Below are 57,671 nucleotides of genomic sequence, written 5' to 3' on the forward strand. Positions count from 1 at the left end.
GTGTCTTCTTCTACAACTTTGTACTCAACGCCCAGTGTTTCTAAGTACTCTGGCAAAATGTGCTCAGGGAAACCTGGCTGTTTTTGGTCAAGATTCACAGCGACAAGTGAGAAAGAGATTGGGGCACTCTTTTGCAAACTCATTAGGATATCAAGCATAGTGAAGCTATCTTTACCGCCAGACAGGCACACCATGATACGATCACCATCTTCAATCATATTGAAGTCTTGGATAGCTTGGCCCGTGTTACGACGGATACGTTTTTGTAGCTTATTAAAGTTATATTGTTGAGCTTTTGTACGCTCTTGAGTTTGCTCTGTCATCAGCTTGCTGTCTTAATCAATCTTCAACACAAAATGAAGTGCGTATGATACGGATAAATATCACAGATACCAGACCTAATCGGCACAGAGCATAAAAAAATCCCCTCTGCAAAGCAGAAGGGATTGATGAAAAGAGTGAAACCTTGAGTCGAACTAGATAGCCGTTTTTGGATCAAGCGGGCTGATATAACCTTTTGGTTTTAAAGCTAGAACATCACAGTTGATCTTGTCGATAACATGCTCAGCTGTATTACCAATAAAGACGGCTGACAGTCCTGTTCGGCCTGTAGTACCAATGATCACCATCGCGGCGTTAACCCGTTCAGCTACTTCAGGAATGATATCTTCTGGTAAGCCTTGCTCAACGATGGTCTGCTCATCATCGTACCCATGCTTTTGGCGCAACGCTTTCATTGCGGTAAGGTGATGTCCGCGTACTGCGTCTGTGTACGTGGCAGGGTCAAACTCTGGCAACTCAATGGTAATATTAGCAGGCGTAACTGGGTAGGCGTTCACTAAGTATGGCTCAGCCCCCAAACGCTCAGTTAAGCTTTTTAGCTGCTCAACCATGCTGTCATTGAGGCCAAGGTGAGTTTCGTTTTCAGAACCAACGTGTACTGAGGCAATAATGCTTGAGTTTTCTGGCCATTCCGCGTTCTTAACAAGCAGCACCGGACAAGGACATTTACGCAACAAGTGCCAGTCAGTCGGGGTAAAGATCACTGATTCTAATACGTCATGTTTACGAGTTCCCTTGATAAGAATGTCATGCTCGCCAGAGAAGACCTCTGCAATAATCGCTTCATAAGGGCGGTTGTGCCAAACCACACGCACTTCAAAGTTTACACCTTCCACAAGGTAATCGGATGCGACTTTATGCATCCACTTTTCCCTCTGTCCAATCACGCCACGACGCATGGCATCACGCTCATCAACAGAGAGCATAGAGGTCATATCGTAAGAAAAGTCGTAAATAGAAAGAAAGAAAGTCACTTTACTTGGGGAACGGCTTTGCGCAGCAAGCTGCATTGCACGGGCTAAAGCAGGCTGCTCGTCTTTATTAATGTCAGCAACAACTAGGATTTTATTATAGATGCTCATATTTACTCCTTAAACATGAGGAGGCACATATAAACATGAGGAGGCACATATGATCACTGTAGCTTAGTTCAGGGAAGAGTTTTAGGAAAAAGTAAAAGGGGATAAGAGAAGTATGATGTAGCTCAATATGAGCTACATCATTGATGTTATTAAGATTCTGAAGAAACGCCAGCCAGTTCCATTAGAGCATCGTGGTCAATAATCGTGATGTACTTACCTTTGACACTCAGAATATCTGCTTTCTGGAATCGACCAAGAAGGCGAGAAATAGTTTCTACGGTCAGACCTAAATAATTACCAATGTCACCACGAGTCATTGTTAGGCGGAATTCTCTAGGGCTAAATCCACGTTGAGAGATACGAGTAGAGAGGTTATATAAAAATGCAGCTAGGCGTTCTTCTGCGTTCTTCTTAGATAGCAAAAGAATCATTTCTTGGTCGCCTTTGATTTCGTTGCTCATCAAACGCATGATCTGCTGGCGTAGTTTAGGCATCTTGCCGGATAGATCATCTAGGGTCTCGTAAGGGATTTCACAAACCATTGCTGTTTCTAATGCTTGCGCGAAACTTGGATGTGTATCACCTGTGATAGCATCAAATCCAACCAAATCTCCAGCTAAGTGGAAAGCTGTGATCTGTTCATCGCCTTGCTCAGTAATCGTGTAGCTCTTAATTGTGCCTGAACGAATAGCGTAAAGAGACTTTAGCTCATCACCCGCTTTAAAGAGTTCTTGCCCTTTTTGGATTGGCTTCTTACGCTCAATGATTTGATCGAGTTGATCTAATTCTGACTCATTAAGAGTAAATGGAATACAAAGCTGACTAATACTGCAGTCTTGGCAATGGATTGCACAACCACCTGATTGGATACGCTTTGTTGCAGGTTTTTCAGAAATCATAACAACCTTTCACTATTTGATATACATCAATATTTTAGCACCCATTAACGCTAAAGGGTAGTGTAAAAAAATACCCGAGTAAGCGGCCTAATAAGTTATTGATAAGATTCTAATTGCGCCATAGCCAGTATACAGTCCGTACAATAACAATGCGCTTGCAACAATGTGACGAAATATGACATTGTTTTGAAGTTTATACAAAGCTCCACTTGAGTGACCAACCAGCAACATCGCTGGTAAAGTGCCCAGCCCGAAAGCCAGCATAACCAGTGCACCGCTGAACGCATCACCAGACACTGCCGACCATGTCAACGTTGAATAGACAAGCCCGCAAGGTAACCAACCCCATATAAAACCAAATGGTAAAGCATGAACAGGGCTTTTTAGTGGTAGCAACGAACGCCCAGCAGGCGAAATAAGTCGCCACAGCATTTGACCTAACTTTTCGATGTAAAGCAAACCGTGCCACCAACGCCCAATATAACAAGCAAGAAGTACCATGAATATCGCTGCTGCGATTCTTAGCCAAACTAGAACATTGTTTAGTTGGCTCACCTCAGAGATGGATGAAACAGCACCACCAACCAGGCCACCAATAAGTGCGTAACTTAACAGGCGACCTAAGTTGTAAAAGAGAGGGGTAAATTTAGAAGGGTTACTTTGGCCCAATGTCAGCATTGAGGCAATACCGCCACACATCCCCATACAGTGGCCAGCGCCGACAAGACCTATGGCAAACGCACCAATCCAGTCAGGTGTCATTTATTGTCGTTCTCTTTCTTCTCATCGTCATCGAACAAAATGTTATGACCTTGTCTTTCTAAGTCTTCAAATTGTTCACTTTTCACCGCCCAAAGGAATATTGCGGCGGCTACACATACTAATACGATCGCAATAGGGATGAGAATATATAAGCTTTCCATCTATTTACCTTGTTCCTTGAGCAAGCGAAGAGAGTTAGATACTACAATAATCGAGCTTGCTGACATACCCACAACTGCAAAATAAGGTGCCACTAAGCCAGCTACAGCAAGTGGAAGAATCAGTAAATTGTACCCTAACGACCAAGCTAAGTTCTCACGAATAATTCTTCGTGTTTGTAGTGCAAGTTGGCGAGCATCTAAAATACGCTCTAAATGATCCCCGAGTAAAACCATATCAGCAGACGCTTTTGCAACGTCTGCACCGCCACCCATGGCAACAGACAAATGTGCACCTGCAAGTGTCGGCGCGTCGTTAATACCATCACCGATCATCATTGTGACATCAGCACTATCAGCATTTTTCAGGTATCCGAGCTTATCTTGTGGTTTCGCATTGGCTACAACTTTATCGATACCAATTTCAGAGGCCACACTGTCAGCATTCATCTGTGAGTCACCGGTTAGAAGTGTCACTTTGATGCCTTCTTTTTGGAAGCGTTCTATGAACGAATTTGCCTCTTTACGAATCGGATCTTGATACTTGAAGGTAGCGATATGGACATCGTCTAAAGCAAGATATATAGAGTTTGGCTCTCCACTGTTGGCTTCTCCCAAAACAAAAGGAGCACTACCAATTTTGGTTTGCTTGCCTTGGTAATCCCCCTGAATGCCCGAGCCGATAATATTCTCCACGTCAGAGACAGCGACATTTTGGTCGGTGTAAACTTTAAATGCACGAGCAATAGGGTGGTTGGCATGTGACTCTAAAGCTGCGGCGATAGAGATAGATTGCTCTTTAGAGAATGTCGAGTGCGTCTCTACATTGCTAATCACAATATCCCCATGCGTTAATGTACCTGTCTTATCCACGATTAAGTGGTTAACTTTGCACAATGTTTCAAATACATGACTTTTGCGCAAAAGAATGCCGTAATTGCCCATTCGTGAGGTCGCACAAGTCAGTGCTGTTGGAGTTGCCAAAGAAAGGGCACACGGGCAGGTTGCAACCAGTACGGAGAGCAGTATCCAGAATGCATCGTCAGGACGAGTTTCATGCCAGAAAAACCAAGTGCCAGCCGCGACAATCAAAATGATAGCAACAAAGTAACGTGCTACTACATCTGCAATTTCTGCGATTTTAGGCTTGGATAACTGTGCTTCGTCTTGAAGGCGAACGATATTGGAAATCATAGAGTCTGCTTTAGACGACATCACTTCAAGCTCGAAGGACTCTTCACCGTTCAAGGTACCCGCGTATACGTGGTCATCAACGGTTTTGACTACTGGTACAGACTCTCCTGTCAACATCGACTCATCAATATGTACACGACCGGAAAGGATTTTTCCATCCGCTGGGATGTGCTCTCCTGGAAGCACTCGAATACGGTCTCCAAGAGTGAGCGTTTTCACTGGAACTTGTTCACCATCTAATGTGGTTGCGATTGCTGGGATAAGTTTCAGCAAATTACCACTGGCAGCTGCAGCCTTACGTCGCGCTCGCATCTCAAGAAAACGTCCAACAAGTAGGAAAAAGGCGAACATTGAGATGGACTCAAAAAACACTTCACCTTGCTCTGTAACCGTCGCTACAAGACTCGCACAGTAGGCAAAAATCATGGCGATAGAAACAGGAACATCCATACCCAGCGTTCCACTGCGAATGCTGCGCCAAGCGTTGAGATAGAAAGGCAAAGCAGAGTAGAGCATCACTGGCGTGGCAAAAATTAGACTCACCCAGCGGAAGTAGTTTTTAAATTCGGGTTCAAGATCACCAAACACTTCTAAGTACAGCGCGACTGCCAGCATCATCACTTGCATAGTCGCCAACCCTGCAATACCTAAACGATACAGGTATTGCTTCATTTGTTGGTGGTATGAAGCTTCCTGTTTATCGGCTTCAAAAGGGGCTGCGGTATAACCAAGCTGATGGATAGAAGACAGGAGCTCACTTAGTCGTGTTTTGCTTTTGTCCCATGCGAGAATGGCCCTGTTTGTCGTCGTGTTAACTCGAATCGATAATACACCAGCTTTTTGTGAGACTTGCTTTTCAATCAGCCAAGCACAAGCAGCACATGACACACCATCTAGTGACAGCGTCACTTCGGAGCGTTCGTCAGAGTTACGCACAAACTCTGACTGAACCTCTTCATTATCATAATGAATTAGCGCCTGTAGTTGCTCAGGCACCAAATCTGCTTTCTCTGCAGGTGCTGTCCGATACTGGTAATACGACACTAGACCACTATCGACAATTGTCTGCGCGACCGTTTCACAGCCAGGGCAACACATGTCCCGAACTTCACCGAGGATTTCTACCTTAAAATCCGTGTTGACTGGTACTTCTTCACCGCAGTGATAACACGACTTACACATAAGCTTACGACTAGTTTGTTAATAGGACAGGGGCGGACGATGGGAAAGTAACTCGTCCTTGAACTAACCATTTCTTATCATGAGGAGTGAGCTCAATAAACCAAGGACCCTGTAATTCATGGTCCAGTTCGAAACGGTATACACCTTTAGCGTCAGAGGTGATCATCTGAGAAAAATCGCGATCGGGCAGGGTACGGTGAGCAAACATCGCAGTAATGGCTGGGTAGTGCTCAAGCTGGCCTTTATCAAATTTGATAACAATGCTATTGCCATCAGAAGAAATCGCAGCTCCTAGCTGTAGTTCTTTCGCAACATTGATCTTAGTAATATCAATGTTGATGCCTTTACCTTTTTTATAGTAATCCTCAGTAACAAGTGATACTGAATTCTGAGAGAAAATCACGACTGTGATAACGGTCCATACGACTACAGTAAGTGGCAGGATAATTAGAAACCACGGCCAAAACTGCTTATACCAAGGCTTTACCATAAAAAAGTTCTCAATTTGTAAGATGAAAATTAGGGCTTAACTGTAAAGGAAAGACAGCCCCTTAAAAAGGGGCTGTTATTGAAAAGTTACTTATTGTCAGAGTTGCTTAAACTCCAAACGTAAGATGCAACAAGCTGAACTTTGTCTTCGCCTAGAATATCTTTCCAAGCTGGCATTACACCTGAACGACCGTTCATTACTGTTTCAGTTACTTCCGCGCGCGAGCTACCGAACAACCAATCTTGGTCAGTTAGGTCAGGTGCACCCACTGCTGGGTTACCTTTACCATCTGTACCATGACAAGCTGCACACACAACGAAACGAGCTTTACCAGCCTCGGCTTCACGTGCGTTAACACTACGGCCAGATAGGCTAAGTGTGTAGCTAACAACTTCTTTCACGCCTTGTTCGCCAAGAGCATCTTTCCAAGATGGCATCTGACCAATACGGCCGTGCATAACCGTTGTTACGATCGCTGCTGGTTCACCGCCATACAACCATGCATCGTCAGTCAGGTTAGGGAACCCTTTCTGACCACGAGCATCGGAGCCGTGACACTGTGAACAGTTTTGTAGGAACAAACGTTGGCCTACTTTTACTGCTTCAGAGTCCGCTGCGATTTCAGGGATCGGGCGCAGTTCATTTGAACCATCAACATACGCCAAGCTTTTAAATGCTTCTCCAAAGTATGCTTCAGCATCATCTAGCTCTTTTGCAAACTGGTTAAGCTCTTTGTTGCTTTGCGCAGCGGCAATCGAAGCTTTTGACTCTTCTAAAGTGGTTACTGTTTGGTCAGAACTCGTCCAACCTAGTACACCTTTAAAATTGCCCAGACCAGGGTACAACGTCAGATAAGCCGCAGCGAAAACAAACGTACCAATGAATAGGTAAGTCCACCATTTCGGTAACGGATTATTCAACTCACGAATACCATCGTATTCGTGGCCCATATCTGCACTCTCTTCAACGCCCATTTTATCTTTAAGACACCAAATAAGCAGCGCTGCACAGCCGACAAGAGTGCCGACTGTAATAATGATTATCCAAAGACTCCAAAATGTAGTCATTGCTTAGTCACTCCTTGTTCTTTTTTGGGCGTTTTTTCTTCATCAGCAAAAACAAGGTTTGCAGCTTCGTCAAAGCGAGATTTGCGACTCTTGCCGTAAGCCCACCACACAACACCCAGAAAGCTAACGAACAGAACTATGGTCCAAATACTGTGAATAGTACCGATATCCATAATTTCACCCCCTTTAATTACTTCATTGCGTGACCAAGAGACTGAAGGTAAGCAATGATGGCATCCATCTCTGTTTTACCTTCCACTTCTTTAGCCGCGTTAGCGATTTGTTCATCTTTATACGGAACACCGAACTGGTCGCGGAATAGCTCTAACTTCTTCTGTGTAAGCTTTCCGTCTAGCACATTGTCAGCCAGCCATGGGAAACCAGGCATGTTTGACTCAGGAACTAGTTCACGAGGATCCATTAGGTGAACACGGTGCCACTCGTCAGAGTAACGACCACCAACGCGTGCTAGGTCTGGACCTGTACGCTTAGAGCCCCATAGGAATGGGTGTTCATACACACTTTCACCAGCAACAGAGTAGTGACCGTAACGCTCAGTTTCAGAGCGGAAAGGACGAATCATCTGGCTGTGACATACGTTACAACCTTCACGGGTGTAAATGTCACGACCTTCCATCTCTAGAGCGGTGTATGGGCGTAGATTGTCAACAGCTTCAGTCGTTTGCTTTTGGAAAATCAACGGTGTGATCTCTACCAAAGCACCCAAACTGATGGCGAAAACAATAAGAATCGCGAGTAAACCGACATTGCGTTCAACAATTTCGTGGCGATTGTTAGAATTAGAACTCATTCTTTAAATCTCCTTATGCCGGCTGCTGAATTGCTTTAAGACTAGCTTTTGGCGCTGAAATAGTCTTGTACGTGTTGTATGCCATTAGGAACATACCACTTAGGAAGATGAAACCACCTAGGAAACGTACAAAGTAGAATGGATAAGACGCTTCTACTGACTCAACAAAGCTATAAGTCAATGTACCGTCAGAGTTAACAGCACGCCACATTAGGCCTTGCATTACACCAGAGATCCACATAGCAACGATGTACAGTACCGTACCGATAGTTGCTAGCCAGAAGTGCGCGTTAACTAGTCCAACAGAGAACATACGTTCTTGACCGAACAGACGCGGGATCAAGTGGTATACCGAACCGATTGATACCATTGCAACCCAGCCTAGAGCACCAGAGTGTACGTGCCCGATCGTCCAGTCTGTGTAGTGAGACAGTGCGTTAACTGTCTTAATCGACATCATTGGACCTTCAAACGTAGACATACCGTAGAAAGATAGCGATACGATTAGGAAACGTAGGATAGGGTCATAACGTAGTTTGTGCCATGCACCTGACAGCGTCATGATACCGTTGATCATACCACCCCATGAAGGCGCAAATAGAACAAGCGACATCACCATACCGATCGACTGCGTCCAATCTGGAAGTGCAGTGTAGTGTAGGTGGTGAGGGCCAGCCCAAATGTATAGGGAGATAAGAGCCCAGAAGTGAACGATAGACAGACGGTAAGAGTAAACTGGACGTTCAGCTTGCTTAGGAACGAAGTAGTACATCATACCTAGGAAACCAGCTGTTAGTAGGAAACCTACCGCGTTGTGACCGTACCACCACTGAACCATCGCATCCACTGCACCAGCATAAATCGAGTACGATTTACCCATAGAGACAGGGATAGCCATGCTGTTTACGATATGAAGAACCGCAACAGTAATGATAAAGGCACCGAAGAACCAGTTTGCTACATAAATGTGAGATGTCTTACGTTTCACCAAGGTTCCAAAGAACACGATGGCGTAAGAAACCCAAACAACCGCGATAGCAATATCGATTGGCCATTCAAGTTCAGCATATTCTTTACCAGAGGTGTAACCCAAAGGTAACGTAATTGCTGCTGCTAGGATAACGGCTTGCCAGCCCCAAAAGGTGAAGGCGACAAGAGGGCCACCAAATAGACGAGTTTGACAGGTACGCTGCACAACATAGTAAGACGTTGCGAACAGAGCACTTGTACCAAACGCAAAAATAACCGCATTAGTATGCAGAGGACGTAAGCGACTGTACGTCAACCACGGCGTATCAAAGTTTAGCTGTGGCCAAACTAATTGAGCGGCAATCAAAACACCAACAGCCATGCCGACAATACCCCACAAAATGGTAACAAGGGTAAATTGACGAACGACTGTATAGTTGTAGTTTTGTTCAAGCTGCTTTTCTTGGCTCATTTGCATGCTTCCAATTTCTAATTAACTACACTTTACTTCCAACACGACACATGTCGTAATGCCACCCAAAACTTGAAGAAAACAAAGCCGATTTCAGTCGGTTAAATAATCTTATCGGTTTTTAAAAAAAGTGGCATTTTCAGCCGCCAACTATACTGCATTTAACAAATCAATGACAGAGTAGTAACCTTACACTTGGTCAGGATTTGGCCTTTTATTTTAAAACTTTGAAGTTTGTTACACGGAGAAACACACCTAATGGCAGCCCAGAAACTCACTCGAGGTCGTTTTGTTCAAATAATCATCATGTTAACCTTACTTTTAACAGCGTTTTTTTGGAGAACGGCCAGTTATAATTCTGTTGCGAATATTGACTGTAAGGCAGGAATCGAGTGTGTTTTTGATGCAGGAAACGGCGAATTTTCAGCCCATATAAATGAAAGCTCTCTTTCTATCATTCCACATGACGAAAATTGGAGTTTAGAAGTGTTATCGCCTTATACATCAATTCAGAAAAATGAACAAAATTGGATGATTCATTTCTCTGAATCACAAGACGAAATCACGATAAAACTCACATCGCATGAAGGCGCCACTAAAACACTTAACTTTAGTAAGTAACTAAATGGATTTTAAGACTCATATATCTTTCGAACAAAACGAAAAAATCGCGATTAAAGAGTTGCTAGAAGGTATCGAAACGAAGAATCTTTCGAGCGTAATCTGCTATTTCACGCAAGATTATAGTGCCAAAAAACTCAGTAAAGCGTTTAGAAATTCACTGCCAAATGTCTCCATTCTCGGTTGTTCTACCTCTAAGGGGATCATGACAGAGCGAGGGGTTCATTTTGGTAGAGTGATAGGCATTATCGCGATTTACGATTCGGGCTTAAGTGCATATGGTTCAGGGTTAGTCACATTTTCTGGAGATAAAGTGTCTTCAAAAATGGTCAGAAAAGCCGTTGATGTTGCACTTAAAAAAGCGGGCAGAGAAGGTGAAGTGCCTAGTTTCGCGATTGTACACAGTACTCCTGGATTTGAAGAAACACTCATTCGCTCTATTGATGACGTATTCCAGACACCAATCCCAATTGTAGGTGCCTCTGCTGCAGATAACGGGATCAAAAGGCAATGGTCTATTTTCAATGAAGATAAATCGACCAATAACGGGTTTGCCATTCAATTGCTCTTTCCATCTAAATCACTGGCATCTGGCTTTAGCGCAGGCTATTCACCGACCTCATTAACAGGCATTGTGACAAAAGCCAGTGAAAGGGAGCTACTTGAGATTGATAGTAAACCTGCTCAAGATGTTTATAGGGAGTGGATATGCGAACAAGCCGGCACCACAGTGCCAGAGCACTTAAAGTTTGAATTCGTGACTCAGTTCCCATTAGGGAGGATCGCTGGGACACTTTATGGCCAACCTTATTATAAACTTTCCCATCCAGTTGATGTTAACCCCGATGGCGGTATTCATTTATTCACAAATATTGAAGTAGGCGATCAAGTCACGCTCATGTCTGGTGATAAAAGGGAGCTCATGACACGTCCAGCTAGAGTTATTAAAGAAGCTAAGCGTCAGTCCAATAGTAGTGTCGAAATGTCAGGTGCGGTATGCATTATATGTGCAGGCGCAATGAAATATCTGGGGGATGATATCAACGAAGTGTATCAAATTATAAAACAAGAGATGGGAGACACGCCATTTATCTGTCCTTTCACGTTTGGCGAACAAGGCCGTTTTATTAACGGTGAAAATGGCCATGGTAATTTGATGATTTCGTCCGTTACTTTTTATTCCTCTTGAACGACGCTATGTGCATAAAAATAAAAGAACAACTTAATGAAGCTTTAATCGAGCTAAAACAAAGCCAAGAGCGAGAAGCTAGGCTTATTTCGGAAAACCGTTCTATTCTTGACGCTATATCGAGTATTACTAGCGCTACCAACAAACATCAGATTTTTCATGAACTTAAAAGCGTTCTCTCTCTATATATAGATTTCACAGATTTTATTGTTCTCAGCAAAAACGTAGAAGACAAACACTTCAAAACATTACTGACGTCCAACACCACATTTGATGATATTACATGGTTTAGTGGGAAGAAGTTTTCACGCGCTCTCAATGGTGATTGCATTATTTTATTTGAGCCAACTAAATCGTTTGAATTTTCAGGTTTAGAGTGCTCACAAGCAGAAAACATTAATGCAGCGTTGCTTACAGGGGTTAAAACAACTGTAACGGAATCCGTCATACTGTTGGTAGGTGAAAGAGCGGGGCAGTTCAGCCTAAACTCCAGTGCAACTCTATCAAGATTTAGGCCTTTAATTGAAAGAGCATTAACAGACATAGAGCACAAAGAACAACTCCAAAAATTGGTTGACGTTCGAACGAAGCAACTCAAACACGCTCAACTAAAAGCAGAACAGGCGAATAAATCCAAATCTCGCTTTCTTGCGATGATGAGCCACGAACTTCGAACCCCCTTAAATGCAGTACTCGGTTATATTGATGTATTGAAGGAAGAGGCAGAAATGACCCAGCAAGTTGAGATACTGGGTAAAATGGAATCTTCCGCGGAACACCTATTAGTTTTGATCAACGATATTCTAGAGCTTTCAAGGATTGAAAGCGGCGGTTTCCAAATTAAAAACCGCTGGGTTAACCTTTATTCGGAATTCACCTACATCCTTGAACACTTCCAGCATGTAGCCACATTGAAAGGCCTCGATTTTTCAGTTTCTATAGAATTTGAACCGAACTTACTATTCCACCTAGATCCAGCCCGGGTTATGCAGATCGTATTCAATTTACTCGGTAACGCAGTCAAGTTTACGGAATCAGGCTCTGTTGACTTAAAAGCTCAACTCATTAACAAGAATTTAGAGATCACTGTGAAAGATACAGGGATTGGTATCGATAAATCACGACTAGAAACGGTTTTCTCCCAATTCAAACAAGCTGACGATTCAATAACGAGAAAATATGGCGGGAGTGGTCTAGGGCTTACGATCTCCAAGCATTTAGTCGAGCTCATGCAAGGCGATGTTTCACTTGAAAGCACACTCGGTGAAGGTTCAACATTTTCCATCAAACTGCCGGTTTCTGTGAAAACAAAAATGATTGAAGACACTATCTCAGAGGACGATGTGAACTCGATAAGCCAAAATTTAAATATTCTGGTCGTAGAAGACACCGAAACCAACCAGATGGTGATCAAATTGCTATTGGAAAAATTAGGGCATCAAGTGGTGACTCTTAACAATGGTCAAGAATCGGTCGAGTACCTGAGAAACAATATGGGAACCGTAGACCTAATCTTCATGGATGTTTCAATGCCTGTGATGGATGGCATTACTGCAACAAGAGAAATTCGAAGATTTTGTAGAGAAACACCAGTAATCGCTCTAACCGCCCATGCCATGGACCAGGATAAACAAACTTGCCTTGATGCAGGGATGAACGCGTTCGTTTCAAAACCGATCCGCAGTAAAGATATTCAAAGCACGCTAAAGGCCGTGATAAACCCTTAGCGTACTAATGTGTAATGTGCTTAAGATTAAGACGGTTGAAGTCGTTCTATTTCTGGATGTTTTAATAACATTACGCGTATCCAGTGGTGTACAACCCACATTATCATTGCCGTAATCAAAACAGCGATAAAGATTGAGCTGAAGCGATACAAAATAGAGAAGAAGGCGTCTTTTTCCTCTGGGACGAGTGAAGTCGTCAATGGCACGGCTAATGCCGACATAGATGAAAATGCGATCGCAGCTTTGATCTGCCCCTTAGTCAACCATAAACAAAATGGCCCCATCGCAATTGTAAATGCCAGCCAAAAAAGCAGTCCATGTCCATACCAACTGCCTAAAATAAGCTGCAATGCCATGCCAGCTAAACAACCTAAGGCTGTGCCAATGATCCGTATTTTTGCCATTGCCAGCGAACCAGCTAAGGTCATAGGCGTCAAGATAATAAGTATTGAAGCTTGAGCTGATAAAGAGTCATACAAATCGGCCACTTGAAAAACAATGAAAGCGGCCATTGCAACAACCCAACCCATCGCGACCTGGCTGATATAATCAACATCACTTTTCACTGGCGTAGATGGCATTGTTTGCTCAGTCGATGATTGTGGCTCAGGGAACAACCAATATGCTAAAGCACATACAAAGATATTACTGAATGTCATTACCCACATATTGACGTTGAATTCTTCAATATCGATGAAGTCATAACTGGCAAAATTCAATACGATTGATCCAACCAGAAGCCCCATATATCCGAATAGGTAAGTTTTCTGATTCATCATCGCAATGCAATTAAACAACATCATGATCCCAACAGCAGCAAGCATTAGAGTAGGGTGAAACTGTAAATATTCGACGATAAAGGTTGCTTGAAGTGTGGTCCAAATTGCGGAAAAGCACACCATTAACAAACTAGGTAAATTAAACTTGTCCATTTGTCCTAGAATGAACAACGGCATCATGATGGCAAAGAACCCATACGACCAGCCAAATAGCATGCTTAAAGCCAGCCCGAGAGAGCAACCAAACCAAATTCGTAACGTCTTCATTATTGAACCTAGTATATAAAGTGGAACCAGCTAGCGATGTGGATTTGTGACTGTGCCATTAAACGCCAAACCGTGTTGTTCTTTGGATAAACAACTATCGTCGCGCGCGACCCAACAAAAAGTGCAGAAGGGAGGCTTTCTTGGCTAGTTAAATTTACCCGAGTACGTTGTGCATCACGAACCCAACGGTTGCTTACTTCTACTTTGGTGAGATCTCCATTAGGCGTTTGTTGAGCTGCAGCGACACCGTAATCACGGCTGGCAATATCAAATTCGTACACACTTCCAGGGTAGGCATCGAATGCCACTAAAGCGTCGTAATTTTCATTTACATTGGCCACCGACTTTTCACGAAAGTCAGCCGCAACCCACATTGAGCCTGTCGGCACAAAAGTAAGCAATGGCATATTGCTATTTGCCATCGTGCCAACTTCAAGCTGAAGGTTAGTGACAACGCCATCGCTTGGTGCAATTACATGTGTATTAGTAACGTCTAATTGCGCTTTTTCTAGATGATTTTTGGCGATACGGACAGCCGTGCTTTCACCTTTCTTATCTCCCAATTGAGCCTCAATCACTTTTAAGTTCTGTTGCTCAGCTTTGAGAGTTGCACTTGCGACCTGATTTTGTGCAAAAGCATTGTCAACGGAAGACTGCGAAATCACTTTTTGCCTAGACAGTTTAAGTAAACGATTATATTCACTGTGCGCATTATCAAATGTCGCTTGGGCCCGTGCAATGTTAGCTAATGCACCTTCTCGCTGGGAGTATAACGTTGCCTCTTTCTCATAGGCAGATTGGAGAGACAGTTCAGCCTGGACTAACGCGATCTCATACTTTCGCTCGTCGATGGTAAATAACACATCACCTTTTTTAACCAATTGGTTATTCTCAACCAACACTTGTGTCACTTTTCCAGAGACTTCGGGGGCAACTTGTACTACATATCCTTGCACTCTGCCTTCTGTCGTGAGAGGAGCGTGGCGGTCAGCAATGATAATGTATAAAAATAGAACGATAAACAGGACAATTAGTGTGCGCATCCAATGCCTGAATTTTTGGTCTGCTGTCATTAGAAGTTCCGGATAACAAATAAGGTGAAGAATTATAGAGAAGTTACTCACACTTCAGTAGAATGACATAAGGCACATAAATGAGCTAAAAATAGGACAATGAACGTAAGTTTCGATGATCTCTATCTATTCACACAAACCGTCGTCCACGGTGGGATAAGCGCAGCGGCTGAAGCGAATAACATGCAGCGCTCGAAAGTAAGCCGACGATTACAAGAGCTTGAAAAAGCGATGGGGTTTCAGTTACTTATTCGTACCACGCGAACCATTGAACTCACCGAACATGGCAAGCGTTTATTTGAGCTCGTCGGTCAATCGGTTGAACATATTCAGCAAGGCCTGAATGTGATGCATGAATATCAGCAAGAGCTAAGCGGCAGGGTGCGTTTAGCGACTCCTTCAGCACTAATGAGCTCCGCCGCTTTTAATTCAATCATCACTGAATATACATCTCGATACCCAGAGGTCTCAGTTGAAATAGAAAACCACCAGGAAAGTGTTGACCTGAAACGCCAAGCTTTTGATCTTCAGCTTTTACCCAGCGTGGTAAAAGTGACAGATGACAGTTACGTGCAATTCAGTTTGCTACCGTATCGCAGCCATTTTGTTGCTTCTAGAAAATACTTAGACAGGCACGCACCAATAAAAAGTATCGAGGACCTGCAACAACATAGGCTGTTAACCAATCGATACAACGCCAACTTGCTAGATCTAGAGTTGCACATTGGTCTCAAATCAGACGATTTGAATTTACTGCGTTCAATGGCCATTGCAGGGAACGGAATTGCATTTATTCCACAGGCTCATTCAAAACCAGCGCTGAGTGATGGCTCGCTGATAGAAGTGCTGCCTGAATTTACGCATCCAAAACAACACCTAACTTTGATCTATCCATCTTCGTTGTTTCTGCCAAACAAAGTTAAAGCTTTGATTGAACTGATCAGAGAGAAGTTCAAATAAAACGGCTATGCTTATATAAAACTGTATTTGAATCTCACAAATCCAATAAACTGATCTATATAGCGCTAATAATCATTTTGTTAATCTCTGATTATCAGAATGATTATTAGGTATTTTATGGTAAATTAATTATGTTTAATGTCTGAGGTTATTCGGACAGTGAAGGGGATTATCAATTGTACAATCCACTATCTTATATTAAGATTCATTTAACATAATATACATAATACGCACTTTAATTAGAAGCTTATCAGGGGTGATTTTAACTTAGTTACGCCGTATTTGGCTGTGGCTGCTTTGCACGCTTCGTCGGCTGTCTTGTATGGGCCGTGAACTTCGATGCCATCACAACGGCCACTGGATAAGAACCAGTCATCCACTTTAAAACCATACTGCTGATTCAGTTTTTGTACTGTGTCTTTGGTGACGTTCGACACCATACATGTGGGCTCAGCATCTTGCCCATTCAAGTAGCCGAACAACTGTCCATTAGCTATTTCCTTCTTTGCTAAGCAAACAGCCTGAACCGAAAGCCACTTGATTTATCAACTCGAGTTGGCGGCTTTAGAGACTTGAGACTAACTCTTCTGGAAATGTTTTCTTTATAACATTCACAACTCAGCTTCGGTTTGAGTCAGCTTCAAGCCATCCATTTTAAGCTCTAGTTTTCTAATGTTATTGACTACCAAGTAATAGATACCTATTTGGTAAGCAGTTTGTTCATAGATAACTCTCGATGAGTTTCTTTTATACCAGCCGAAGTTCATCGACCAATTTCTTAGACTTAATGGCCTGGATTACAAATCACATCAGTGACGCCGTCACTAGCGTATGAAGACTATATCATTAGCCTCATAATATGTTGTGGTCCTGCAGCACCGCCTAGGTAAAGCTCTGCAGTATCTTCAAAACCTGCTTTTAGATAGCAACTTTTGGCAATTGGGTTTTTGCAATTAACAGTGAGATAAATACTGGACGTTTTTGGGTAGTATTTTTTTACGTGATGTCTTAGTTGTTCTACTGATTTAGTACCGTATCGTTTTCCTTGGTGGCGGTGATCAATAAAGAATGCTCTAAGACCGACACAATCACTTTCAGCAAAGCCATAACGTTTTGCAAAACCTAAATCCAACAAGAAAAAGCCTACTACTTCATTTTCGTTGAGTATTACATGCGGTTCACACTCTAGTTCCAATCCAGATAGAATTTCTTCTATTGTACCAACGAACTTCAACTGCTCGGATTCTACCTTTAAGCGTTCTACATATTTAAGGTGTCGCTGAGACTCCATTCTTTGTATATTTATCATCTAACAATCCGTTTATTATCCTTATTGAACAGTGGCTTATGGTGTCATAGACATGCTATAAGTCAACTTAAGCTTCGTTGATACGTCGTGTGTAGGTACATTAATTGCTCTATTATATTTAGTTATAGTGCACCACAGGCAAGAAAAAGCACTAAGATGTGCATTTTATTAATTAAGGTGTTGTTAAACCCACTCGACCAGGATGGCTGCTACGAATCTTTTTCAATGCATCTGGCGGCATTTGCACATTGGCAAACCAAAACGGCTTATGCTTTTCAACGAATACATTGCTGCGGTCCAATGTGTCAAACATGGCATAAGTTTGGGCCTGAGCTAAAGCTACTCCAAAATCACTTCTTTGCAGTACAGGGACGTCATTAAGGTCATCTAGCAAGGCACTTTTCAGATGAAGACTATTAGGTCCCCACTCTATTTCCTCTACGACTTTCCGAGTTAAACTCTTTTCCAACCTAGAGATTAACTTTGGCAGAATATTCAGATCTGGGGTTATTTCCGCACACGCGTAGTACTCTTCACGCATGTTGTTTTCACGGTAGGACCTCATCTTATTAATCAGCGCATCTTCGAAAAGCTGTGGAAAATGATTCACTATTGCAAAATAACTGATTGTTCGCAGCACACCTAACAATATCCCTTGCTCTGGATTTTTTACTTTCGCCTCCTCTAGGCGCATCCGGGTGACATTTGCTGTAAGGATCATATGTTGCCAGAGCTTAGGTGCAATGGTCTTAGTTACAGGGTTGTGCCATCGTAAAATGGGCTTAATCATTAAGATAGGAAAAAGCGATTTGCAGTTTTCGATCCCCAAAGTGCCTAACGCAATTGTTGGGTCATTAACACTACGAGACATTTTGCCAATCCGAGCACAAAACTTTTGATCATTAACAAGAGCGATTAAGTTTAAACGGAGTTGATTGTCGTTAGTGGTAAGAACGGAAAACTTACTAAAGCTAATAGAAGGAGAATATGCTGTGCTTAAAAAATACGAGAAATCAGGGAATCGACCAAACAGCTTGATGACTGAGAGATCATTCAAATAACCGGAAATAAATTTCTCAGACTCACTTGCCACTTCTTTTGCAACATTAGTAAGAACTCTTTGCTTTTCTGCTTCGGCCTGTCTTCTTTCTTTTACCTTTTCGCTCTCACACTCTAATAACAAGCGCTGATTCCTAGTGATTCGCTCTTCTTCTTTTAAAATGACACTGTCACAAAACTCATTTTGACGGCTCAATGCACTATCCACGTCAGATTGATCAACAAGATACTTATGGCTAACTAGCCATTTCGCATGACGATCTTTAGTAAGCAATGCGATTTCTCGCGCTAATGCAGTGGCTTCACTGTTATATTTTCTATTGGTAACTAACAAAACGAATAAGACAAATGTCACTATTGATAAAATGATCTATATTTTGTGACGCTATCGCTCAGTTTGCAATATGAATCCGTATGTATTTTTCCGGTTGCTTGTATTTAAATCGCTCTCCCTTCTTTATTGCTTTCTTGCCTACTTTGCATACATAGTGATCGCCAGTACCTCTAACTCGTCTTATCTTCGCCCATTTATCTTGATGAACAAACTCAATATATAAATCACAATAACCAGATGCATCTTGTTTAGATAACTGGCGCTCGATGCGTTTCTTCAGCTTTTTAGCTATTTTGTTATGACTTGAGTCATCAACTGCGATTGCTCCATGGGAAATAAGCAAGGAAAATATAAGTAGAACTCTCATTATTGATACCTCCTGCACCCAGAATATCAAAGGTGCAGGTTTGAGAGTAAACGAATGGATATCGGATAGAGGTATGGAAGGGAAATCAGTAACTAATATGTCTATCAGCCAGACTTTTTTGTGCCTTTAGAACGAAAACCTTGATGAGGAAAAACATTTCGAATGCGCTGCTGTACTTTCTTTGGCACTTGCTTAGAAAAGTGAAGTTTTGTCCCTGTACGTTGTTGATACACTTTAAGCTCGCCATCGAACGGAGTGTGCTCTGCAATATCAGTGACATTGTGTCTGAACGTGGGAGGAAAATGCCCTTTTTCTTTTACAATTTTGCCATCTTCAAATTTCACCTTTAGCACTGGCCTATCTACAGCAACTAGCCAAAAGATGATTGCAGCAGCAATTAATATTACATAGAGCATATGCCTTCCCCTTAATCTAACAGTTTAGATAAGTCTTCTTTTAAATTATTGACTGTCCTACTCGCCTTTTCACTGCGCGATGCTTCTGTTAACAAGTACTCAATCGCATCTGACAAGGTACAACCAAGCTCGTTGGCTCGGTAAGATAACTTTTCCCACACGCGGTAATCTAAATCGATAGATTTCTTCTTCGTGTGGATTTGTTCGGCGTTAAAATGACGCTTGCGCTTTGCCCGAATAGCTTGCTTGAGTTTATTATCTAGCTCTTGGGACATGTGGTTGTCTATCCACTCTAGAACTTGTGTGGGTTGATGCTCAAGTTTGCGTAACTCATTGACAGCAGCATCTGCTTCGCTTGAATCAATGTGTCGAGTGATTGACTCACCGGCTTTCCATTTATTGATGAGGTAATTCCATTTCCAACCACATTCTAAGTTTTCAAGCTGTTGATATTTCATTAATTCACAGTTTCCGTTAACTTGTTAGGTGACAGCGTAACTCTATCCTCTATGAGTTACAATCCCTATTGTAATCGAAAGTCGATCAAGATCATTAGAATAAATTATCGGTATCTCGCACTTACCTTTTTCTATATACTTTCACCCAATTTTCCATCTATGAACCAAATCAATGAATCAAGAAAGCTGGTGCTCAGTAACGCCACAATATTCACAGTACGATGAGGCTATCAAACGTTTCTCGTCACTAGAACACGTTGATTTTATCGGCATCCAGCCACGATTAAGGCAATCTTTAAATACGTTTACATCACTACAAGGTTTCACGAGAGCTCTGATTATCAACTCGATTGATAATGCTTTCTATCGTAACCTAATCAAACGTTCTCTAGAGCAAGCTGACTCACATAAATGTGTGCATGTTACCGAATCTCTTACATCCCAGAGTTTACTCGGTTCATACATGTGTAACGAAAATGGTGATATAACGACGTTTAATGAGGGACTGCTACATAAAGCCGACAACGGTTATTTGATTATTCCAACCAACTTAATTTTGGCAAACCCAGTAAGTTGGCAAGCTCTAAAAACAGTTTTACTTGGCCAAGAATGTAGCCCTGTCAACGTAAACCCACAAAGATTAGCCAAACACGAGCCAAGTCAGTCTTTTGATGTGAAAGTCATTATTGTGGGTGATCGTGACCAAATATCTGATCTTGAATGCATTGAACCAGAGCTGTACAACGGCTTAGCGCTTTATACAGAAGTGGAAAATGAGCTGGCCTTGGATGCCTCTAGCATCGAAAGCTATTTAGGCTACCTAGCTTGGATAATCAATAGCTATTCAATCCCTGAGTTAACATTTGATGCCATTCATCGAGTGATGGCTGCTGGTGCTCGTTATACTGAAGATCAGGACTACATGCCTATTGAAACTCTATGGTACCTGTCTCTTTTCCAAGAAGCTTGCTTACACACTGATGGAAAGAACCTTACATCAGATAGTATTGAGAATGCGGTCGCCAATAAATACCAACGAGAATCGTATTTATCTGAACGAGCGCTGGCAGACATTACAGAAGGACAAGTTGTCATCGAAACTCGTGGTGAGTGTATTGGACAGGTAAACGGTTTAACTGTGATTGATGTACCAGGCCACCCTATGTCTTATGGTGAACCAGCTCGAATCTCGTGCGTGATTCACTTTGGAGATGGTGATATCTCGGATGTAGAACGAAAAGCTGAGCTTGGTGGTAACCTACATGCTAAAGGCATGATGATCATGCAAGCATTCGTCAGCAGTGCTTTACAACTAGACGAACCTTTACCCTATTCAGCATCCGTTGTTTTTGAGCAATCTTATTGTGAAGTAGATGGGGATAGCGCGACTCTAGCCGAGCTTTGTTCGTTTGTTAGCGCGCTGTCTGAGTACCCTATTAATCAACAAGTCGCGGTCACAGGTGCGGTTGACCAGTTTGGCCGAGTACAGGCCGTTGGTGGTCTTAACGAAAAAATAGAAAGCTTCTACCACGTATGCCAACATCAAGGATTAACTGGTAAACAAGGCGTCATTTTACCAAAAACAAACTTAAAACATCTTGCGTTAAACAAAGACGTTGTCGAGAGTATAAAGAACAATGAATTTCATATTTGGTCTGTCTCTACAGTTGACGAAGCTATCCCTCTTATTATGGGCAAACCTTTCCGAGGCGATGATAAAGAAAGCGTTATTAGCAAGATTGCCCAACGTATTGAAAACTTTGAAAGACATGAACAGCCACCAGGAATTGTGGAACGCATCAAAAACTGGTTTTCTTAACGCGATAAAAGCGAATAATATTACTGGTTGGAGTTGTTTAGCGTACACCTGTTCACTAACATGCGCCTATCAAAAATCGGAGTAATTGATAATGCAAAACAAACGTGATTCTTATAACCGCGAAGATCTTCTAGCTTCAAGCCTAGGTGAGTTATTTGGTGCTGGTTACCCTCAACTTCCAGCTCCTAACATGCTTATGATGGATCGCATCGCTAAGATGTCTGAAACTGAAGGTGACTTTGGCAAAGGTCTTATTTTAGCGGAGCTAGATATTACTCCTGACCTATGGTTCTTCGACTGCCACTTCCCAGGTGACCCTGTAATGCCAGGCTGTCTTGGTCTTGATGCAATGTGGCAGCTTGTTGGTTTCTTCCTAGGCTGGGTTGGCGGTAAAGGTAAAGGCCGTGCTCTTGGTGTAGGTGAAGTTAAGTTTACGGGTCAAATCCTACCAACAGCTAAAAAAGTAACATATGAAATTCATATGAAGCGCGTAGTGAACCGTAAGCTAGTTATGGGCCTTGCAGATGGTCGTGTGCTAGTTGATGGTAAAGAAATCTATGTAGCGAAAGACCTAAAAGTTGGCCTTTTCCAAGATACTTCTGCATTCTAAGTGCTTTAGTTTTTAAAACGACTCTCAGGAGTCGTTTTTTTAGCTCACACTTATTTAGTTATAGTGCATTAAGTAATAACTAAAAAGCCCCTTTCGGGGCTTAGTTCCTACTGTATGTGGATTAAATCGTTATTTGTAGAGACCAGAGTGTTTGTCTTCCCTGGCATCGCGCCAACCACCAAGCCAATAGGATCGAGCGTCCATCTGTTGATATGGACATGCCTCCATAGAACGGCCATTTAGACCTGCTTTATAACCTTGAGATTGCGCTCTTTCCAGGCGGTCACGCTTTTGTCTCTTCATAGTGTCGTCCTCATACAAAAAAGTGTTTCTAACGTACTACTATTAAATTTATGTGGAGCTTTTGTGACTCCACAATTAAGAATCGATCAAAATTACGCTGATCTCAAGGTATAAAAAAAGCACAGGTACAAAAATGTGAACCTGTGCTTCTGATGAAAATTTATTCTATTTTCTACGGAACCCGATAAGACCTAGCAGTGTCAAAGCCCACAGTCCAAATGAAGCACCTTGGCGTTCAATGCTTTCCTTCTTGCGCGGACGCTCGGAAATATCGCTCGCAGATGCGCCATTCACTGGCACAAGCTTAACCGCAACTTTCGAAGCACCAGATGCACAACTTGCGTCGATATCTGAATTATCGAATCCACCAGCACAGTAATAAGCCGTACCTGCAATCACACCGGCATCATTAATATCTTGAGCATCAACGATTCGGTAAGCGTTGTTTGCTGCAATACCATTTGTTAAGTCATCAAGATACCAACCGCGGTTATTGAAAATTGACGCATTTGGTGAATTTTCAATTGGGGCCACAAATGCTCGTTTTGCTCTAGGCTTACCGCCATTACTTTCGCTATGTCTTTCGTAGTCGATTTGACCAACGACGACATTATGGTTGTTGATTGCCCCTGCTTTTCCGTTAGCGCTTGAGAAGAAAATATCCCCTGCAAAGCTCTTAGAGCTCGGTGACGCAACATTCGGTACATAAAACAAACTATTAGAATAGGCATTCCCATTTGGCACTTTGTACTTAGCAGTACCGATAGCAATACCAGAGTCGTTTACAGACGTCAGAACAGAGTTAAGGTACTTGTCTTCATCGTTGTAAACGCCGATTAGCTTTTCCGTTATCGTGCCAATGCTAGCACCCATGTCACTAAGCTCTATTTCCCAAACTGCGGCAACAGGAGTCTCGTTACTACTCGCGTTATACCCCACAGCATAGACAGTGCCGTTTACATCAGCGATATCGCGTGCGCTGCCCTGTGGAATAGAACGGCCACTTACCACTCCCTCCGTTTTAATCAGGACGGGCTCTGCCGCTGTACCATTCCAAACTGCTGCCTGGGAACGAAAGTCAGAGGCATTACTGGTACTAAAGGAAACGCTTCCTACATACAGGTCATTGTGCTTGGCAAACACTTTACTCTGCACACCTGTTCCCTTCTTAAGAACTGTAGTGCCTACGTAAGCTTCAGAGCGGTTCTTCAAGCTGTCTTTGTAATAAGTACCAAGCGCTTCTCCATTCTCATCAATTTGATTAATGATTACGTTATCTTCAGCACCTTGGACATCAGTACCTTCAACAAACGCGAGAGAGTTGTTTACACTTCCTTCTTTGGCATAACCATCATAATACTGATGATCGGCCCACTTCTCACAAAGCGTATTTGAATAACCAAGGTAACGATCACAATAGTTTTCAAACCCTGAACGACCATCATCTAGATAGTCATAACCGTATTCCATCAGGAATGGCGATTCATTACGGTAATCAAACCCTTCTGGATTTACTTTTTGCTCGAAGGCAATCTTATAATCTGCTTCAGCACAATCTGTACTGAAACAACTTGTAGCACCTGTTGCTGGAGATATAGCTGTACCAAAAGTCTCACTATCCCCAACGGTTGGTTCATTGTGATAAACATTATAAAGAGCTGCACTGGCACTAAATGACGCAGCAACGGTTGCTGCTACCACTGAAAACTTAAAAATTTTACTACTCATTAGACGTTAACTTTCCTGTTGCATTGCTTCTAGCTCTTCCCAGCGCTCAAAAGCAACTTCAAGCTCCTGCTCAGTCGCAGTTAGCTTATCTAAAATAGGTTGGGTCTGCTCCACAGGCTTTGAGAAAAACTCTGGGTTATTCACTTGTTCTTGCAAGCTTTCAATCTCAGATTCAAGCTCTTCAAGTTTCGCTGGAAGCGATTCTAACTCGCGTAGAAGTTTATAAGATAACTTCTTAGCTTTGCTCTTCGCTGGCGCAGCTTGAGGCGTTTCCGCAACCTGAGGTTTAGCCTTTACGGGTTGAGCAACTTCACGAGATTTATGAACCTGCGTCCGTTGATGCTGGGCATCATGATATCCGCCAACAAACTCTTCAATAACGCCATCACCTTCAAAGATCCAGCTTGTCGTTACTGTATTATCGACAAACTCACGGTCGTGACTTACCAGTAAAAGCGTTCCCTGATAGTTGGCAAGCAAATCTTCCAAAAGTTCCAATGTTTCGATATCTAAATCGTTCGTTGGTTCATCAAGAACCAGTAGATTATTGGCTTTCAAGAAAATGCGCGCCAAGAGTAATCGGTTTTTCTCACCGCCAGAAAGCGCTTTTACAGGTGTACGAGCTCGTTTAGGTGCAAACAGGAAATCTTGCAAGTAACTCAATGCATGACGTTGTCTACCGCCAACCATGACTTCCTGCTTACCATCAGCAAGGTTATCAATGACCGATTTTTCAGGATCCAAAATCTCACGATATTGATCGAAATATGCGACTTCTAATTTAGTACCACAGTGCAACTTACCACTTTGTGGCTGCAGTTCATCAAGCAACAATTTCAACAACGTACTCTTACCGCAGCCATTTGGACCAATCAATGCGATACGGTCTCCACGCATGATATTGAAAGAGAAATCTTTAACGATAGGTTTGTTGTCGATACTGTAGTTAATACCCTTCGCTTCAAAGACAATTTTGCCCGAGCGTGACGCATCATCAATTTGAATATTGGCTTTGCCCTGCACTTCACGGCGGCTTTGTCTTTCTTCACGTAGTTTTTTGAGTGCGCGAACTCGACCTTCGTTTCTTGTGCGGCGAGCCTTGATACCCTGACGAATCCAAACCTCTTCTTGCGCAAGCTTTTTATCAAACTCTGCATTTTGCATTTCTTCGACGCGAAGCATTTCTTCTTTATCGACAAGGTAGTTGTCGTAATTGCCCGGAAACGACGCCAGTTTACCTCTATCTAGGTCGACAATACGCGTCGCCATTGATTTAATAAACGCACGGTCGTGAGAAATAAAGATAATGGAGCCGCGGAAGTCTTTAAGGAAGTTTTCTAACCATTCGATGGTAGTAACGTCCAAATGGTTGGTAGGCTCGTCTAGTAGTAGTACATCCGGATCGCGAACCAAAGCACGAGCCAGTGCAGCCTTACGTTGCCAGCCACCAGAAAGCTCCGTCAGTTTTGTGTGGCCATCAAGCTTTAGCGCTGCCAATACATTCTGAATTCTATCTTCAAAGCGCCAAGCACCTGAATGCTCTAGTTGCTCTTGGATACGAGCTAGCTTGTTAATGTTTTTCTCTGAAGGGTCAACCGCAATAAGATCTAACTGATCTTGGTAGATCTTAAGTTGATGTCCCACTTCCGCTAGGCCGCCCGAAACGTAATCAAACACCGTACCTTCTTGATTACGTGGTGGGTCTTGCTCTAAACGAGAAACAACAACGTCTTGGGTAACCGTTAGTTTACCGTCATCCAGTTGTACCTCACCTGCGAGAACTTTCATTAGAGTTGATTTGCCAGCACCATTACGGCCAACAAGACACACTCGCTCATTTTCTTGTAGAGCAAAATCTGCGTTGTCTAGTAATGGGTGATCACCGTATGCCAGCAATCCGTTATTGATGGTAAGTAATGCCATTGTCGTTTAACCAATGTTGTAATTCTTGTAAATCAAAAGGCCAGTTAATTTCATTTCCTTGAAAATTAAGCACCGGAATAGTGACGCCGTAACGAGAAAAGAGTTCGTCATCGAAAGCAATATCAACAATATCTACTTTTTCGGCAATTCCAGCTTGCTGGCAGAGTTCAAATGCCATCTCGCAAAGATGGCACCCTTCTGTACTGTATAAAGTGATCACGTAAACCTACTTAATCCTTGTGGGTGACGATCCAACAATTATGAATGTGCTTATTGCGAGCAAAATCCATAGGCAGCGTCTGATGAGAGATATTACGAGCCACTAAACCAATTTCAGCCAACTTCTCTTCATCCATCTTGAAATGGCGCTTATTGTTTGAGAACACAATCGTGCCGCCTTCGCGTAATAGACGCTTCAAGTTAGCCATCAACTGGATATGATCGCGCTGAACATCAAATGATTGTTCCATTCGCTTGGAATTAGAAAATGTCGGCGGATCGATAAAAATCAGATCAAAATGAGCCGTCGAGTTTTCAAGCCACTGTAAGCAGTCAGCGTGTTCAAAGCGGTGCTGACGACCCACTTGGCCATTGAGCTTCATGTTCTCTTTCGCCCACTCTAAGTAGGTTTTTGACATATCGACAGTTGTTGTTGATTTAGCGCCACCACATGCTGCATGAACAGTTGCAGAGCCTGTGTAAGCAAATAGATTCAAGAAATCTTTACCTTGCGCCATTTCGCCAAGTTTACGGCGAGTCAGCTTATGGTCTAAGAACAAGCCAGTATCTAGGTAATCATGTAAGTTAACAAGCAGCTTTACGCCATACTCATTCACTTCCATGGTTTCTGACTCTTGAGACAGTTTCTGGTACTGAGAACGGCCCTTTTGCTTTTCTCGCACTTTAAGTACGACCTTATTCGCATCAGTGCCCGTTACCTGGATAGCAGCGCGAATGATATCTGTTAGTCGGCGTTTGGCTTTCTCTTCCGGAATGTCTTTCGGTGCCGCGTATTCTTGAATCACAAGGTGATCAAGGTATACATCAATAGCCACGTTATATTCTGGTAAGTCAGCGTCGTAGATTCGGTAACAGTCTAGCTTCTCTTTACGTGCCCATTTGCCAATTTTAGCAATGTTCTTTTTAAGGCGATTCGAAAAATCTGGTGCAATAAGCGACTGAGTGACAGCGTCACCTGAAGCTTCAACAGCGCGCTCAGAAATAGAGTAGTTCTTCTGGTGACACATCAACGCACCGTTACTAAGCTTGAATTGCTTATCTGCACGCATGCGAAGACAGCTTAATAACTCATCCGAACTTGAGAAAATAGACGCGTGGCAACCACCAAACTGAGCTTTAATTTGAGCACCGAACGCTGTGTATAGTGCGATTAGGCCCGGATGAGTTCCAAGACGTTCACCATACGGCGGGTTACACACAATGACGCCATTCTCGAATTCAGCTGGGCGTGTAACCTGTGCGGCATCACCTTCGTTAAATTCAATCAGGTCTTGAACACCCGCGCGGCGTGCGTTGTCTTTTGCTGTCTGCAGTACACGTGCATCATTATCAAAGCCATAAAACTTAGCGACAACTTTTTTGACACCACGTCTTGCCTGAACTGCAGCTTCTGATTTGATCTCCGCCCACAGTTCTGGTTCAAAATCTTCAAGAGACTCAAAGCCCCACTTCTTGCGGTTTACGCCAGGAGCCATGTTCGCAGCCATCATCGCCGCTTCAATCAGCAGCGTACCCGAACCACACATTGGGTCTAGCAATGGTTTTGTTTCATCCCAGCCACTGCGCAAAATGATTGCCGCTGCTAATGTCTCACGTAAAGGCGCTTTACCTGATTCAGGACGGTAGCCACGTTGGTGCAAACCGCCACCAACCATATCAACACCGAGAATCGCTTTATCTTTGTGTAATCGAACGTGAATTCGCAGATCAGCATGATCTTTACTGATCGACGGGCGTGGAAGGTTTTTCTTGTTAAAGCAATCGACTACTGCATCTTTTACCTTCATCGCGCCGTATTGGCTGTTGCGAATTTCTCGGTTTGTACCTTTAAAATCAACAACAAACTTTTTCGAACTATGGAACTGGTTAACCCAATTCACCGCTGAAGTCGCTAGGTACAGATCCATATCGTCGTTACATGTGAACTCTGAAAGTACGCGGATGAAACGCGAAGCTAGCCGGCTCCACAAACAGCAACGGTAAATTTGCTCGTTCGACGCTTTAAAACGTACCCCTGCTTGTACTGGTTTCGCGTTATTGATCCCTAGCTTTGTTAGCTCTTCAACTAACAGGTTCTCCAAACCATTGGAAGTAACCGCAAGATATTGATGCATAGTGAACTTTATATTCTTTAAAAAATGACCCCTCATTATACCCGACATCGCATCAAATCCGTTAATCCAATAAACAGCTATGCCGCCAAGTACGTATTAACTGAGTAATTTTTACTCTTTTAACTTAGCCGTTACTGAGTTTCACACCTCCGTCGTGTCCTTTTCCTATGGCTACCAATTTAAAGGACCAAACGGTAAGTGAATACTTATTCCGACCAAAATTGGACTACACCAGGATGCATTTTTGATGAAATTAAATTACACATTTTACTTAAATGGGGAATTGTTAGGGATAATTTGTGATTAAGAGAGCTTAAATAAGGAAAATTGACGGCCGCTAAATGAGCAAATACTGTACACATATCACAGTGTTTTATGATTTATAGACAGTGCGGCTCACCTAACGTAATAAATCGCAGGCAAAAAAAATCGGCCTTGCGACCGATGGGAAATGATAAAAGGAACGAAACTTTAGCCAGCCATTGCTACGTGCTGGCTCTGAACTTGGTATTTGATGAGTAGCATTCGATCATGCATGACTTTAATGGCCTGCCCAAATTCAAGCGATTTAGAACCACTTAACTGAAACGCTTCAAGTGAGACTGATGCGCATAAGCTGGCACACTCCCCGACTTCGAGCACTATAAAAGTGCCACTATTGCTGGAAGCACTGAGTTGCACAAAGTCCCCTTCCTCGAAAGAACTTTCTCCATCGGATAAGGAGTCAAAGAACCAGCTTTTAGGTTGAACAGGCTTATGGAAGCGTTTTGCAGCAACACAATAGAGTGCTAGCTCTGCTTGGCGAGGCTCTGAAAGCTCTAAATGCGCTATCTGCTCTTTATAGGTTTGGAAGGCAGATGCATCATCAACTGAAAATTCATTGATACCGAAAGCACAATCTACAACTAATTTACGAGAAAGGTTGGTCTTAAATATCATGCTATCGCCAAGGTCTAGCATCAAGTGCTCTTCCTTGTCGTCATAATACCAAGTCCATTTATCACTGGGTTTAAGCATTGTTCCAATCTCTGATTTAAGTTGTGAATCAAGGTAAACGCTTAATTACCTTTCTAAGCAATATTGAAAATTCTATAAGCTCTTAAACGAAAAAAAAGAGGAAATGAAAATTCACTTCCTCTTAATTAAAACCAAATTTATCAGATTATTTTTCCAGTGACAATGTCACGGCAATCAGTAACTTAAAATAAGTTTAGTGATTATAGGTTTTTTACAATTTTGCCAACCAAAGCTGGGCCATGGTAAATAAAGCCAGAGTACACCTGAACCAATTTAGCACCGGCCATCAATTTCTCTTTTGCCGCCACATATGAATCAATACCACCTACTCCGATTACCGGGATTTTGTCACCAAGCTCTTCATGAAGTCGACGTACAACTTCTGTACTACGCGACTGAACTGGGCGTCCACTTAAGCCACCAGCTTCATTAGCGTGCTTCATACCTTCAACCATGGAGCGATCCAGTGTTGTATTTGTTGCTATAACACCATCGATATTATTTTTGATCAAAGACTCACAAATTTGAGTAATCTCATCATCACTTAGATCCGGTGCAATCTTTAGAGCAAGCGGAACATACTTGTTGTACTTCTCGGCAAGCTCAGATTGTTTTTCTTTCAACTCGGCTAGCAGTTCGTCGAGTGCTTCACCATACTGAAGCGAGCGGAGCCCCGGTGTGTTTGGAGAAGAGATATTTACCGCAATATAACCCGCGTATTCGTATACCTTTTCCATACAGATCAAGTAGTCTTCTGCGCCCTTTTCAATTGGAGTATCTTTATTTTTGCCAATGTTGATACCAAGGATGCAATCGAACTTTGCTTTTTTTACATTTTCAACTAGGTTGTCAACACCTAGGTTGTTAAAGCCCATTCGGTTAATAATACCCTCAGCTTCGACCAGTCGGAAAAGCCTAGGTTTATCATTGCCTGGTTGAGGACGCGGCGTAACCGTTCCTACTTCGACAAAACCAAATCCCATTGCATCAAATGCTTCAATACACTCGCCGTTCTTATCCAAGCCTGCCGCTAGGCCAACTGGGTTGCGAAATGTAAGGCCCATACATTCTACAGGGCGATTTGGAAGTTGCTGTCGATAGAAGAGATCAAGAGGAGTGCCGTTAAAGCGCTTGAAATTTTGAATTGCGAGATCATGTGCCTTTTCGGCATCAAGTTGGAAAAAGCCAGTTCTGGCTATACGGTAAAGCATCGTGCCTCCGATAGAAAAAAGCCCCGTTTAAACGGGGCTGTATTATTAAATGTTTTGCTGAATAATTCAATTAATTATGAGTGTTTACGACTCCACAGCAGAACAATTCAGGTTCAACAGCATCAATTCGCGTAATGCAACGGAGAACTTAGCAAATTCGTGAACTGAGCCCACTTTGAATTCGTTAAGAATATTTTCCCAACGCTGCAGTGAGACTTCATTCGCACTAACCCATTCATCCAGTGCTTTTATCACATCAAGATCTTCTGGAGCACACCCGCAGCTCAACACCTGTCCTGTAAGCTGACGTTGCTGCCAATCCAAATCTTCACGGAAAGCCGCTCTCGCAAGAGCTTGCCAATTGTTATCCACCGCTTGGTTGTTGATTTGTTTCAAGAACCAATGAAGTGATAAACGATCACCTAAGTTGAAGTATAGCTTAGCGCTTTGCTCAATTGACTTGCCTTTCTCACGAGATACTGTAGATATATCCAGTACTGAATATAGGCTAGACAGACGTGCAACGTAATTAGCCAGTTCTGCACTGATACCTTGCTCAATCCATGCTTTCGCCATCTCGTTATGCTCTTCTACCTCTGAAGGTACAAGCATGTCATCAAGATTCGCTTTGATCGTCGCAACATCCGCTTGGTAAAGTTCAATCAATGCATTAACTGAGTTCTTACCTGTACGGTTGCGTAGTAGCCAACGAGATAAACGACGTAGCGTACGACGTACATGGAACATCATGTCGTATTGCGCTTGAGTTGACGCGTCATTATCGAGCTCACGCAGTTGTTCAAACACCTGTCCTAAGCTGAAAATTTCTCGGGCCGCAGTATAAGCGTTAGCAATATCGATAACTGATGCACCCGTTTCCTCTTGTAGGCGAGTGACAAAGTTACAACCCATCTCGTTAACCATTTGGTTCGCCAATGCCGTCGCGATAATCTCAACACGTAGCGGATGATTAACCATCTGCTGTTTGTAGTTACGGCGTAACTCTGTTGGGAAGTAACGAACAAGTTGGTTAGCATGGAACTCATCGTTCGCAATCTCTGCTTGCGCAAGATCTTCTTTCAGTACCATTTTCGCGTAAGCAACTAAGACTGAAAGCTCTGGACGAGTGAGCGCTAAACCTTGTTTTTCACGCTCTAGAAGCGTTTCATCATCAGGAATGTACTCCAATGCGCGATCTAGGTGGCCTGACTTCTCCATCGCATGGATAAAGCGAATGTTCTCTTTAACCAATGATGTGCCCTGTTGCTCTGTTACTGAGATAGACTCAGACTGACAGTAAGCATCATCCAGTACGATCTCGCCAACTTCATCTTCCATCGACTCTAGGATCTGGTTACGCTGCTTGATCGTAAGATCACCGTTAGCAACCAGACCATTCAGGAAGATCTTAATGTTGACTTCATTATCTGAACAGTCAACACCACCTACGTTATCAACGAAATCGGTATTCACACGACCGCCAGTTAGCGCGTATTCAATACGACCAAGCTGAGTCATACCAAGGTTACCACCTTCGCCAACGACTTTTGCACGTAAGTCACGACCATCGATACGTAGCACGTCATTCGCACGATCGCCTACATCGGTATGCGTTTCATTTGATGACTTAACGTAGGTACCGATACCACCGTTCCAAAGAAGATCCACTTTCATTTTTAGGATCATCTTGATCAGATCATTTGGTGCCACAGACGCTTTCTTCGTGCCCAGCATCTTCTGGATTTCTGGTGTCAGTTTGATCGATTTAGCTCGACGAGAGAAAACACCACCACCCTGAGAAATTAGCTCTGGGTTGTAATCTTCCCAGCTTGAACGAGGAAGATTAAATAGACGATTGCGCTCTTCCCAACCCGTCGCGGAATCTGGATTCGGGTCGATAAAGATGTGCATGTGGTTAAACGCAGCTTGCAGACGAATATGTTTCGATAGCAGCATGCCGTTACCAAATACGTCACCTGCCATATCACCGACACCGATTGCCGTAAAATCGGTTGTTTGACAGTTGATACCCATTTCGCGGAAGTGACGCTTAACAGACTCCCAGCCACCTTTGGCTGTGATACCCATCGCTTTGTGGTCATAACCGTTAGAACCACCCGATGCAAACGCATCACCTAGCCAGAAGTTGTACTCTTCTGATACAGAGTTCGCTAAGTCAGAGAATGTTGCTGTCCCTTTATCAGCTGCAACAACCAAGTATGGATCGTCTTCATCATGGCGAACAACGCTCTTCGGTGGAATCACTTCACCTTCGATAATGTTGTCTGATACATCCAACAATGCGCGGATGAAACGTTTGTAACAACGTTTGCCTTCAGCAAAGATCTCATCTCGACCACTGAGCGTATGCTGGCGTTTACATACGAAACCACCTTTTGCACCCACAGGAACAATTACAGTGTTCTTCACTTGCTGCGCTTTCACTAGGCCAAGTACTTCTGTACGGAAGTCTTCTTGACGGTCAGACCAACGTAGACCACCGCGTGCGACCTTACCACCACGTAGGTGTACACCTTCAATATCTGGTGCATACACGAAAATCTCGAATGCAGGCACTGGCTGCGGGATCTCTGGGATATCACTTGGCTTAAGCTTCAGAGACAACCAAGGTTTCGGCTGTTTGTTTTCATCTAGCTGATAGTAGTTAGTACGAAGCGTTGCCGTAATCATTTCCATGTAACGACGAATGATACGGTCATCATCTAAGCTTTCTACATGATCGAGCTGCTCAGTGATGTTTTTGAGCAGATCGCTTTGCCCTTTTTGGCTTCCTTTGAACTTAGGATCGAAACGCTTAACGAACAATTCCACCAGCCCTTTAGCCAGATCTGGATAGTGGCTTAGCGTATCTTCAATGTACTGTTGACTGAATGGGAAACCCACTTGACGCATGTAGCGCGCATAAGCACGTAAGATAGAAATCTCGCGGCCTGTCAGAGAAGCCCCAAGAAGCAGACGGTTGAAACCATCGCTGTCTAACTCACCAGCCCAGATTGCAGCAAATGCTTGCTGGAAACGATCACGTGCTTCGCGAAGATCGACGGTCTTATCGCTCTTATGAAGCATTGAGAAATCAAGGATCCAGTATATTTGACCATTCGCTTTACGTACTTCGTATGGAGATTCTCCAATAACGCGTAGACCAAGGTTTTCCAACATTGGCATCACGTCTGATAGATGAATTGGTTCATCACGATGGTACAGTTTTAAACGCACCGCTTTTGAATCAGCACCAAGCTCTTGAGGACGGTAGAAAAGCATCCCCAGTTTGTTGTCATCACTAAGCGCTTCTAGACGCTGAATATCATCAACGGCAGAACCCGGCATGACGTCTTCTTTGTATGAGCGTGGGAAGGCGCGTAGGTATTCTTTTGATAAAGGTAGACCTTTACTTTCACCAAAGTTCGCTACGATCGCATCAGACAGGCGATCATCCCAAGTTGAAGATGCTTCCATTAGGTTTTGCTCAATCGTTTTAACGTCTACGTCGATATTGTTGTTATCAACGCGAACAATATAGTGTGTTCTAGCTAGTGGACTTTCAGAGAAGTAGGTCGTGAATTCGACTTCTTTATCACAACCAAAGTACTGTTTTAGAATGCGCTGAGTTTGACGGCGCAGTTCTGTGTTGTAACGATCTTTTGTTACATACACCATGCAGCTGAAGAAACGGCCAAAAGGATCGCGACGCACAAACAAGCGCAGTAGATCGCGATCTTGCATTTGTACGACACCCATACCAACTTCAAGCAATTCTTCTTCGTTCGCTTGAAGCAGCTCATCTCTTGGGTAGTTTTCTAGAATATTGTGCAGGGCTTTGAAAGAGTATGACCCTTCACGGTAGCCACTTGCCTTCAGAATACGTTCTACTTTTTCGCGGATCAGTGGGATTCCAGCAACACTCTGGTTATAAACCGCAGACGTGTACAAGCCTGTAAAACGGTGTTCACCGATGACCTTGCCTTGCTCGTCAAACTTCTTAATACCGATATAGTCAGTGTAAGCTGGGCGATGAATACGTGAAGGTACGTTACCTTTAGTCATATTCAGTAGGAAAGGCTTTGTCGCTTCCAAACGCGCTGAGTCTGGGAAGTCAGATAACTTCACAGTACGAACACGTGACGGCTCTGCAAATAGACCCAAACCTTCACCCGCTGTTGGGCGAAGTTCCGTGTCGCCTTCAACAGACACCAAGTCGTACTCTTTGTAACCCATGAAGGTAAAGTTATGATCACCTAACCAACGTAGGAAGTTAAGCACTTCGTCAAAACGATCACGTTCGATCTCGATTTTGCCTTGCAAGGCTTCAACTTGGTTGGTGACTTCTTCAAGTTTTTTCACCATTGGCTGCCAATCTTTCACAACCAAATCCGTATCTTTCAGAATGCTAAGCAACTCTTCTTTTAGCGAATTCATCGCTGCTTTGTCGCTTAAACGATCCACTTCGATATGGAACAGGGATTGAAGTTTACCTTCACCTTGGTTAATGCCAGCAATCTCGCCTTCAGAATTACGCGCTATTTGAGTTGGACCATGAAGCATCAAATGCGATGCAAGGTCTAAACGGCTTAGAGCCATCTTGATTGAGTCAACCAGGAACGGACCGTCAGGAATGACTATCTCAACAATAGTGTGTGTGGACTGCCAACCTTGACGGCTAACAGTTGGATTAAAGACGCGAACAGAAACTTCATCTGCACTTTTCTCGCTAATATGATGCCAAAGGCTGACTACAGCACCATACAGATCAGATTCGTTACGTTCGATTAAGTCGTCTTGAGAGATATTGCTAAATAAATGCTGAGCAAGTTGAGTGACTAAGGGTTGGTGAGCAAGCTCGAGTTTGTCTTGAATAAGCTTATACACTTTTTCAAGAAGAACCGGCATTAGTGTTTCACGCGCGGTCATATTCACACTCCACTATTAGAATATTATGTATTTGTAGGGGTTTAGGTAAGCATAGTGCTTAACTGATGTAATGCAGAGCCATTGTAAAAGCTTTATTGATAAATGGTTAATGCTTTTCATGGCGCGGGAGGTGAAATGTTTGAGAATGTGATTGAGGTTCTATTTAAACTTCTAGAAAATGCCTTTCTCACAGAACTTCTAACTTAACAAATTTGTTACTTTGGTCAGTTGTTAAGCGAAAACGCCCTTTTACACCCAGTTGACTAAGAAATGGCCTAAATCTGGCCGCAGGCAACTGAAGACGCAAGCCATTATCTGTAACGACAACAACATTACTTGCAGCTCCTCCGTAGTGAGAAAGAAAGGTGTTGTAAGAGATATTGAGTGAAAAATAGTAATGATTCATCTGTATTGTTCAAAAATGTAGCGTTTTTAACGACCAGATAAAAATACTGTTTATTTATACAGTTCTTTTATCTTTCAGTATTATATGAGTATTTATACCAATTCTGTCCATCAGTTAACCATAGATTTCAGACAAAAAAAAAGCACCCGAAGGTGCTATTTTGATTTGAGTTTTAAAGTAATTAAGCTTCGAGTGCTTTGGTCACTTTCTCAAACAGATCTTTAGCCAAGTTATCCATAGACTTCAGCGCTTCTAGTTCCGCTTTGATCAAGGCCTGACGCTCTTCATCAAATTTACGGAATTTCAGCAATGGGTCGATGAGACGCGAAGCGACCTGTGGGTTACTTGTGTTCAGCTCACGCAAAATTTCACCCGCAAACTTGTAACCTTCTCCTGACTTACTGTGGAAACGCACAGGGTTCATATTCAGGAATGAGCCAATTAAGCTACGTGTACGGTTCGGGTTCTTCAAGCTGAATGCTTCGTGATCCATCGTTTGCTTGATCACCTCTAACGCATTCTCTGCTGGGTTTGTACCTTGGAGAGCAAACCACTTGTCCATCACCAGACCATCGTGTTTCCACTTATTGCTGTAGTCAGACATTAAAGCTTCTCGACACGGCAACTGAGCACTATTTGCCGCACTCATTGCTGCGATAGTGTCAGTCATATTATTCGCGTTTGCGTACTGCTTCTCTGCCAATTCATTACCAAGCTCTGTATGGGCAAGGAACGCCAGTGCCGTGTTGCGTAAAGAACGCTTACCAATCGCTGCATGCTCTACCGTGTATTCTGCTTGGTTTAGGCTATGGTATAACGCGCTCAGTTCATCGCTCAGTGCATTAGCCAGCTGAACTTTGATTGCTTTCAGCACGGTTGCCACAGCATCAACATCAACTTGCTTGTACCAGCCAGAGACTTCGTTGTGGCTTGGTAGTGCCATCATTTCTGCGATAAAAGCAGGTTCTAGCGTATCTGAAAGTAAAACACCACGGAATGCATCGACAACGGCTTCAGGTAGTTCAACCTCACCGCCATTTTGAACAGAAGTAACGTTACTACGGATGTACTTAGCCAGTAGCATTTGACCAGCATCCCAACGTGCGAATTCATTACGGGCATTAACCATAAGGAACACAAGCTCTTCATCGCTGTAATCGTATTCTAGGATCACGGGAGCTGAGAATTCACGCAATAATGAAGGGACAGGCTGCTCGCCCACATTCTCAAACACAAATGTTTGTGTGGCTTGTGTTACATCCAGAACGTTGTGTACCTTCTCGCCGTTACGGCGTAACTCAATCACATCGCCATTGGCCGCATACAGTTCTACATCGAACGGAATATGCAGAGGCTGTTTATCTGCCTGCTCGTGTGTCGGCTCTGTTGATTGAGAAATCGTTAGCGCGTAAGTTTTATTGTCCGCGTTGTATTCGCTGGTCACTTTAACCGTTGGTGTACCTGACTGGCTATACCATAAACGGAACTGCTTCAAATCAACGCCTGATGCATCTTCCATGGCCGAGACAAAGTCTTCACAAGTAGCCGCCGTACCATCGTGGCGCTCAAAGTACAGTTTCATGCCTTTTTGGAAACCGTCTTCACCCAGCAAAGTATGCATCATACGGATCACTTCGCTACCCTTTTCGTAAACCGTCAGGGTGTAGAAGTTATTCATTTCGATTACTTTCTCTGGACGGATTGGGTGAGACATCGGGCTTGCATCTTCTGCAAACTGTGGACCACGAATAATACGTACATTGTTGATGCGGTTAACAGCTCGTGAACCTAAATCAGAAGAAAACTCTTGATCGCGGAACACCGTCAAACCTTCTTTAAGGCTTAACTGGAACCAGTCACGACAAGTCACGCGGTTACCCGTCCAGTTATGGAAATATTCGTGACCAATAACCGCTTCAATCCCCAGATAATCTGTATCGGTTGCTGTTTTCTCATTAGCCAGTACAAACTTAGAGTTAAAGACGTTTAGGCCTTTATTTTCCATCGCTCCCATGTTGAAGAAATCAACCGCAACAATCATGTAGATGTCTAAGTCATATTCCAGGCCAAAACGCTCTTCATCCCACTTCATTGAGTTGATTAGTGAGGTCATGGCATGAGGTGCGCGATCAAGGTTGCCCTTATCGACAAAGATTTCTAGTTCGACATTACGACCAGATTGAGTTACGTAGTTATCACGCAGTACATCAAAATCACCCGCCACAAGTGCGAATAAATAAGCTGGTTTTGGATGTGGGTCTTGCCATTGAACGAAGTGACGTCCACCTTCAAGGTCGCCTTGAGCAATACGGTTACCATTACTTAGCAAGTATGGGTATTCCGCTTTATCTGCGATCACTTTCGTTGTGTATTTTGCCAGTACATCTGGGCGGTCCATATAGTATGTAATACGACGGAAGCCTTCTGCTTCACATTGAGTACAAAAAGCACCGCCAGATTTGTATAGGCCTTCAAGTGCTGTGTTAGCTTCTGGATCAATTTCTGTAACAATGGTCAGTTCAAATTGCGCAGGAAGGTTATGTAGTTCCAACGCACCTTCAATTTCTTGGTACTGATTCCAAACCTCACCATTTACTTCAACTTTTACTAGCTTTAAGTTTTCGCCATCAAGCTTTAGCGTTGTTTCATCTTTGAGCTGCTGAACTTGAGAAACAGCGGTCACGATTGTTTCGTTGTCAAACAGGTCAAAGGTCAAGTCTAAGTCGGTAATAGCGTGAGATGGTGATTGATAATCTTTGCGATATTTGGCTTGTGGAGTCTGAGCCATGTCTAAATCCTTCTGACTGAATTGTGGAGAGCACACCTTATGCTGAAGCGGATAAGTACGTATCACTTGAGTATTAACGACCGACTTATCCACTAAGAAACAGCATAAAAGCAAGGAGTAAAGTTGAAACTTCACTCACAAATTGTGTGCTAGCTTACCTCTCTGGGCAGAAAAAAACGAGGTATTATCATTAAATACCTCGCATTTTAGCTAACAATAAATGCAAAAATGAATCATTTGCCTATTAAAGCGTCATGCAGCAAACGAACCACCTTAGTGAGAACCTCTCTCATCTAATGCGATTTAGGACGGCATACATCTCACCTTTTTTCTCACCCAAAGTGAGCGTATCACGATGCAGTGTGTAGCGAGTATCATGCTCGCCATCTTCATACATCAGTACAAGATGGTCACCTTCTGTATAGTAAACACCTTGATGGATTGATTCTTCTCCGTCCTCGTTACTTACTCTGAAGGTGAATACAAAATCGGGTTGCAAAAGTAAGTCCATTCGATGAACTTCGCTGGCTAAAAGATCGTCACCAGCCAAATGCGCACTTGACCATAAACCAGCCAGAGAATTCGACAGTGCTTTAGTAAATGTCACGCCATTAATAATGAGCAAATTATGGTTAGCAACATATTGATAAACCTGAGGTTCCGATGTTTCTAAGCCAAGGACTAGAGTATCTTCATTGGCGTTATACAACCCTTCCCAGTGATCGACAGAATAATCACGCTTCTGGATATCAATAATAAAACTGTAGTTGGAGTTTAAAGACAGTTTTATCGCCAAGAAGTTTTCCTGACTCTCTTCAGGGTTTGGGTTAATTAAATACCAGTCACCAAGCAAAAATGGATGGTCAAACTGGGATAAATCGGCGTTATCTCTCACCGGGCTGCCCCAGGCAGAAATGCTAAATATAATGCAGAGTATTCCTATCCATCTCATACTTTTGCCCCTCACGCTTTTCTATAAGCATAGGCAGAGCCATTCCATTTGGCGAAATTTTAGATCTAAATCACATTAATAATCGACATAAAAAAAGCGAGCCGATATAGCTCGCTTTTCAATTTACTGATTTTGCTACTTAATCATATCGACCATGATAGCAACCGACTCGTTCAAATAAGCATCCGGCGCTTCGTAGTCTTTAGGTACATCATCTAAAGACTTAAAGATCTTTTCGCCATTTGCCTTTTGACGCTGATTGATACGAGCTAAACGCTCTCTATCGGACTTATCATTTTCGGCCTTGCGAGTTTTCTCGTTAAGAGATAGCTCGTTATCGTCTTTTTCCGCTTTATATCTTTCAATATCTTCAGCAATTAAACGAAATTCAAGATCGTTAGCGATACGTGCTTGATGCTGTGCTGCTAACTTTGCAATCAACTTTTCGTTACGCTGTAACTGTTTGTATTTTGCTCGGTCGATGCTATCCCAAGGTAAAGCATTATCCTCAACACTTTCGCCCGTTTCACTCGGCTCAATAGGTGTTGGGAACGCAATATCAGGAGCTACCCCTTTGTTTTGCGTACTGCCACCATTGATACGATAAAACTTCTGGATAGTGTATTGAACGTAACCAAGCGGCTTATCAAACAAATCGTAAATTTTACTTAGTGTTCTATGCTGCTGGACCGTTCCTTTACCAAAAGAGTTTTCGCCAAGTACAATACCGCGGCCATAGTCTTGCATTGCTGCTGCAAAAATCTCTGAAGCTGAGGCACTGTAACGGTTAATTAAAACCGCCAATGGGCCTTCGTAGCTGATTTTGCCGTCTACATCAGCATTCACTTTCACACGGCCATAGCTATCTCGGACTTGAACAACTGGACCACTAGTAATGAACAGGCCAGACAGAGCCGTAGCTTCCGTTAATGCACCGCCACCGTTGTTACGCAAATCGACAATAATGCCATCAACGTCTTGGTTTTTCAGTTCAGTAATCAGTTTATGCGTATCATTGGAAAGACCGACATAGAAGCTTGGCACTTCCAGTACACCTATCTTCTTGCCATCTTTTTCAATAACTTCTGATTTCACCGCGCGATCTTCTAAGCGGATCTTATCTCGAACAATCGTGACAACTTCAGCGACACTGTCTTTACCTTCTGGTAAAATTTGCAAAAAGACTTTCGTGCCTTTAGGGCCTTTGATCAACTGAACAACATCATCTAAACGCCACCCGATCACATCAACGATCGCTTCATCTTCTTGGCCAACACCGATAATACGGTCACCTTCAGATATCTGCTTACTCTTAGACGCTGGTCCACCAGCAACCAAAGAACGAATAACGGTATAGTCATCCGTCATTTGCAAGACCGCACCAATTCCTTCTAAAGATAAGTTCATCTCTGTTTGGAACTGATCCGCGCTTCTCGGTGAAAGATAACTGGTATGTGGATCAATCTCTCGAGAAAACGCATTCATGTATAACTGGAATGCATCTTCATTGCGAGCCTGGCTCAAACGTTTCAGCGCGTTGTTGTAACGCTTACCTAAAACATCTTTTATCTCATCCCAGTTTTTGCCCGTCATTTTTAGGTTCAACGCGTCATATTTCACACGTTTACGCCATAATTCGTTTAGCTCATCAGTACTTTGAGGCCATTCAGCTTCACTGCGATCCAGCTCGATAGTCTCGTCTACATCAAAGCTCATTTCTGTATCTAAAATAGAAAGAGCATATTGGAAACGTTCATAACGTCGCTTCATTGACAAGTTGTAGATATCAAACGCGATCTGGTTCTTACCCGTTTTCAGCTGATCATCAAGTTTTGTTGACCACTTAGAAAATGAGTCAATGTCTTGCTGAGTGAAGATATTGCGGCTGTAATCAAGCAATTCGATGTATCGATCAAACGTTGCTTCAGACAACTTATCATCGAGAGAGAAATGCTTGTAATGAGAGGTTCTGAAGAAAGACGTGACACGCTTACTTGCTGTCTCGTGCTGAACTTCTGGAGAAAGTGAAGGTAAGTCTTTAAGACTAATGTTTGCTTCAAGAGCATGGGCTGAAGAAGCTGCTAGCCATAAGCTAGCAGCAATCAGCGACAATTTTGAACGGCATTTCATGCGTAGGAGTATCTCCTTTAAGCGCGTAGGTGCTCCGCTTTCACAACCATTTGCAGGCCGTTAGTCAGTTGAACACGCACGTCTTCCTTATTAATTTCAACGATAGTCGCAGCCATGTTTCCTTTGCCCATGTTCACGTTTACATCTTTACCAACTGTCATTTCGTCGGCATTCAGTGCACGTGTTTCTACTGGTGCTTTGGCTTTTTGTGCTTTATTTTGTTGTGGGCGACGGCCTTGAGGCTTTTTAGCCGCTGGCTTAGCCTTTTGTTTACCTTCTTCGCGCGCTTTTTGAGCTTGCTCTTTACGACGAGCTTGTACTTTCGCTTTGCTCTCCGCTAGTGCAACTTTCGCGTGCTCTACGTGTTCTTCTTCTAGCTCACCTGCTGGATTACCATCTAGGTCTACACGTACTGCACCCGGCTTAACACCGTGCAGGTAGCGCCATGATGATGTGTACTGTCTTAACGCTGCACGAAGCTGTGTTTTACTTACTTTAGGATCATCACTTAGACGTTCCGCAAGATCTTGAAAGATACCAATTTTAAGTGGTTTTGCTTCACCTTCTAAAGTAAAGCACTTAGGGAAACATTCAGCAATGTATGCGATAACTTCTTTGCTGTTTTTTAACTTTTCAGTGTTTTCCATGAGGATTCCTGGTTATTGCGGCCTGTCCGCAAGCATCTAAGATAAATATTTCAGGTATTATAGTGACCTGTATACGAAAAACCACTCTGAAGAAGCAATTTATGCCTTGATAGCGTGTGAATTAAGCAGCTTTTCCACTTCGCTCATCAAAAAAGTTAATCCTTGCTCATCTATCTCACTAAATCTGCCCACTTCTGGACTATCGATGTCTAAAACACCAGCAATTTCACCATTAATCGAAAATGGAAGCACGATTTCTGAATTACTTGCCGCGTCACAAGCAATATGCCCTTCAAACTCATGCACATCGTATACGCGCTGAACGCTGTTTGTTGCAACTGCCGTTCCGCACACGCCACGACCGACCGGAATACGCACACAAGCCGGTTTACCTTGAAACGGACCAAGCACTAACTGTTCTTGTTTCAATAGATAGAAGCCAACCCAATTCAGTCGTTCTAACTCCATATTAAGTAACGCGCTAAGATTAGAAAGGTTGGCAATCAAATCTGTTTCATCTTCTAAAAGTGCGATAGCTTGTTTCGTTAAGCGTTGGTATTGTTCCAATGTCATTGACTACTGTTCCATTTTTTAATATCGAGACTTCCCAAGTCAATTTGCGTACAATCGACTTAATAACCAAATAGGAATCATTCTCATAGTGATAAATAGTTGTTCGAACACTATTAGCCGTTCTTGGTTGATAACTCAAGTAAAAAAACACAAAGCCAAACTTATTATGGCGAACATCATTGCGATCATCGCGACATTAATAAGTGTCCCTATTCCCTTATTAATGCCTTTAATGGTTGATGAAGTGCTGCTGAACCAACCTGCTCAAGGTTTAGCAGCCATGAATATGGTGTTACCAGATTCTCTACAAACACCTACAGGGTACATATTTTTAACTCTGTTACTTGTGGTGATCATGAGAAGTGCCAGCCAAGCGCTGAATATACTGCAGAACCGACAGTTTACGCTTGTCTCCAAGACCATCACTTATCAGATGCGCAGTAAAATGATTGATAAGCTGGGCCGCATTAGTATTCGCCAGTATGAAACACGCGGAAGCGGCAGTATTAACGCCCACCTCATCACCGACGTTGAAACCATTGATCAGTTCATTGGGTCAACACTGAGTAAGTTTATAATCAGCTTCTTAACGGTTCTCGGTACAGCCATTGTATTGCTTTGGCTGGATTGGCGGTTAGGGTTATTCATTCTGCTCGTTAACCCTATTGTCATTTATTTCTCTCGACTACTAGGCAGTAAAGTTAAACACCTTAAGAAACAAGAGAACCAGTCGTTCGAGAAATTTCAAAACCGTTTAGTCGAAACCTTAGACGGCATTTACCAGTTACGTGCAGCCAACCGAGAAAAAGAGTTTCTGGATCAGCTAAAGAGGCAAGCGGATGACATTCGTGTTGATGCGGACAAATATGCCTGGCAAACAGAAGCTGCTGGCAGAGTTTCCTTTTTACTCTTCTTACTTGGCTTTGAGTTGTTCCGTGCAGTAGCCATGCTTATGGTTCTATTTAGTGATCTCACCATCGGACAAATCTTTGCCGTGTTCGGTTACCTATGGTTTATGCTCTCCCCTGTGCAAGAGCTATTAGGTATTCAGTTTGCTTGGTATAGCGCCAAAGCTGCAATGGGGCGTATCAACTTGCTTCTTTCTCTGGAAGAGGAGCACAGACCTGCCAGCAAAGTGAATCCTTTTACTGAAGATCGCAACGTTGATGTAGAGGTAGAGAACGTCTGCTTCTCTTACAATGAAGAAAATCAAGTGCTTGATCATTTAAGCCTAACCATTCCAGCGGGTAAAAAAGTCGCCTTGGTGGGTGCAAGTGGTGGTGGCAAATCGACGCTTATTCAACTCCTTATCGGCGTGTATCGGGCAAATACTGGGAGTATTCGATTTAATGGCGAAACCGTTGATGACATTAGCTTTGACGTGATACGCAACCAGATAGCTGTTGTTTTACAACAACCTATACTATTTAATGACACTTTAAGGCATAATCTCACACTTGGTGCAAATTATGACGATCTTAAGCTGTGGCATGCACTTGAAGTCGCTCAGCTGCAAGATGTGATTAGCCAGTTAAGTGAAGGTCTAGATACACAAATAGGCCGCAGTGGTATCCGGCTTTCTGGTGGCCAGCGTCAACGTCTAGCGATCGCCAGAATGATATTAAGTGACCCTAAGTTTGTGATACTGGATGAAGCCACGTCTGCACTGGATACCGCCACGGAGGCTGCGCTTCATAAAGCACTCACCGACTTTTTGAAAGGACGCACAACATTGATTGTTGCGCATCGGCTTTCAGCGGTAAAACAAGCAGATATCATCTATGTTTTAGAAGATGGACAAGTGACACAAGCAGGTACTCATGGAGAGTTGGTTGAACAACAAGGCTTATATCAAACCCTGTATGGCAGTGTGCAATCACACAGCTAAACGTCACCGCGTCACGTTTCATGGAGGGTATTGATGAATCCCCCTCCTTCCATCAACACCAGTTCTCATAAAACCCCACGAACAAGTGTTCGCTTGTGTCAGGGATGCGAACTCCCTGTCGACCATATTGCGCTGGAAAAAGGCCGCAGTGCGCATTGTCCGCGCTGCGGTACAGAGCTCTATCGAGGGGGCACACCCTCTTTGTCAGGGAATTTAGCCATCGCAATTACCTGCTTATTGCTATTTATCCCATCACACTTTTTCGACTTTATTAGTATTCGACTCTTTGGTGTGATGATTCCAGCCACTCTCCCTCATGGTATATGGGCACTTATCCAAGAAGGCTTTCCTCTTCTTGCTCTGCTTATTTTCTTTTGCAGCTCTATCGCCCCTTTATTGCTGTCAGTTGCCGTGGTATCTGCCCATTGGGCACTCAAATCCCGTTCATTCAAAACATTGAAGATAGCGCTAAACGTTGTTCAACACATTAAGTCGTGGGCAATGATTGACGTTTTTCTGGTGAGCGTGGCGATATCTTGCTTCAAGTTACAAGATTACTCCGATATTTTTGTCGGCACTGGATTATACGGCTTAGTACTACTTCAACTTGCGACGGTATTACTCGTGACCCGAGTGAGTGTCAGAAGGTATTGGGAGGCCTACCAGCCTGAAAGAGAGCTAAGGCTGGGAACAAAACAGCTCCATTGTCATAGCTGCCACCTATCCCAACCTGAGGGAGAACATTGTGCACGCTGTCAAAGCCCTATCCACCATCGAAAACCCCATTCGATGCAGAAAACATGGGCCTATTTATTAGCCGCAAGTGTCGCGATTTTCCCCGCAAACTTAATGCCTATTTCGATTTTGCTTACCAATGGCCAGCGCTTGGAAGACACGATTTTTTCGGGGGTTGCCTCTCTAGTTAACAGTGGCATGACTGGCATCGCTATCATTATCTTTGTTGCCAGTATTGTGGTCCCCGTTTGTAAGATCTTAGGTCTGTCTTACATTCTCTTAGCCATCAAATTCAAAAGAGAAATTTTCCATAAGCAACGAATGTACATCTTCTTTTTGATTAAATGGATTGGTCGTTGGTCCATGATGGATCTATTTGTCATATCCATCATGATGACACTACTCGATCGTGGTCAAATTCTCGATTTTACACCTGGTTATGGTGCTATCGCTTTCGGTTTGGTCGTCGTGCTGACCATGTTAGCGACCGAAAGCTTGGATCCACGCTTAATTTGGGACAACTATAAACCCACTCAACCTAGTAGAGAGCCTTTAGATGAGTAACCCAACTCCTCCCTCACAAAAATCATATTCACCCGATGTGAAGCGCGGTAGTGGCATCTCACCGTTATGGTTACTGCCTTTTTTAACCGTGATATTGGCTGGATTCCTAGTATTTAAAGCCATTGAAGATGCCGGGCAGCGCATACAGATCAACTTCTCTGATGCGCAAGGGCTTATTGCTGGTAGAACAACCATTCAATACCAAGGCTTAGAAGTCGGCATGGTAAGAGATATAAAACTTACCGACGATCTGCAAAGCATTTATGTTGAAGCCGATATTTATCCAGAAGCGACGAAGCTGCTTGGCCAAAACACTCGATTTTGGATGGTTAAACCAACCGCCAGTTTATCGGGAGTTTCAGGCTTAGACGCCTTGGTATCGGGGAACTATATTGCCATTTCCCCCGGAGAAGAAGGTTCCGATTTTGAAACAGAGTTTACAGCGTTGGATCGAGCACCGTCAGATATCCTTGCTCAAGAAGGTTTGAACATCACGTTAAGCGCACGAGATTTGGGTGGTGTTTCTATTGGTTCGCAGATCGTTTACCGCAAGATCCCAATTGGTGAAGTCTATAGCTATCAGCTCGATGAAGAAGCAAAGAATGTACTGATCCAGGCATCAATACGTGATGAATACCGTCATATCATTACCGACGACAGTCGATTCTGGAACGTGAGTGGCGTGGGTGCAACTATTGGCTTTTCAGGTGTCGATGTTCGCTTTGACAGTTTAAGCGCATTGATTGGTGGTGCTATCGCTGTTGACTCTCCAGACGGTGGTGAACCTGTTAGCGAAAACACCAGATTTAAGCTTTACCCCGACCTAAAAACCGCAGGTCGCGGCATCGCAATAAAAGTAGAGCTACCTGACAACAACAACATCAGTTCGTCTGGCGCACCTATCATGTATCGAGGAATTGAAATCGGTCAGGTTACGGACTTACAGCTGCGTGATGAGCGAAAGAGAATTGTTGCTTCTGCCGCTATCCAACCCGCATTCAGTGACATGCTTAACAGTGGAACTCGCTTTATTCTAGAAGAAGCGAAAGTCTCTTTTGCTGAAGTTAAAAACTTACCAAACATCGTGAAGGGTAATTTCCTGACGATAGTACCTGGTGATGGCAAACGCGCACGTACCTTTACTGCGATACGTCAAAATGATTATGACCGCCAACAGGCACGTTCGATTTCGGTACAACTCATTTCCGATAATTCATTTGGATTAGACGTCGGCGCAAACATTCTATACAAAGGCATCACCGTAGGCTCTGTTGCGGGTGTTCAACTCATCAATGATAAAGTCAGCATCGATACGCTCATCGATGTTAACTATGCGCATCTGATTAAATCGCACAATCGCTTTTTTGTGACAGGCAGCGCGAGCGCAGAGCTGACTGAATCAGGTCTGAATATTAACGTTCCACCAGCTAAGCAGCTTCTCACAGGCTCAATCAGCTTTGTCAGCGAGGGTTCAAAGTCCGCGAAAAAGACCTACCCACTCTATCAAAGCAAGTCGCTTGCTGAGCTCGCTAAGTACAACCTTTCTGGCTCGAGCAAGATTACCCTCTATGCGTCTGAACTCCCTTCTATTGGCAAGGGCAGCCCACTCCTTTACAGAAACTTGCAAGTCGGCAATGTTTTTGACTTTAAACTGGTAGATGGTGGTGTGCTGATCACCGCGAGTATTGAAAACCAATACAAGCACCTGGTCACCAATCAAACCGTCTTCTGGAATCGTTCTGGTGTTGAGGTTGAAGCGAGTTTAGCTGGAATCAATGTCACTGCAGCGCCACTCAAATCATTAATCCAAGGCGGAATCGCATTTGACACTTTACCAGGGGTAATCAACAAGCAAAACGGCAAATGGTTACTGTATGAGAACTTCAAAACAGCCCGAAAATTTGGCAAAGTCATCTCATTAGTTTTTGAGGGAGAAAACGCTATAGCAAAGGGCACGCCAATCAAATATAACGGCGTACAAGTTGGCGAAGTGACACTAGTTTTCCCTGACTTCACCAAAGAAAGAGTCGAGATAAAAGCGCGAATTCTCCCTGAGTTTGCAAGCTCGATTGCGAGAACAAACTCATACTTCTGGGTAGCAAAAGCCGAGATAGGTTTAGGTGGTGTAAAAAATATCGATAGCTTATTAAGCCAAACAATCAGCGTTAAACCAGGCCAAGGGAAACCACGAGATAGTTTCACACTCAATAGTGCTCCTCTTACAGACAAAGGCATACGTTTTGTTTTGCAGAGCGAGCAAAGAGGTTCAATTACAAAAGATACCCCTATCCTATACCGTCAGCTTGAAGTCGGAAAAGTAACAGACGTTAAACTGGGTGAGTTTGCCGATCGAGTAATCACCACCATCAATATCAAGCCGGAGTTCGCCTACCTAGTGAGACAAAATAGTGTCTTTTGGAACACGTCTGGTGTAGATGTTTCCATTGGCATATCAGGCGCTGAAATTAAAGCCGGCACCGTAGAAAGCTTACTACGTGGTGGTATCACCTTTGCTACGCCAGAAGATAAACAACTAACGCCACCAGCAACACCAGACCAAGCTTTCTACCTTTACCCACAAGGTGAAGAAGAGTGGACAAAGTGGCGCACCGCGATACCTAAACCTCTCTAGCCAGAAGTCGACAAGAAAAAACGCAGCGTCCACGCTGCGTTTTTTTATTTTATTCGCTATAATTCGTGCCCATTTTATCGCGCTCAGAGAAACAACTTTGCATTCAAACGTATATTTGCCTCCAGCATTTCTTGACGAAATGGCAGCCATTCTTCCAGCTTCACTTAATATGGAAGATTTCATTTCTGCTTGCCAACGCCCTTTAAGAAAAAGTATCCGTGTTAATACACTAAAAATAACTGTTGAAGAATTCATAAAAAGAGCAGAAGAAAAAGGCTGGGCGCTCACTCCCGTACCTTGGTGCAATGAAGGTTTTTGGATTGAAGCCGATGAAAGTGTCGTACCACTAGGTAATACGGCTGAACATATGTCTGGCCTATTCTACATCCAAGAGGCTAGCTCAATGATGCCAGTTTCTGCACTCTTTCAAACGCAAGATGATCACTTTGATAGCGTGCTAGATATGGCTGCAGCACCAGGTTCTAAAACCACACAAATTGCCGCTCAGATGGACAATCAGGGCGTATTGGTTGCCAACGAATTCTCAGCAAGCCGAGTGAAAGTATTGCACGCGAATATCGAACGCTGTGGTGTGCGTAATGCTGCGCTGAGTAACTACGATGGACGAGTGTTTGGTGGTTGGCTTCCGGAGCAGTTTGAAGCAGTGCTGATAGACGCTCCATGCTCTGGCGAAGGCACTGTGCGCAAAGACGCGGATGCGATGAAGAACTGGAGCAAAGAGTCTGTTCTCTCTATTTCCGATACACAAAAAGACCTGATCGAGAGTGCTTTTCATGCACTTAAAGTGGGCGGTGTTATGGTCTATTCAACCTGCACACTCAGCATTGAAGAGAACCAACAAGTATGCCACCACTTAAAAAATGAATTTGGCGACGCGGTTGAATTTGACAACTTGGCGGATTTGTTCCCGCATGCAGACAAAGCTGTCACAGAAGAAGGCTTTTTGCATATCTTCCCTCAAGTTTACGATTGTGAGGGCTTCTTTGTTGCGCGCATTCGCAAACTGGCTGCCAGCGAAGCACCACAAGTCAAAAAGCGCTTAGGCAAATTCCCTTTTGAAAAAGCATCGAAAAAAACACAAGCGGAGGTTGCAAAGCAATTGCAGCAGGCCCTTGAAATTGAGTTGCCTGATGACACTTCTGTATGGTTACGAGAAAAAGACGTTTGGCTGTTCCCCAACGCATTAGAGCCAATGCTTGGTGAGTTTCGTTTTTCTCGCATGGGTATCAAAATCGCAGAAGCGCATAAAAATGGCTACCGCTGGCAACACCAAGTCGCAACAGCACTGTCAACCGGGAAAGAGACCCAAAGCGTCGCGCTTTCCGTTGACGATGCACGAGAGTGGTTTATGGGGAGAGATGTTCGACCTGAAGGCCAGTCAGGGAAAGGGGAAGTAATTGTTAAACTCGGCAATGATGTTATTGGCTTAGGGAAATGGGTTGGTAACCGAATTAAGAATGGTTTACCACGCGAGTTAGTCCGTGATAAGAACTTATTCTAGGTAGACATTCAGGCACAAACTCAGACACAAGCGTCAAACATAAGAGCCGCTGCATACCTTAGCAGCGGCTTTCTAAATCATTAGCGGTTAAAACTTGAATCTAGCACCAGCATAAAGCCCACTAACTGAGACATCAGTCCCCTTAATCTCTGCTGTTGCCGCCCGATAACCGGCATTCAACACAAGGTTTTGCTCAAACTCGAAGCCAATTTCCGCACCATATTGGAGTGCGCTACTAGACTCATTTATTGTGACTCCCGTCTGAGTAGACGTGATATCTAGATCCATTTTACCCACACCAAATAGGCCCGCAAAGTAAACATTAGAGCCTTGGGCATAGAGCTTAGGCTTCGCATTTAAAAACACACCATTACCGTCAGCCGTGATGATGTTAGAATAATTTACTTCACCAAAAGTTCGATATTCACCCTCAAAGCCAATCTTCACAGAATCATGAGTTTGCATATCGTAGCCAACCACAAAATTGTAACCGGGATCATTATCTGCTGTTATCGAAATCCCGTTATCTTCGAGTTCAGTTTCATTGCTTAGAGCGATATCTGCACCGATGTACAAACCTGTGTTTGCTGAAACGATACCACTCGCAAACATTGCTACAGACGCCAATAATAGTTGTTTTTTCTTCATGTTATTTTCCTCGGGCACAGCATTACCACATATACAAACTCATGCGTATTATTAATACTCTTAGTGAGTTTGCAACGATCGGACTGGAAAGAAGAAATGTATATGTGGACTGAACTTAATAATTCACTTAGTACCGGCTCGGAATTACATAAAGATTGCATGAATCAGTGAGAGAGATGGGATGGCGACTATTTTTACCTAGCCTAGCTAGGTTGAATAAAAGTATGAACAAGAAATGGTTTGGATAAGTAAAGTATGAAATGCCTGTATCAGCTAGCAAAATCAACACTATACACTAGACTTAGAATTATCGAGTCATAACGCAACTGACCGATTAGCGCAGGCTCATAAGAGCCCTTTCCCCTGTGCCCAAAGCCCAACGCTTTGGGCTTTTTTTTGCCCTTATTCTAGCGGGTAAATATGCCCAAAACCTTTTTAGTTAAGGACAAAGTTTTAGTTAAGGGCAAAAACGTACAATGCCGTTAGGCTAAACGGATACCTTCTTTTTCGATGACAATTTTGCCTTGCTTGTAGAGACCACCAATAGACTTCTTAAACGTGCCTTTGCTGGTACGAAATGCGGCAAAGATCGCTTCTGGAGTCGATTTATCATTGAGAGGCAAGTATCCACCTTTTTTCTCTAACAACTCTAAAATTCTTTCGCTTAAGTCATCCATTTTAGCCACACCGATTTTTTGCAGTGAAAGGTCGATTTTACCGTCCTCACGGATGTTCTTGATGTAACCTTTTAATTTTTTACCAATGAACAGCTTACCGAACACATCCGATTTAAAAATCATTCCCCAGTGCTGGCCTTCTACAATGGCTTTAAAACCGAGGTCACTGCGCTCTGCAATAATCAGATCAACCTGCTGGTTACGTGTATATGTAGGGGGTGTTTTATCCAGCAGTTTGTTGAATTTTGTTGTACCGACAATACGACCCGAGGCTTTGTCCGTATAGACATAAACCAAAACATTTTGGCCAGCAGTGAAGCGCGCACGCTGCTCGCTGAATGGAATCAGTAGGTCTTTACCTTTAATCCCCCAACTCGCGAAAGCACCTGTACTATTCACACCTTCTATCTGCATCAATCCCCACTCGCCGACTTGTGCGATCGGGGTTTCAGTTGTTGCCACGATCTGGCTGTCAGAATCGAAGTACAAAAAAGCATCGAGTTTATCACCTATTTCTGTTCCTTCTGGAACAAATCGGTTCGGTAGCAAAGTCGTACCGTAATCACCAGCATCGAGAAATACGCCAAAATCTGCTTTTTTTACTACTTCTAAGTGGTTAATCTGACCAACTTTAATCATTTAAACTGTCTCTTGTTAAATTTGCGGTGATTATAGCGAATCTCTGTTATGCTTTCGCCAGTTATTGATAGTTTTTTTAGGAGCTTTTCTTTGTTCACCGTTGATAAGCAAGACGGCATCACTCTAAAAATCTCTCATGCACTGGCTTCGACAAAGAAGTCGACGGTTGACCTCTACTTTTTTGTGCCTGGCGAATTAAGTCTAACGGCCAATGTGCAAAAAGAAAGTGAGTTTTACTACGAAGCCATTGCTCAAAAGCGCGCATATTATAGCGATAAAACTCTCCTGCCCTTGGTACATAGCCGCTTAGCCAAACGCGGACGCCTCTCATCGACTCAATATCGTGTTAGCTTGAGCTTATTTGCCTATCAATATGTCATCGCCCTAGACAAAGCCGTAAGCCAACTTAACAAACACAACAAAGAGTCGGTGACGATAGAAGAAGTCGATGAAGTCATTCATCTTGCGTTAGATATTCTAAAGAAGCTACGTCGTGGTATTCCTTATGAAGAGAGCTTGAAGCGCTACTACGCAAACGTGGATAACTACCTTTCTTGGTACACCGGGCAACGATTCATGTCGCTGGTGGCTCACATGCCACGTGATGGTGAGTATAAGTCTATTAAAGAAAGTTTGCTTGCCATTGTGGAGAAAGAAGCAGCACATAGAAAGCTAAATGACTATAACTCCGAACGTGTACGTGACGATGTAACTCGACTTAGCAATAAAATGCGTTTGCTTCGCCGTTTGATAGAGCACCCTGTTGTCTTGCAAGAAAAGACCCAATCTTTAGGAAGCAACATGAAACGTGTGGTAAAAGGCAGTGCCACGGGTTTTGTTATGGTTTTTGTGACCATTACCGCTATCTTAGCGCGCGATTACTGGGGTGAAATTACCGTCTCTTTTATTGTGTTGATGTCCTTCGTATACGCTTTGCGCGAAATATTTAAAGACGATCTACGCGATGTCATGTGGCGCTGGTTGCGGAAAGGCAGGCCTAAATGGCGCAAGCTTTATCTAGATCCCACGACCAAAAAAGCCGTGGGTCAAAAACTCGAATGGCTCGACTATAAGCAGCTCGATAAACTCCCTGATAGGATCAAGCTCATTCGAAAAAAGCGTGTTGTACAACGGGAAGAAAACATTCTGCATTATCGCTCTGAAGTAGAGATGTCGACATCCAAATTCATGAGTGGCTATGAAGAAACACGAGAATCTCTTCTCATTAGTATGCGTCCTCTGATGCGGCTAATGGACAAAGGCTCTAACAAAGTCTACATGCTTAATAACGGCCAAGTAAGCCGCGAGTCCGTTGAAAAACGTCACCTGATAAACTTAATCGCCAAAGAAAACGACCACAACGGAGAGATCAACTATTACCGCTGGAAAATAGTCTTAAACCGAAGCAAGATTGTCGCGATTGAAGAGATTAAAGTGGAAGACATTAGTCACCCATTTTCTTCAGTGACAGAGTAAGATCGAATTCCGCCATAGGCTCATCTCCATGCAGTGATGGGCAAGTGGCGGTAATTTTCACCGCGCGATTGACTCTTTCTCCAGTAGCCATGACTTCATCAAGCATTTGATCGATAAGTTCACCATCATTGCATACAAAGTGCACGTCTGCTTCGGGACGTTTTAAAAACCGCCCCTCCACTGCTTTAAAGGCCAATGACACTTTCTCACCTCGGCTCTGTGCTTTACTCATCGCCATAAACCCACCTGCCACATCGGCACCAACCGCAAGTGCACCAAAATACATACTGTTCAGGTGATTTTTCGTGTTACGTCGTAATGGAATTTTGACTTCGACACCTGCGCTATCCAGCTTGACGATTTTAGGGCGGCAGATCCATATTAGTGGCACTTTAAAAAAGCCGAACGTTTTAAGATAGAGATTTGCTTTGGTCAAAGGAGAGAGCATAGACTGGTCCGATTAGTTATTTTATCTTGCCCACTTCACACCTAAGAAAGGTTTATGTCAACATTTCATTAACATAAACCCCTTATTTTATGATCCAGAAGCACCTAGGAAGCTACACTGTCACAACCGCCTCAAGACTATTCTCGACAAGGTACTCTTGGATTTTTGGGTAATGTGACAAATTGCTGCTAGTCAATATAGCGGGTTTATTCACGGCCAATGCTGCCTTAAAGGACATGGTTATTAACTCCAGCACCGTTTCATTCTCAGGGTCATATAAATACTCTAGCTTCTCATTGAATCGATCAATGCCCAGAGTAAACTGCGCTAAGTTTTCTAAGTTAATAACGATACCGTCAAAGTAATGCAATAGCTTTTCAGCAAGTAGCGCGGATGACGGTACGTCAACTGTGTAAAGCACTTTGAAACCATTTAGACCTCGCGGTAATCCTTGTTCAGCTAATAGGTCAATCACTTTAGCCGCATCCGACAATGTGCGAACAAAAGGAACAACCACTTGCACATCCACTCCCTGCCCTTGCAATGCTTTCACGACTTTACACTCTAACGTAAACGCAGAGCCAAAGGATTCCGACGCATAACGAGAAACACCGCGAAGGCCCAAAGCTGGGTTCACTTCAGAAGTTTCCACACTTCCACCAAGGAGCGAGCTAAAAGCATAACTATCCGCATTACTTAAGCTGAGCCTAACCACTTTGTGCTCCGGCTTAACCGCCTGGAGTATGGTTTGTGTCAGCGTCGAAACGAAGTGATCTTCTGTCGAAACCTCACCTAAAATTGCGTGAATGGACGCAAGTTCAACATCCTTTAGATTTTGCGAGACACTTTCAAATCCGGGATGATAAAAGATATGCTCCATAATCAAATCTGACATTGAAACATATAGATAAGAATGCTCGGTTGAACACTCTACGGAAGGTAATGCTGCTCCTAATCTTAGTGCTGGATGCAAACCACCTGAAGTTTCTAAACTCATAACTGCTCCGTACATAATATTCTTCTGCGTTATACAAAACATACCCATTGATATTCTGACACACAAGGGCAAATAACATTTTTAGTAACTAAAGATGAATAGTTTGTCACTTTATACTTACAGAAAATGAAGTTTAGCGATAAGTGGTTTATTCCTTTGTTTGTTTCCGTTATCTTTATCGCTTCGCAATAAAAAGAACAGGCTACAGTATGCCACTCAAAACCGATGAATTAAGAACCCAACCTTTGGGTCCTATGCCTACTCCGGCAGAGCTTGGAAGCGCTCACCCAATTACGGACGATGTAGCGGAACGCATAGCTGAGTCTCGTCGTCAGATTGAAAAAATTCTTACTGGTGAAGACGATCGTCTTCTTGTTATCGTAGGCCCATGCTCTGTGCATGATACAGAAGCCGCACTTGATTACGCTGAGCGCCTTGCTCAAGTTCAAGAGCAATATAAAGACGAACTTTTCATCGTCATGCGTACTTACTTTGAAAAGCCACGTACAGTCGTGGGTTGGAAAGGCTTAATTACCGATCCAAATCTAGATGGTTCTTACGCTCTTGAAGCGGGTCTTCACAAAGCACGTAAATTACTGCTAGACATCAATAAGCTTGGTCTTGCAACCGCAACCGAGTTCCTTGATATGATTACAGGCCAATACATTGCGGATCTCATTTCATGGGGCGCAATTGGCGCTCGTACCACTGAGTCTCAAATTCACCGCGAGATGGCCTCTGCCCTGTCTTGCCCGGTTGGCTTTAAAAACGGCACTAACGGCAATATTAAAATCGCCATTGACGCGATTCGCGCTTCAAAGGCATCACACTACTTCTACTCTCCAGATAAGAACGGTCGCATGACGGTATACCGTACAAGCGGTAACCCGTATGGACACGTGATCTTACGCGGTGGCGATAAAGGACCAAACTTTGATGCTGCATCTGTAGAAGCAGCGTGTAAACAACTGGCGGAGTTTGGCTTACCAGAACGCCTAGTCGTTGATTTTAGCCACGCTAATTGCCAAAAGCAGCATAGAAAGCAGCTAGATGTTACCGCAGATGTTTGTGAGCAGATCAAATCGGGCAAAAATCAAATTGCAGGTGTTATGGCTGAAAGCTTCATTAAGGAAGGCAACCAGCCAATGGATGACATTAACAATCTAACCTATGGTCAATCCATCACCGATCCATGTCTAAGCTGGGAAGACACAGCTCAAATGTTAGACATGTTGGCGAATGCTGTAAAAGCACGATAATTTCAATCAGAGGACTTAATAATGCCATCTTTTGATATCGTTTCTGAAATCGATACTGTTGAGCTACGTAATGCTGTAGATAACGCGACACGCGAACTGTCTACTCGTTTTGATTTTCGTGGCGTGGAAGCATCGTTCGAGATGCAAAAAGATGAATCAGTAAAACTGAGTGCTGAAGGTGACTTCCAGCTAAAACAAATGCGCGACATTCTACGTACACACCTGACAAAACGTGGTGTGGATGTGAACGCGATGGAAGCAAAAGCTGAAGAAGCGACTGGCAAAAACTGGCATCAAATCGTTGTATTTAAGCAAGGCATTGATACACCGACAGCAAAGAAAGTTGTCAAAGCGATCAAAGACGCGAAGCTAAAAGTGCAAGCTTCCATCCAAGGTGAAAAAGTTCGCGTTACTGGCAAGAAACGTGACGACCTACAAGCAACAATTGCGATGATCCGTGAAGCTGACCTTGGCCAACCTTTCCAATACGAAAACTTCCGCGACTAAACTCTATTCGCTTAATAAAAAAACCGCCATCGGCGGTTTTTTTTCGGGTTTTCTTCAGTTCCGAGCGTGATTTAACAACAATACGTGAGCGGTTAAATCGCGCCGAGCTTTATGTGTAAATCATTCATTTTTAATAAACCATATTGTGCGGTATTTGGCGCAACAAAGACAACCACACGTAACTGCGCTTGTTTGGCTTTACTCAACTTGTCCGCTAACTCTGCATCACTGGTATACAGCTCTCTTTCTGCATCTCTTCTGACTAAGTCAACAAATGAGAATGGGCATTCTTGGGGATAAAG

General features: G+C 43.3%; 51 protein-coding genes (2 of these 51 cut by a window edge). 13 read left to right on the top strand and 38 right to left on the bottom strand.

Annotated elements, in window-relative coordinates:
* The 11 genes from ttcA to ccoN all read right to left on the bottom strand — a co-directional run.
* Nucleotides 1-323: the beginning of a tRNA 2-thiocytidine(32) synthetase TtcA gene (ttcA, locus tag VNE01S_RS02565; RefSeq protein WP_053395416.1), read on the bottom strand. It extends 610 nt beyond the left edge of the window; the window shows 323 of its 933 coding nt (coding positions 1-323); the start codon lies at nt 321-323; its stop codon lies beyond the left edge, outside the window.
* A 153-nt stretch (nt 324-476) separates the two neighbouring features.
* On the bottom strand, nt 477-1,424 hold the full coding sequence (gene uspE / locus VNE01S_RS02570; RefSeq protein ID WP_053395415.1) for a universal stress protein UspE: 948 nt from the start codon (nt 1,422-1,424) through the stop codon (nt 477-479).
* Nucleotides 1,425-1,573: 149 nt separating this feature from the next.
* Complete coding sequence (gene fnr / locus VNE01S_RS02575; RefSeq protein WP_053395414.1) at nt 1,574-2,323, bottom strand: fumarate/nitrate reduction transcriptional regulator Fnr; 750 nt, start codon at nt 2,321-2,323, stop codon at nt 1,574-1,576.
* An 87-nt stretch (nt 2,324-2,410) separates the two neighbouring features.
* Nucleotides 2,411-3,085 (bottom strand): sulfite exporter TauE/SafE family protein, encoded by a 675-nt coding sequence (locus tag VNE01S_RS02580; RefSeq protein WP_053395413.1) that lies wholly within the window; start codon nt 3,083-3,085, stop codon nt 2,411-2,413.
* Nucleotides 3,082-3,246 (bottom strand): cbb3-type cytochrome oxidase assembly protein CcoS, encoded by a 165-nt coding sequence (gene ccoS, locus VNE01S_RS02585; RefSeq protein ID WP_053395412.1) that lies wholly within the window; start codon nt 3,244-3,246, stop codon nt 3,082-3,084. Before ccoS ends, VNE01S_RS02580 begins: the two co-directional genes overlap by 4 nt.
* Nucleotides 3,247-5,619 carry a heavy metal translocating P-type ATPase gene (locus VNE01S_RS02590; protein ID WP_053395411.1) on the bottom strand — a complete coding sequence of 791 codons (2,373 nt, stop codon included), beginning with the start codon at nt 5,617-5,619 and terminating at the stop codon, nt 3,247-3,249.
* Between the two features lie 10 nt (nt 5,620-5,629).
* Nucleotides 5,630-6,109 carry a FixH family protein gene (locus tag VNE01S_RS02595; protein WP_053395410.1) on the bottom strand — a complete coding sequence of 160 codons (480 nt, stop codon included), beginning with the start codon at nt 6,107-6,109 and terminating at the stop codon, nt 5,630-5,632.
* A gap of 86 nt (nt 6,110-6,195) precedes the next feature.
* Entirely contained in the window at nt 6,196-7,176 is a 981-nt protein-coding gene (gene ccoP / locus VNE01S_RS02600) for a cytochrome-c oxidase, cbb3-type subunit III (protein ID WP_053395409.1), read from the bottom strand.
* On the bottom strand, nt 7,173-7,349 hold the full coding sequence (locus VNE01S_RS02605; protein WP_053395408.1) for a CcoQ/FixQ family Cbb3-type cytochrome c oxidase assembly chaperone: 177 nt from the start codon (nt 7,347-7,349) through the stop codon (nt 7,173-7,175). The genes ccoP and VNE01S_RS02605 overlap by 4 nt, the downstream gene beginning before the upstream one ends.
* A gap of 17 nt (nt 7,350-7,366) precedes the next feature.
* On the bottom strand, nt 7,367-7,987 hold the full coding sequence (ccoO, locus tag VNE01S_RS02610; protein WP_053395407.1) for a cytochrome-c oxidase, cbb3-type subunit II: 621 nt from the start codon (nt 7,985-7,987) through the stop codon (nt 7,367-7,369).
* Nucleotides 7,988-8,000: 13 nt separating this feature from the next.
* Nucleotides 8,001-9,428, bottom strand: coding sequence for a cytochrome-c oxidase, cbb3-type subunit I (gene ccoN, locus VNE01S_RS02615; protein WP_053395406.1), 1,428 nt, complete (start codon nt 9,426-9,428; stop codon nt 8,001-8,003).
* A 258-nt stretch (nt 9,429-9,686) separates the two neighbouring features.
* Here ccoN and VNE01S_RS02620 point away from each other — a divergent pair, with 258 nt between their 5' ends.
* The 3 genes from VNE01S_RS02620 to VNE01S_RS02630 are packed head-to-tail and all read left to right on the top strand — an operon-like array spanning nt 9,687 to nt 12,965.
* On the top strand, nt 9,687-10,049 hold the full coding sequence (locus VNE01S_RS02620; RefSeq protein WP_053395405.1) for a hypothetical protein: 363 nt from the start codon (nt 9,687-9,689) through the stop codon (nt 10,047-10,049).
* A gap of 4 nt (nt 10,050-10,053) precedes the next feature.
* Nucleotides 10,054-11,238, top strand: a complete 1,185-nt coding sequence (locus VNE01S_RS02625) for an FIST signal transduction protein (protein ID WP_082331674.1) — start codon at nt 10,054-10,056, stop codon at nt 11,236-11,238.
* Nucleotides 11,239-11,246: 8 nt separating this feature from the next.
* On the top strand, nt 11,247-12,965 hold the full coding sequence (locus VNE01S_RS02630) for a response regulator (RefSeq protein WP_053395404.1): 1,719 nt from the start codon (nt 11,247-11,249) through the stop codon (nt 12,963-12,965).
* 26 nt (nt 12,966-12,991) lie between these two features.
* Here VNE01S_RS02630 and VNE01S_RS02635 read toward each other — a convergent pair whose 3' ends face one another.
* Together VNE01S_RS02635 and VNE01S_RS02640 are read right to left on the bottom strand one after the other, a co-directional pair.
* Nucleotides 12,992-14,011, bottom strand: a complete 1,020-nt coding sequence (locus tag VNE01S_RS02635; protein ID WP_053395403.1) for a DUF2955 domain-containing protein — start codon at nt 14,009-14,011, stop codon at nt 12,992-12,994.
* A gap of 8 nt (nt 14,012-14,019) precedes the next feature.
* Entirely contained in the window at nt 14,020-15,084 is a 1,065-nt protein-coding gene (locus VNE01S_RS02640; protein WP_053395402.1) for an HlyD family secretion protein, read from the bottom strand.
* Nucleotides 15,085-15,183: 99 nt separating this feature from the next.
* Between VNE01S_RS02640 and VNE01S_RS02645 the strand changes: the two genes are divergently transcribed.
* Nucleotides 15,184-16,044, top strand: coding sequence for a LysR family transcriptional regulator (locus VNE01S_RS02645; RefSeq protein WP_053395401.1), 861 nt, complete (start codon nt 15,184-15,186; stop codon nt 16,042-16,044).
* A gap of 239 nt (nt 16,045-16,283) precedes the next feature.
* On the opposite strand, the gene VNE01S_RS02650 is transcribed toward VNE01S_RS02645, so the two are convergent.
* The 6 genes from VNE01S_RS02650 to matP all read right to left on the bottom strand — a co-directional run bounded on the left by VNE01S_RS02650 (nt 16,284) and on the right by matP (nt 19,987).
* Nucleotides 16,284-16,484, bottom strand: coding sequence for a hypothetical protein (locus tag VNE01S_RS02650; RefSeq protein ID WP_053395781.1), 201 nt, complete (start codon nt 16,482-16,484; stop codon nt 16,284-16,286).
* A 398-nt stretch (nt 16,485-16,882) separates the two neighbouring features.
* The gene (locus tag VNE01S_RS02655) at nt 16,883-17,353 is read right to left on the bottom strand and encodes a GNAT family N-acetyltransferase (protein WP_053395400.1); all 471 of its coding nucleotides are present in this window, start codon (nt 17,351-17,353) and stop codon (nt 16,883-16,885) included.
* A 172-nt stretch (nt 17,354-17,525) separates the two neighbouring features.
* Entirely contained in the window at nt 17,526-18,746 is a 1,221-nt protein-coding gene (locus VNE01S_RS02660; protein ID WP_053395780.1) for an HDOD domain-containing protein, read from the bottom strand.
* A 58-nt stretch (nt 18,747-18,804) separates the two neighbouring features.
* Entirely contained in the window at nt 18,805-19,113 is a 309-nt protein-coding gene (locus VNE01S_RS02665) for a hypothetical protein (RefSeq protein WP_053395399.1), read from the bottom strand.
* Nucleotides 19,114-19,217: 104 nt separating this feature from the next.
* The gene (locus tag VNE01S_RS02670) at nt 19,218-19,529 is read right to left on the bottom strand and encodes a DUF3634 family protein (protein ID WP_053395398.1); all 312 of its coding nucleotides are present in this window, start codon (nt 19,527-19,529) and stop codon (nt 19,218-19,220) included.
* A gap of 11 nt (nt 19,530-19,540) precedes the next feature.
* Complete coding sequence (gene matP, locus VNE01S_RS02675) at nt 19,541-19,987, bottom strand: macrodomain Ter protein MatP (protein ID WP_053395397.1); 447 nt, start codon at nt 19,985-19,987, stop codon at nt 19,541-19,543.
* A 172-nt stretch (nt 19,988-20,159) separates the two neighbouring features.
* Here matP and VNE01S_RS02680 point away from each other — a divergent pair, with 172 nt between their 5' ends.
* On the top strand, nt 20,160-21,806 hold the full coding sequence (locus tag VNE01S_RS02680; RefSeq protein WP_053395396.1) for an AAA family ATPase: 1,647 nt from the start codon (nt 20,160-20,162) through the stop codon (nt 21,804-21,806).
* A 91-nt stretch (nt 21,807-21,897) separates the two neighbouring features.
* Complete coding sequence (gene fabA / locus VNE01S_RS02685) at nt 21,898-22,416, top strand: bifunctional 3-hydroxydecanoyl-ACP dehydratase/trans-2-decenoyl-ACP isomerase (RefSeq protein WP_053395395.1); 519 nt, start codon at nt 21,898-21,900, stop codon at nt 22,414-22,416.
* Between the two features lie 129 nt (nt 22,417-22,545).
* Here the strand turns inward: fabA and rmf are convergent, their stop codons facing one another.
* From rmf to msrC, 14 genes are all read right to left on the bottom strand, one after another.
* Entirely contained in the window at nt 22,546-22,719 is a 174-nt protein-coding gene (gene rmf / locus VNE01S_RS02690; RefSeq protein WP_004414030.1) for a ribosome modulation factor, read from the bottom strand.
* A 165-nt stretch (nt 22,720-22,884) separates the two neighbouring features.
* Nucleotides 22,885-24,447 carry a DUF3466 family protein gene (locus tag VNE01S_RS02695; RefSeq protein WP_053395394.1) on the bottom strand — a complete coding sequence of 521 codons (1,563 nt, stop codon included), beginning with the start codon at nt 24,445-24,447 and terminating at the stop codon, nt 22,885-22,887.
* A 6-nt stretch (nt 24,448-24,453) separates the two neighbouring features.
* A complete protein-coding gene (locus VNE01S_RS02700) occupies nt 24,454-26,370 on the bottom strand; it encodes an ABC transporter ATP-binding protein (protein WP_053395393.1) in 1,917 nt (638 codons plus the stop codon).
* Nucleotides 26,348-26,590 carry a glutaredoxin family protein gene (locus tag VNE01S_RS02705; RefSeq protein WP_082331673.1) on the bottom strand — a complete coding sequence of 81 codons (243 nt, stop codon included), beginning with the start codon at nt 26,588-26,590 and terminating at the stop codon, nt 26,348-26,350. The genes VNE01S_RS02700 and VNE01S_RS02705 overlap by 23 nt, the downstream gene beginning before the upstream one ends.
* A 10-nt stretch (nt 26,591-26,600) precedes the next feature.
* Nucleotides 26,601-28,724 carry a bifunctional 23S rRNA (guanine(2069)-N(7))-methyltransferase RlmK/23S rRNA (guanine(2445)-N(2))-methyltransferase RlmL gene (gene rlmKL / locus VNE01S_RS02710; RefSeq protein WP_053395391.1) on the bottom strand — a complete coding sequence of 708 codons (2,124 nt, stop codon included), beginning with the start codon at nt 28,722-28,724 and terminating at the stop codon, nt 26,601-26,603.
* A gap of 471 nt (nt 28,725-29,195) precedes the next feature.
* Complete coding sequence (locus tag VNE01S_RS02715) at nt 29,196-29,741, bottom strand: cell division protein ZapC (RefSeq protein WP_053395390.1); 546 nt, start codon at nt 29,739-29,741, stop codon at nt 29,196-29,198.
* 200 nt (nt 29,742-29,941) lie between these two features.
* Complete coding sequence (gene pyrD / locus VNE01S_RS02720; protein WP_053395389.1) at nt 29,942-30,952, bottom strand: quinone-dependent dihydroorotate dehydrogenase; 1,011 nt, start codon at nt 30,950-30,952, stop codon at nt 29,942-29,944.
* A gap of 84 nt (nt 30,953-31,036) precedes the next feature.
* Nucleotides 31,037-35,881 (bottom strand): NAD-glutamate dehydrogenase, encoded by a 4,845-nt coding sequence (locus VNE01S_RS02725; protein ID WP_053395388.1) that lies wholly within the window; start codon nt 35,879-35,881, stop codon nt 31,037-31,039.
* 187 nt (nt 35,882-36,068) lie between these two features.
* Nucleotides 36,069-36,287, bottom strand: a complete 219-nt coding sequence (locus VNE01S_RS02730; RefSeq protein WP_053395387.1) for a DUF2835 domain-containing protein — start codon at nt 36,285-36,287, stop codon at nt 36,069-36,071.
* Nucleotides 36,288-36,468: 181 nt separating this feature from the next.
* Nucleotides 36,469-39,075 carry an aminopeptidase N gene (pepN, locus tag VNE01S_RS02735; RefSeq protein WP_053395386.1) on the bottom strand — a complete coding sequence of 869 codons (2,607 nt, stop codon included), beginning with the start codon at nt 39,073-39,075 and terminating at the stop codon, nt 36,469-36,471.
* Between the two features lie 289 nt (nt 39,076-39,364).
* Nucleotides 39,365-40,027: a hypothetical protein gene (locus tag VNE01S_RS02740; RefSeq protein WP_053395385.1), complete on the bottom strand. Its 663-nt coding sequence runs from the start codon at nt 40,025-40,027 to the stop codon at nt 39,365-39,367.
* A gap of 135 nt (nt 40,028-40,162) precedes the next feature.
* Nucleotides 40,163-42,157, bottom strand: coding sequence for a carboxy terminal-processing peptidase (gene prc / locus VNE01S_RS02745; RefSeq protein ID WP_053395384.1), 1,995 nt, complete (start codon nt 42,155-42,157; stop codon nt 40,163-40,165).
* 17 nt (nt 42,158-42,174) lie between these two features.
* A complete protein-coding gene (gene proQ / locus VNE01S_RS02750; RefSeq protein WP_053395383.1) occupies nt 42,175-42,804 on the bottom strand; it encodes an RNA chaperone ProQ in 630 nt (209 codons plus the stop codon).
* A gap of 99 nt (nt 42,805-42,903) precedes the next feature.
* A complete protein-coding gene (gene msrC / locus VNE01S_RS02755; RefSeq protein WP_053395382.1) occupies nt 42,904-43,377 on the bottom strand; it encodes a free L-methionine (R)-S-oxide reductase MsrC in 474 nt (157 codons plus the stop codon).
* Between the two features lie 91 nt (nt 43,378-43,468).
* Between msrC and VNE01S_RS02760 the strand changes: the two genes are divergently transcribed.
* From VNE01S_RS02760 to rsmF, 4 genes are all read left to right on the top strand, one after another.
* Entirely contained in the window at nt 43,469-45,265 is a 1,797-nt protein-coding gene (locus tag VNE01S_RS02760) for an ABC transporter ATP-binding protein (protein WP_053395779.1), read from the top strand.
* 33 nt (nt 45,266-45,298) lie between these two features.
* Complete coding sequence (locus tag VNE01S_RS02765; RefSeq protein WP_053395381.1) at nt 45,299-46,564, top strand: paraquat-inducible protein A; 1,266 nt, start codon at nt 45,299-45,301, stop codon at nt 46,562-46,564.
* Nucleotides 46,557-49,196, top strand: coding sequence for an MlaD family protein (locus VNE01S_RS02770; RefSeq protein WP_053395380.1), 2,640 nt, complete (start codon nt 46,557-46,559; stop codon nt 49,194-49,196). Before VNE01S_RS02765 ends, VNE01S_RS02770 begins: the two co-directional genes overlap by 8 nt.
* Before the next feature lie 97 nt (nt 49,197-49,293).
* A complete protein-coding gene (gene rsmF / locus VNE01S_RS02775) occupies nt 49,294-50,718 on the top strand; it encodes a 16S rRNA (cytosine(1407)-C(5))-methyltransferase RsmF (RefSeq protein WP_053395379.1) in 1,425 nt (474 codons plus the stop codon).
* An 87-nt stretch (nt 50,719-50,805) separates the two neighbouring features.
* On the opposite strand, the gene VNE01S_RS02780 is transcribed toward rsmF, so the two are convergent.
* A complete protein-coding gene (locus VNE01S_RS02780; RefSeq protein ID WP_053395378.1) occupies nt 50,806-51,366 on the bottom strand; it encodes an outer membrane beta-barrel protein in 561 nt (186 codons plus the stop codon).
* A 482-nt stretch (nt 51,367-51,848) separates the two neighbouring features.
* Complete coding sequence (locus tag VNE01S_RS02785) at nt 51,849-52,682, bottom strand: CvfB family protein (RefSeq protein WP_053395377.1); 834 nt, start codon at nt 52,680-52,682, stop codon at nt 51,849-51,851.
* A 90-nt stretch (nt 52,683-52,772) separates the two neighbouring features.
* On the opposite strand from VNE01S_RS02785, the gene VNE01S_RS02790 reads away from it, so the two are divergent.
* A complete protein-coding gene (locus VNE01S_RS02790) occupies nt 52,773-54,158 on the top strand; it encodes a hypothetical protein (protein ID WP_053395376.1) in 1,386 nt (461 codons plus the stop codon).
* Here the strand turns inward: VNE01S_RS02790 and VNE01S_RS02795 are convergent.
* Together VNE01S_RS02795 and VNE01S_RS02800 are read right to left on the bottom strand one after the other, a co-directional pair.
* On the bottom strand, nt 54,127-54,606 hold the full coding sequence (locus VNE01S_RS02795) for a DUF4442 domain-containing protein (RefSeq protein WP_053395375.1): 480 nt from the start codon (nt 54,604-54,606) through the stop codon (nt 54,127-54,129). The genes VNE01S_RS02790 and VNE01S_RS02795 overlap by 32 nt on opposite strands.
* A 112-nt stretch (nt 54,607-54,718) precedes the next feature.
* The gene (locus VNE01S_RS02800) at nt 54,719-55,603 is read right to left on the bottom strand and encodes a putative PEP-binding protein (RefSeq protein ID WP_053395374.1); all 885 of its coding nucleotides are present in this window, start codon (nt 55,601-55,603) and stop codon (nt 54,719-54,721) included.
* 209 nt (nt 55,604-55,812) lie between these two features.
* Between VNE01S_RS02800 and VNE01S_RS02805 the strand changes: the two genes are divergently transcribed.
* Entirely contained in the window at nt 55,813-56,862 is a 1,050-nt protein-coding gene (locus VNE01S_RS02805) for a 3-deoxy-7-phosphoheptulonate synthase (RefSeq protein WP_053395373.1), read from the top strand.
* Nucleotides 56,863-56,883: 21 nt separating this feature from the next.
* Nucleotides 56,884-57,369 (top strand): YajQ family cyclic di-GMP-binding protein, encoded by a 486-nt coding sequence (locus VNE01S_RS02810; protein ID WP_053395372.1) that lies wholly within the window; start codon nt 56,884-56,886, stop codon nt 57,367-57,369.
* Between the two features lie 92 nt (nt 57,370-57,461).
* Here the strand turns inward: VNE01S_RS02810 and VNE01S_RS02815 are convergent, their stop codons facing one another.
* A protein-coding gene (locus tag VNE01S_RS02815) for a precorrin-2 dehydrogenase/sirohydrochlorin ferrochelatase family protein (RefSeq protein WP_053395371.1) crosses the window boundary here: on the bottom strand, nt 57,462-57,671 show its end. 726 nt of this gene lie beyond the right edge of the window; only the last 210 of its 936 coding nucleotides appear in the window; its start codon lies off the right edge, out of view; its stop codon occupies nt 57,462-57,464.

Source organism: Vibrio nereis NBRC 15637 (assembly GCF_001591105.1).
Lineage (GTDB): Bacteria > Pseudomonadota > Gammaproteobacteria > Enterobacterales > Vibrionaceae > Vibrio > Vibrio nereis.

Coding starts and splice junctions, on each gene's coding strand:
- uspE (WP_053395415.1), bottom strand. CDS start 1,424: ATGAGCATCTATAATAAAATCCTAGTTGTTGCTGACATTAATAAAGAC.
- fnr (WP_053395414.1), bottom strand. CDS start 2,323: ATGATTTCTGAAAAACCTGCAACAAAGCGTATCCAATCAGGTGGTTGT.
- VNE01S_RS02580 (WP_053395413.1), bottom strand. CDS start 3,085: ATGACACCTGACTGGATTGGTGCGTTTGCCATAGGTCTTGTCGGCGCT.
- ccoS (WP_053395412.1), bottom strand. CDS start 3,246: ATGGAAAGCTTATATATTCTCATCCCTATTGCGATCGTATTAGTATGT.
- VNE01S_RS02590 (WP_053395411.1), bottom strand. CDS start 5,619: ATGTGTAAGTCGTGTTATCACTGCGGTGAAGAAGTACCAGTCAACACG.
- VNE01S_RS02595 (WP_053395410.1), bottom strand. CDS start 6,109: ATGGTAAAGCCTTGGTATAAGCAGTTTTGGCCGTGGTTTCTAATTATC.
- ccoP (WP_053395409.1), bottom strand. CDS start 7,176: ATGACTACATTTTGGAGTCTTTGGATAATCATTATTACAGTCGGCACT.
- VNE01S_RS02605 (WP_053395408.1), bottom strand. CDS start 7,349: ATGGATATCGGTACTATTCACAGTATTTGGACCATAGTTCTGTTCGTT.
- ccoO (WP_053395407.1), bottom strand. CDS start 7,987: ATGAGTTCTAATTCTAACAATCGCCACGAAATTGTTGAACGCAATGTC.
- ccoN (WP_053395406.1), bottom strand. CDS start 9,428: ATGAGCCAAGAAAAGCAGCTTGAACAAAACTACAACTATACAGTCGTT.
- VNE01S_RS02620 (WP_053395405.1), top strand. CDS start 9,687: ATGGCAGCCCAGAAACTCACTCGAGGTCGTTTTGTTCAAATAATCATC.
- VNE01S_RS02625 (WP_082331674.1), top strand. CDS start 10,054: ATGGATTTTAAGACTCATATATCTTTCGAACAAAACGAAAAAATCGCG.
- VNE01S_RS02630 (WP_053395404.1), top strand. CDS start 11,247: ATGTGCATAAAAATAAAAGAACAACTTAATGAAGCTTTAATCGAGCTA.
- VNE01S_RS02635 (WP_053395403.1), bottom strand. CDS start 14,011: ATGAAGACGTTACGAATTTGGTTTGGTTGCTCTCTCGGGCTGGCTTTA.
- VNE01S_RS02640 (WP_053395402.1), bottom strand. CDS start 15,084: ATGACAGCAGACCAAAAATTCAGGCATTGGATGCGCACACTAATTGTC.
- VNE01S_RS02645 (WP_053395401.1), top strand. CDS start 15,184: ATGAACGTAAGTTTCGATGATCTCTATCTATTCACACAAACCGTCGTC.
- VNE01S_RS02650 (WP_053395781.1), bottom strand. CDS start 16,484: ATGGTGTCGAACGTCACCAAAGACACAGTACAAAAACTGAATCAGCAG.
- VNE01S_RS02655 (WP_053395400.1), bottom strand. CDS start 17,353: ATGATAAATATACAAAGAATGGAGTCTCAGCGACACCTTAAATATGTA.
- VNE01S_RS02665 (WP_053395399.1), bottom strand. CDS start 19,113: ATGAGAGTTCTACTTATATTTTCCTTGCTTATTTCCCATGGAGCAATC.
- VNE01S_RS02670 (WP_053395398.1), bottom strand. CDS start 19,529: ATGCTCTATGTAATATTAATTGCTGCTGCAATCATCTTTTGGCTAGTT.
- matP (WP_053395397.1), bottom strand. CDS start 19,987: ATGAAATATCAACAGCTTGAAAACTTAGAATGTGGTTGGAAATGGAAT.
- VNE01S_RS02680 (WP_053395396.1), top strand. CDS start 20,160: ATGAATCAAGAAAGCTGGTGCTCAGTAACGCCACAATATTCACAGTAC.
- fabA (WP_053395395.1), top strand. CDS start 21,898: ATGCAAAACAAACGTGATTCTTATAACCGCGAAGATCTTCTAGCTTCA.
- rmf (WP_004414030.1), bottom strand. CDS start 22,719: ATGAAGAGACAAAAGCGTGACCGCCTGGAAAGAGCGCAATCTCAAGGT.
- VNE01S_RS02695 (WP_053395394.1), bottom strand. CDS start 24,447: ATGAGTAGTAAAATTTTTAAGTTTTCAGTGGTAGCAGCAACCGTTGCT.
- VNE01S_RS02700 (WP_053395393.1), bottom strand. CDS start 26,370: ATGGCATTACTTACCATCAATAACGGATTGCTGGCATACGGTGATCAC.
- rlmKL (WP_053395391.1), bottom strand. CDS start 28,724: ATGCATCAATATCTTGCGGTTACTTCCAATGGTTTGGAGAACCTGTTA.
- VNE01S_RS02715 (WP_053395390.1), bottom strand. CDS start 29,741: ATGCTTAAACCCAGTGATAAATGGACTTGGTATTATGACGACAAGGAA.
- pyrD (WP_053395389.1), bottom strand. CDS start 30,952: ATGCTTTACCGTATAGCCAGAACTGGCTTTTTCCAACTTGATGCCGAA.
- VNE01S_RS02725 (WP_053395388.1), bottom strand. CDS start 35,881: ATGACCGCGCGTGAAACACTAATGCCGGTTCTTCTTGAAAAAGTGTAT.
- VNE01S_RS02730 (WP_053395387.1), bottom strand. CDS start 36,287: ATGAATCATTACTATTTTTCACTCAATATCTCTTACAACACCTTTCTT.
- pepN (WP_053395386.1), bottom strand. CDS start 39,075: ATGGCTCAGACTCCACAAGCCAAATATCGCAAAGATTATCAATCACCA.
- VNE01S_RS02740 (WP_053395385.1), bottom strand. CDS start 40,027: ATGAGATGGATAGGAATACTCTGCATTATATTTAGCATTTCTGCCTGG.
- prc (WP_053395384.1), bottom strand. CDS start 42,157: ATGAAATGCCGTTCAAAATTGTCGCTGATTGCTGCTAGCTTATGGCTA.
- proQ (WP_053395383.1), bottom strand. CDS start 42,804: ATGGAAAACACTGAAAAGTTAAAAAACAGCAAAGAAGTTATCGCATAC.
- msrC (WP_053395382.1), bottom strand. CDS start 43,377: ATGACATTGGAACAATACCAACGCTTAACGAAACAAGCTATCGCACTT.
- VNE01S_RS02765 (WP_053395381.1), top strand. CDS start 45,299: ATGAATCCCCCTCCTTCCATCAACACCAGTTCTCATAAAACCCCACGA.
- VNE01S_RS02770 (WP_053395380.1), top strand. CDS start 46,557: ATGAGTAACCCAACTCCTCCCTCACAAAAATCATATTCACCCGATGTG.
- VNE01S_RS02780 (WP_053395378.1), bottom strand. CDS start 51,366: ATGAAGAAAAAACAACTATTATTGGCGTCTGTAGCAATGTTTGCGAGT.
- VNE01S_RS02785 (WP_053395377.1), bottom strand. CDS start 52,682: ATGATTAAAGTTGGTCAGATTAACCACTTAGAAGTAGTAAAAAAAGCA.
- VNE01S_RS02795 (WP_053395375.1), bottom strand. CDS start 54,606: ATGCTCTCTCCTTTGACCAAAGCAAATCTCTATCTTAAAACGTTCGGC.
- VNE01S_RS02800 (WP_053395374.1), bottom strand. CDS start 55,603: ATGAGTTTAGAAACTTCAGGTGGTTTGCATCCAGCACTAAGATTAGGA.
- VNE01S_RS02805 (WP_053395373.1), top strand. CDS start 55,813: ATGCCACTCAAAACCGATGAATTAAGAACCCAACCTTTGGGTCCTATG.
- VNE01S_RS02810 (WP_053395372.1), top strand. CDS start 56,884: ATGCCATCTTTTGATATCGTTTCTGAAATCGATACTGTTGAGCTACGT.